This window comes from Alphaproteobacteria bacterium (assembly GCA_016699305.1).
Classification (GTDB): domain Bacteria; phylum Pseudomonadota; class Alphaproteobacteria.
Window position 1 is genome coordinate 517,478 of record CP064970.1, and the last position, 57,671, is coordinate 575,148.

The window sequence follows — 57,671 nt, forward strand, 5'->3', positions numbered from 1 at the left end:
CAGTTCGTACAGAGCCGATCTGGTCGTGCCAATCGGGTTCTGCGCCACCGTATGCATTAACGCTTTAAGTTTGGTTAATGCCACCTAACATCGGTCAAACCGTTTGCCAGAATTATTATTCCTTCTCTTCCAATATTCTCTCGAGCCAAGCGATATCATAATCGCCATTGATAAAGTCGCTGCGGCTGATGATCCTTTGGTGCAAGGGTAAGGTGGTCTCGATGCCGCCTATCACAAACTCTTCCAAGGTACGCCGCAAGCGCAGCAAACATTCATTGCGGTTGGTGCCGTGGACCACGAGCTTGGCGATCATGCTGTCATAATAAGATGGCACCTTGTACCCCGCATAGAGCGCGCTATCCACGCGCACACCCAGGCCGCCGGGGGCATGATAATCGGTGATACGCCCAGGGGATGGCATGAAGGTTTCCGGATGCTCGGCATTGATGCGGCATTCGATGGCGTGGCCGTTAAAGTGAATGTCTTTTTGCTCGTAGCCCAAGGGCACGCCGGTGGCGACGCGGATTTGTTCGCGCACCAGATCGACCCCGGTGATCATCTCGGTGATCGTATGTTCGATCTGTAGACGGGTGTTCATCTCGATAAAATAAAATCGATCATCGCAGAACAGGAATTCGATGGTGCCCAGGGATCGATAGCCCAGTTTACGCGCGGCATCAGCCGCCATCTCGCACACTTCGTTGCGTTGGCTGGCGTTCAGCGCAGGGGAAGGCGCTTCCTCGACCACCTTCTGATGCCGACGTTGCACCGAGCAGTCACGCTCGCCGAAATGCACCACATGCCCATGATGGTCGCCCAGAATCTGCACCTCGATATGGCGCGGACGGATCAGGAATTTTTCGATATAGACGGAATCGTCGCCAAAGGCCGCGCGGGCTTCGCCGCGCGCCAATTGGTAGGCTTCCGCCAATCCGGCAGCGTTGTGCACGATCTTCATGCCTTTACCGCCGCCGCCTGCCGCCGCCTTGATCAGCACGGGATAGCCGATTTCACCCGCGATGCGCTTTGCATCGTCCAGACTACCCACCGTTCCGTCCGAGCCGGGCACGGTGGGTAGGCCGATCTTCTTAACGGCATCCTTAGCGGCCACCTTGTCGCCCATGATGCGGATATGCTCGGCCGTAGGACCGATAAAGGCCAAGCCGTGATCTGTGACCATCTCGGCAAAACGCGCATTCTCTGAAAGAAAGCCAATTCCCGGATGAATGGCATCGGCCCCCGTCAGATTCGCCGCCGTCAGCAAGGCCGGAATGTTCAGATAGCTTTCACGCGACGAAGGCGGACCGATGCATACGCTTTCATCCGCCAAGCGCACATGCATGGCGTCGGCATCGGCGGTGGAATGCACGGCGACGGTTCGAATGCCCATTTCCCGGCATGCCCGGTGCAGGCGCAAGGCGATTTCGCCGCGATTCGCGATCAGGATTTTTTCGAACATATCGTTTCCCCGGTAAAAGGGTTGAAGAGAACGCCGGTCTGTCTCATGCGACCAGCCTAAGGCGTTCGCTATAACGTGTCGAAGATAGATGCCGAAACGGTCTTACGCAAGCTTCTGTGCCAATGGGGCCCACTTAGTGCGCCGACAGACCCCCGGCTAGGTATGCGGTATAGGCCGTAAAACAGGCGATCAAACCCGCCGCCTCGAAACGATTGATGCGGCCTTTACCGGGGCCGCGATAGCCATAGCCAAGCACGAAAAGGGATACGGTCAAGACGCCCATAACCAGCATGTCGCGGGTGAAAATTTCAGACGCGGCCTGAAGCGGACGGATGAGAGCGGCGATTCCCACCACGGCCAGGGTGTTGAACAGATTCGATCCCAAGATGTTGCCCAGCGCGATATCGTGCTCACCTTTGCGGGCGGCAATGACCGAAGACGCCAGTTCAGGCAAGGACGTGCCCACCGCTACGATGGTCAAGCCGATGATCAGGTCGCTGACACCAAGACCATGCGCGATTTCCACCGCTCCCCAAACCAACATGCGTGAGCTGAGGATCAACAACAACAAGCCCGCCAGCATCCAAAACACAGCACGCTTGATGGGCATGATATGTGTTTTCAGTTCCTGCTCCATCTGCTTCCCAAGCGAGTCAGGCTTTCTACGCATGCCCTGCCAGACGGTCCATGCCATCAGACCTGTGAACACGCCCAACAATATTAGTCCTTCCACGCGCGTGACCATGCCGTCATGCACCTGCCAAGCAGCCAGAAGCGTAACGGCGGTTAGAATAGGCAGTTCCTTGCGCAGAACTTGCGAATGCACGGCGATGGGTCGGATCAACCCGGCCAGTCCCAGAATCAGCGCGATGTTGGTGATGTTCGAACCATAGGCGTTGCCCAAGGCCAGGCCAGAATTGCCCTGCGATGCAGCAAGGGCCGAGACGATCATCTCGGGCATTGAGGTGCCAAACCCAACGATCACCATGCCGATCAGTAAGGGCGGCATGCCAAAATGCCGCGCGGTGGCTGACGAACCATCCACAAAACGATCCGCGCTCCACAGCAACAGCGCCAAACTGGCAATGACGGCAAGAACAGGCAATATCATAACTTCGAACACCTTAAAGATCGAGCAGGGAATGGTGGGCGATGAGAGGATCGAACTCCCGGCCTGCCCGGTGTAAACGGGATGCTCTACCGCTGAGCTAATCGCCCCTGTGACGGCGCAGCATAGCGACATTATCCGCCGGACGGAAGATGGAATGATGCATGCCAAGTCATTCATTTGGCTACCAATGGCAAAAGGGGTTAAACTGGCCTTATGGAAAGAAGCCCTTCCGGCCCGCGTGGCTATTTTGGCATTGGTGTGGAGCGTCTTGGTAAGCCTGGAAATCTGGGCGATCTGATGCGCACGGCGCATGCGTTTGGGGCCAGTTTCTTCTTTACGATCGATTCGGCTTTGGATGCGGCGGCTGTGCAGGCGGCGGATACGTCATTGGCTGGGCTGCACCTGCCGGTTTACGCCTATACCAAGGCCACGGAATTCTTTTTGCCCGAAAAATGCGTCTTGGTCGGGGTGGAGATAGCGGATCATGCGGTGGAGCTGCCCAGCTTCCGGCATCCGCCTTGCGCGGCCTATGTGCTGGGGCCAGAACACGGCAGCCTAAGCCCGGAACTGCTGGCCCGCTGCGACCATGTGGTGCGTATTCCTTCGCGTTTTTGCATCCATGTCGGTATGGCGGGGGCCTTGGTCATGTATGACCGCTTGCTCAGCACGGGGCATCATGCGCCGCGCCCCGAACATGCCGGCGGCCCCTTGCCGGAATCTCCACCCATGCCGCCTTTGGATGCTATGATCCGCAGTAACTTGCGCCGTGACGGCGAATCGCCTCACAGTGCCGACCCGACCAAGGGAGAACACCGATGAACATGCCTCCTTCTCTGACAACATTGCCCAATCTGATGACCATCGCGCGGATCGTGTTGATCCTGCCGGTTGTGGTACTGATGCTGATTCCTCAGGAATGGGCCGCATGGGCGGCGCTGGTTCTGTTCATCCTGGCCGCCATCACGGATTGGCTGGATGGCTATCTGGCAAGACGTTCAAAACAGATTTCCTTGTTCGGCGTCTGCTTTGATCCCATTGCCGACAAACTTCTGATTTCCGCCGTGCTGGTGGTGATGCTAAGCACGGATCGCCTGACGGCATGGGGATTTTTACCGGCTTTGCTGATCATGCTGCGCGAAGTGGCGGTGTCAGGGCTGCGGGAGTTCCTAGCCATGATGGGCAACACCATGCCCGTCATTCGTTTGGCCAAGTGGAAGACCGCCACGCAAATGGTGGCCTTGGCCTTGTTGATCCTGTCCGATCCCCGGGTGCCGAACGCTCCGCCTGCATGGCCGGGAGATATCGCCTTGTGGCTGGCGGCGGTGCTAAGCCTCGTCAGTGGCTGGGATTACCTGCGCGGAGCGATGCCGCATTTGACCTCGACATCAAACTCATCCACCTCGGTTCGCCGTTAGGTCGATCAAGGGAAGCAGACGGCGCAGTACCTCCATCACCTGGGTAATGGAGATGGCCTGTAGACCGCTTTCTTGTGTCGTGCTTGTCCCCAGTTCAGGCGAGATCACCAGTTGCAGCGGCGAGGGAGCCTGATACCCCGGGTTCTTTGCCAGAACGGCGCATTGCGTTCCCACGGCGCAGGCCAGGTCCGCCATGACGGAGTCGGCGTGGCCGAAGAAGAGCAGCGACGAATTGAACAGTGCCTTGATCTGTCCCGAGGAAAGACCGAACGCCATCTGTGGCTCGGCAATGCTGCAACTCTCCATGATCTGTTGGCCGATTTCCGAAGCCGGGAAGGATGATGTTAGAAACAGGCCGCGATAGCCACGTTCCCACAGCATATCCAAGATGTAGGCAAAACGGGTGGGAGGCCAAGGATCCTCGACGCCGGTGATGCCAAAAGATATCCACGGCTCACGAATATGACTGAAGCGTTCTTGCAAAATCTGCACGTCCTGTGACGGGACCTTTAAGTCAGGGTGCGGATTGTGGCAATTTATGTCCAGGGATTCCAGCAGCAACGCTGCCCGATTCATAGGACGCATAATGCGCGTGTCTTCGGCGAATTGCAGGGGGTTGTTCAAGAAGAATCCTGCCAGTCCGATCTTGCGACTGTACCCGTATATATGGACATTACCGCCACCGGCGAACCTTGTAGCCGCAGCAAAAATGGCTTGATCGCTGAAGATGAAGACCTTCTCAAAGCTCAGCTTGCGCATCATCGCAACCAACGTGAAGAACACCGATGGCAGCTTTTCAGGCGTTGTCAGATCCGCGCTAAGTATCTCAGCCGATAGCTCGACGAAACAATCCACCAGATCTTCCGGTTCAAGAATGCGGCGGGCGGCGGAAACATCACCTGTGAGCAGGGTAACCTTTCCGCTGGGATCTTCAGCGGCTAGACGCCGAATAACGGGTTCATGCCAAATGAAATCACGCAGCCCCGCTTCGGGCAGAAATACGCCGATCATAGATTCCGAGACTTCCCGGGATGTGCCGGTATTGAGCGGCGACTCTAAGTCGAGTTTGGCCGACTCTTGCGATTCATTCGACACTCTCGGTTCCCCTTCCGTGGCACAAGGACCTGATTAAGAGATGTTTTACGCCCTAAATCTTATCATGAAGTAAGCGGACGGAATATGTCCACGGCATTGTATTGTCCGCGAGGTGTCATACCTGATGGGTGTGGATCGAGACGGATGCCTCGCCATCGGTGCGTATCGTGATTCCTGCGCCTCGACAGAGGAAGGCCTTTGTCTCTGGCCACCGAAAGAAGGCCGAATCCCTTCGATCATTTCGTTTCACGGTTTAGTAACTGGTTGGTGATAGAAATGATCTTCAGTCGCGAGACTCGTCATTTCAAGGAGCTACAAGAGTGCATACCGCTATGGCCGCCGTGGCGGTTCATGAATCGGATTGGCGATCATTCTTGTGGCGAGCTTTCGTCAAGCCGTTTACATCGGGACGCTTGGGGTTGGTGTACGCCAGCGGGGTGCTGTCGCAACTTGGCTCGGTTTTGGCGAGCATTTTTATCGTTGTGGACATGGCACATGAAGGCCTATGGGCCATGGCAGCTTTTCTGTTCACGCGTTATTTAGTAACAGCCGTGGGCTTTTCCGGTCTGGCATGGGTGGCCCCCTATCTGTCCCGCGCCATTTTATGGATCATGGTTTTGACGACGTCCGTTTTGGCTGTCACGGCGGCCATGATATGGGCACATAGTCCCATTGTGATCGGAGTGGCCTTATCTGTGGCCATAGTTCCCTTCTGGTTCGCCTTTCACACCATCATGCTGGCATCGACGCATGATGAAGACCGTGGCGAAGAAGTTTCAATGGCTTGGGTCAGCAATGTGTTAGGGGGAATGTTCGGAGCCATATTGGCTGGCGTTTTCCTGGCCAGCGGCGTGGAGCGCAGCGATGCAGCAGGCTTGGGCTTTGCCTTCAATGGCTTGGGTGCTCTGTGTTTGCTACCCCTGTTGCCAAATTTGCATGTACTGCATCAGAAAACATCTGCCGCACTTCGGGAAGGTGAGCAAGACGTGCTGCATAACGAGAGTCTTTGGCGCGCTTTGCACCGTCCGCGCCGGTATGTGTTTTCAACCCTTGCAACCAGTATGTCCGAAGCCCTGACGGCCTTTCTGTTACCCGTGTGGCTGAAGATGGCGGGAGTCGCGGGTTTGGCTATCGGCTTGGCCTTTGCATTAAAGGCAAGCGTGCGCTTTGTGCTCTCGCCCCTGACGGGCATCCTGGTACGCCGGGCTAAGGGACAAGAATTGTCGCTCAGTGCTATATGTTCAGGGCTGGGTTGGTTGGGATGGCTGATCCTATCTCCATCGGCAGCTTTGCTCACAGGCACGACTTTGCTATGGACGGCGGGAGAGCATCTGTATGGTGTGGGCATGGATAGCCGGTGGTACGCTACCCGCTCCTATGCCTGCCTCGTTGTGCGCGAGATATATCTGACGGTGGGCCGCTGTTTGGTCACTTTAATCGCCTTGCCCATTATCTATGGAACGCCAGACCACTTCCCGCTGATCGGCATCGCGATCGCAAGCATTCTTTATGCGTGCAGTTTCGGATGGAATCCAAAACTGCATATGGCGAAGGAAAGTTCGCCGACAACGCTTGTTAAGGAAACCGCTCCCAAGTCATTACTTACGGGAAGTAGAGTCTGACCTTTTCCCCGTTTAGTGCCTCACAGCGAATAGACCTTCCGTATAAAGCACCGCCCGGCCCCAGAACTCGGGAACCGGGCGGGTCTGAGCCTGCCTGCCGCTTGGGATCAGGCGGCTTGCTTGCGCGGCGAAGCGATTTCCGCCCTCTTCTCAGGTCCTTTCATCTCTCCTGATTTGGCGGCGGCAATGGCGATCGTCCGCGGCTTCATGGCCTCGGGCACCTCCCGCACCAGGTCGATGTGAAGCATGCCGTTGACCAAGGACGCATCCGTCACGCGGATATGGTCGGCCAGTTGGAACCTTCTTTCAAAGGCCCGCGTGGCGATACCCCTGTGCAGGTACTGTTTTTCCTCTGCTTCTTCCGGTTCGCGCAGTTGCTGACGCCCCGAGACGACAAGGGCGTTTTCCTGGGTGGTGATGCCTAGGTCGCTCTCGGCAAACCCGGCCACCGCCATACTGATGCGGTAATTGTCCTCCCCCAATTTCTCGATATTGTAGGGGGGATAGGACAAGGCGGCATCGTCCATCCGCATGGCCGCATCCATCATACGGGCCACGCTGTCAAAACCAACCGTGGAACGGAACAGGGGTGTGAGATCGAAGGTGCGCATGGTCGTATCCTCCTTGTTTGAGCGATAACCCACAGACTCGCCCACCACGGGCCAAGCCTGCATCCAACGCCCGGAGGCCCAGAATTCACCCGTGAACCCTTTGTTGGCACCTCCCGGCATAACTGTATCTAGTGCGGGACAGGACGCCGTCAAGACCATCTATTATATTGATAATATTACCATTTTGGAGGAGATTCATACAGATCCGGCAGATCGTTCTCGTACAACACGACATCGTTATTTCGAAGATTGGAGTTTAGCCATGCCTTTGCCGCCGCAAAACCGGGAAAGGTTTCGATCTGCAGGTCCTGACGTTCTGATGCGCGAAGGCCTTGCATGAAGGTCGGAATCCGAATCGCCGCGATCACCAGCACGATATCGGCCCATTGCGCACTTTGTTCACCCAAAAAGCGGTGCTCCGGGTCGTGCCTGACACCCAGTTCGACAAGGCCTGGCGTGACCAAGATGCGCCGACCTTTCGACTCCTTGGCCAGCAGGTCCAACACTTCCAAGGCCACTTGGAAACCGCCGGGATTGGAATTATAGGCGTCGTCGATCACCGTCGGTGCGCCGGGTGTGCGACGCACTTCCAGCCGATGGCTGATTTGCGGCATATGGCTCAGGGCCGCCGCCGCCATAACCGGGGATACTCCGCAGCGCACGGCCAGGGCGAAAGCCACCGCCATATTGCCCACATGATGCACACCCCAAAGCGGGGCCTGAATGGCGTAATCTTGGCCTTGATGGCGCAGCGTGAACGACAACCCCGCCGTCGTCTGGCTGACATGAAGAATGCGTATGGTGGGCGCCTCGGGATGATCCTGCGCTGAAACCAGGCAGAAATGATCGGGCTCCACGCGGGACTGCCAGAACTCCTCGTCCATGGCATCGATGTTCAAAACCACGGTGCCGCCTTGCGCGGTCGCAGCGGTGGCGATCTCGAATTTAGCCTGAGCAACGGCGGATAACGTCTTGAAACGTTCATAATGCGCGGTGCCGATCGCGGTGATAGCGGCATGATTGGGCGGGAATAGGCGGCATAACCTGTCGATCGAACCCGGACCATAGGCCCCCATCTCCACCACGAAGAAGCGATGTTGATCGCTCAACTGCCCGCGCACCACGCCCGCCACGCCAAGGAGCGTATTGACGCTGCCAGGCGTCACCAGAGTGGGCGATTGGGCCGACAAGATATGTCCCAGGATATGCTTGCACGATGTTTTGCCAAACGAGCCGGTGATGCCAATAACGCAGGGTTTAAGACGTTCAAGCTTGGCCTTGGCCTCACGCAGATAGCGGCGGCGTCCCGCCTCCTCAAGCGGCCACAGCAGAATATTCGCCGCCACCAACAGCACGGGCAATAATTGGATCACCACCACCAGCGCCAAGGCTATGGGGTAACCGGGACCACGGGCGGCAAGGTCGATATCCATGAATGCCAGCAACGCCAGAATCAGCACCAGCGAGAACGCCACGATCAACAGGCGATAAGCGCGGGGCGTCATCGCCAAAGGTTTTTTCGATTGATCGGCACGGCGCGGATCCGTCTCGCGCAGGAAAGACATCATCAGAGTCGATGCGGCCAGAACCGAGAATAAGGGCGACACCATGATGCCCATGGTGCAGCCCAACAGAACCAACACCATGCTGACATAACGATCCAGCCCATGCCGCCATATCCAGGATAGGAAGCGGGCGTTGTCGTATTCTTCCTGCTGGAAATAGTGCAACAGGCGCATCAGTCGCTTGCTCGTGAAGGCCAGCGAGGCAAGGATCAGCAGGATCAAGATGATGTGGGACAACCACGATGTCGAAGCGGACATGATTTGACCTTGCTATAGTCTGTGCGTGAAATCCAGAATCAAAGGGCGGGTCTGGCTTAATCCCCGAGACAGGATCGTCAGATGATCCAGATGTGGCAAGATATGCAGCATCGCATGGGGCATCAATCGCGCGTAACGCTGGCCGAATTCGGGGGGCGTTTCGGTGTCATGTTCGCCATAGATCAGTAGGGCGGGACAGGCCACCTGCGGCGCGACGCTTGACAAATCCTCGCCCAAAATCCGCACGAGGATTGGCCGCATTTTCTCCGCCGCGCGATAATCGGAACTGCCCATATGCGCGGCCAAAAGCGGCTTAAACTGCGTCCCCAAACAACGATCCGCCGCCCGCGCCAAGCGCGCCAGCGTTTTCATTCCCAAAGCTCGCGCGCGCCAAATAACAGAACGAGGTTTCTTTAATCCTGCCGCCGCCAAGCCGACGACTCCCCTCACCTGCCCCTTGTGCCGAGCCGCCAGCTGAATGGCGATCCGCCCTCCCAAAGAATGACCGATCACAATAACCGGCCCCATTCCCTGCTTGGCCAAATGCCGCGCGAGAGAGTCGGCATAGTCGCCGCTGTCCCCTATCTGGGACGGCGGCGGGCTTTGCCCGAAACCTGGGATATCGAATGACATGACATATGCGCCAGACTCACAGGCCAATCGCTCGGCCAACGGGCGCATATCGGCGCGGCTGCGGCCCCAGCCGTGCAAGAGCACATAAATCGGGCCTTCCAGGGTGGAATTCCCCCAAGAATCATGGCTCCATTCCATCGGCCCGGATTCAGCATCAATCATTTATTAACCTTTGGAATGTCCTGATTCATCGGGTGAGGCGCGTGGTTCGGACGCTTATAGCGTGCTGGCCCGTCTTCTCCCATGCTTTGTTTAGATAACGATCCGATAATTGGCGGGCATAACGGATCGGGAGCGGAGGCCATGGCCGAAGATCAAGACGAATCTCAAAAAACCGAAGCCCCGACCAGCAAGCGTCTGAGCGAAGCGCGCGAACAGGGCAATATTCCTGTCAGCCGCGAAGTGGGCAGTTGGTTCTTGTTGCTTGGTGGTTTATCTATCACCGCCATGCTGGCCGCGCCCCTATCAAAGACATTCATTGATAACATGAAATCTCTGTTAGAACATGTTGATGATACAGAAGTTACGACATCGAATGTCGGCGGCATTATGCTGTCGGCACTGGCAGCCCCGGGCTGGCCGGCGGCCTTGGTTTTTCTGCTGCTGTTGGTCGTGGCCATTGCTGGAACCATGATTCAGACTGGCTTATTTTATTCAACGCAGCTTTTGGCTCCTCAATGGTCGCGCCTATCTCCATTGGAAGGAATGAAGCGCCTGGTGTCGATTCACAGCGTGGTCGAGATGATCAAGGGCATGTTGAAGCTGGCATTGGTCGGCACCGTAGCCTGGATGATCTTGTCTCCCGCACTGGAACACTCCGAAACCATGGTTGGCCTGGGGATGGTCGAAATTTCGCATCACCTTAAGAACAAAGTGGTGCATTTAGCTGGGTCGGTGCTATTGGCGGCCTCATTGGTGGCGATTGGAGATTTAATTTGGCAGCGAATGGAATATTATCGTCGTCTGCGCATGACCAAACAGGAGGTGAAAGACGAGTTTCGCCAGTCCGAAGGAGATCCGGTCGTCAAAAGTCGATTGCGCCAGATTCGCATGCGGCGTGCGCGGCAACGTATGATGGCCCAAATCCCCAAGGCCGATGTGGTCATCACGAACCCGACTCACGTCGCCGTGGCTTTGCGATACGCACCAAGCGAAATGCGCGCGCCGATGGTCCTGGCCAAGGGTGCCGACCTGATCGCCAAACGTATCCGCGATGTCGCCAAAGAACATGGCGTACCTCTGGTGGAAAATCCACCATTGGCCCGTACATTGTACGCCACAGTCGAGATTGACCAGGAAATCCCAACACAGCACTATCGCGCTGTGGCCGAGATCATCTCGTATGTATTCCGTCTCAAGAACCAGAAAATATGAAGGACCCCTCCGTTACCATGCAAGGAAAACCCCTGACCATTCGTTCCAACCGACCCGCCGGGACCGTCCTGGCGATGCTGCACGACATGCCCGAAGTCAAGGTCACGCTGGTTGGTATTGTGGTCCTGTTAGGCTTGGGATTGTTGGTACTTGTGCTGCCACTGATCGGCACACGGATGGACGAGCCGGTCCTGTTATCCGTACTGGCGGCCACAATGCTGCTGGCTGCCGGGGTGTTCTGGTACCATTTGCGTCGCGTGGCCTTGGGTCACGCCACCAGCGAGTCCCTCTTACGCGATGCCTTTCACGGCGGCGTGGTGCCCCGGTTGATTACAGACTTCGAAGGACAGTTGGTCCTGGCCAACCGCGCCTTCGCAGACTGGCTGCCGCCTTCCGGACGCGGCGATGTTGAGGAGAACCTTGCCGTCTTCTTCTCCACCACCTCTCCTGCCGTTCAATCGGAATTTCAACGCCTACGCCGCGCCGCTCATCAAGGACGTACGGCCAACGCCGACCTTCCGGTGCGCCGCACACCTTCTTCGGCGATAGAATGGCGGCAGGTGATCGCCCGTCCCTTGCCCGGCTGGGTAGGATATGTGCAATGGGATTTCGAGGACGTCAGCGAAAGACGTCGCGTCGAGCGCAGTGTGCGCGAAGAAAAAGCCAAGCTGGCCGACTTTATGGCGCATGCGCCGGTGGGCATCTATTCCGCCAATCAAGACGGCCAGATTCTCTATGCCAACCGCACTTTGGCCGATTGGTTAGGCCGCACTCCGGCTGAATTAACATCGGGCAAACTATGTCTTCACGACTTATTGGCCGCACCACCCACCGGCGCGCGCCCCTACGCCGTCGTCGCAGGATCCAATGGGCATTTAGGTGGCGAAGTCTCGTTGCGACACCGCGAAGGACAGATGATACCCGCCTTTATCACGCAAACCGTTGTCGCAAGTGGAGAGGATGAAAAACAACTACGCACACGTTCAGTCGTGCGTAACCTGACCACCGAGCGACAATGGCAGCAGGCATTGGACCAATCCGAGGCGCGGTTTCAGCACCTGTTCGCTGAGGCACCCATCGGCATCGTCCTGCTTAATCCCGAGATGGCGATTGTCGAGACCAATCGCGCCTTTTGCACCATGCTGGGTTTTCGTGATGAAGACATGTCAGGGCGCGAGTTCCAAAATCTGATCGGTACGGATCAACAAGAACAGATCATCCAGGCTTTGCACAACTCCATCAACGGCGCGCACTTTCCCCATGGGCTAGAGACCATCTTGATCGGACGGCGCATGGCCGCCGTGCATCTGTTCGCGACTCCACTTGAACCCGGGTCAAAGCCCGAAGGTATGCGCGCACGTCTGATGAACGGCGGCTTGGTTCTGCATTTTATCGACCGCACCGAACAAAAGCGCATGGAAACGCAATTCGTTCAGTCGCAAAAGATGCAGGCCATCGGCCAATTGGCCGGAGGCGTCGCGCACGACTTCAACAATCTGCTAACGGCCATGATGGGCTTTTGCGATTTGTTACTACAACGGCATAAGCCGGGCGACCAATCCTTCGCCGATATCATGCAAATCAAACATAACGCCAATCGCGCCGCCAATCTGGTGCGGCAATTGCTGGCCTTCTCGCGCCAGCAAACCTTGCAGCCCAAGGTGATCGATGTCACCGACGTTCTAGCCGAATTATCAAATCTGCTGCGTCGATTGATCGGCGCGACCGTCGAGATGCAGATGATCCATGGCCGCGATCTGGCTCCCGTACGCGTGGATCAAGGCCAGCTGGAACAGGTGATTATCAACTTGGTTGTCAATTCGCGCGACGCGATGCCAGATGGCGGCAAAGTGACTATTGTCACACGCAACCACCGCCAGGACAAAATCATCGTCCGTGGTCAGGATGAAATGGTACCAGGCAACTATGTGATGATTGAGGTCACCGATACGGGCACAGGCATCGCCAAAGAAAACCTGGAACGCATCTTCGAGCCGTTTTTCTCGACCAAGGAAGTCGGCTCTGGTACGGGCCTTGGCCTATCCATGGTCTATGGAATCATGCGACAGACAGGCGGATTTATCGATGTAGAAAGCGAGATGGGCCACGGCGCAAGATTTCGTATCTATATTCCTTGGTACGTCGATCCCGGCAAATCCGCGCCACCTCTGCAACTGACAGATGCATCGCGCGAATCGAGCAACGCTGATCTGACAGGCGCTGGCACAGTGCTGCTAGTCGAGGATGAGGACGCGGTACGCGTATTCAGCGCCCGCGCCTTACGTAACAAGGGGTATACCGTTCATGAGGCGCATAGCGGCGAAGAAGCTCTGTCGGTTCTAGAGCGATTGAAGGGCGATGTGCAGCTTCTCATTAGCGATGTGGTGATGCCGCAGATGGATGGTCCCACACTGATCCACAAAGTGCACGAGAAATGGCCGCATCTGAAAGTGATTTTCATTTCGGGATATACTGAAGACCGTTTCCGCGATCAGCTTAGGGAGGGCGAGATCGTCCACTTCCTCGGCAAGCCGTTCTCCCTGAAGCAATTGGCAGCCAAGGTCAAGGATGTTCTACAAAACGCCGAGGTTCACCCCGGCACCAACACCATCCACTGACCCTATCATGCGTTTCATTCTTGCAACAGTCACCAACGGCTCGCCTTTCTTGTGTTTGCGCATAAAGGGAGGGGTGTCTATCATTCTGGCGCGTTATGACTTTATCCGGCTTTAAATGATGAGCAGCTTGCGCCATACCTTGGTGGTGGCCGCCCTGGTGTCGGTCTGCATAAACTTGGCTCCTTCCGTGGCCGGGGCCAGAATCGTCCCTGTCTATCGCGAGGCCGAGAAACCGGCTGTTATCGAGAAGCCGCCAGGCATGCTGATCCTGGCCGACCGCATGAATTTTGAGGATGCCTATGGCATCGCCAGCGCATCCGGCAATGTGGAAATCAGCTATGGCGAGCGCGTTCTTCTGGCCGACCAAGTGATCTATGAGCGTGACAGTGGCATCGTCACGGCTATTGGCAATGTGCGCCTATTAGAGAGTACCGGAGAAGTTGTCTTTTCCGATTGGGCGCAGCTAACCGGCAATCTAGCCGAAGGCTATGCCGACCGAATTCGCATCCTGATGACCGATAATGGCCGATTAGCAGCCGAAGACGGTGAACGTTTTGGTGAACGCTGGATGCGGCTGCGACGAGCCGTTTATTCGCCTTGCGATCTGTGCAAGGACGATCCCGAAGCCCCGCCTTTGTGGCAGATCAAGGCCAAACGTGTCACCCATGATCACGAGGCCAAGGACGTGATTTACCGGGATGCGTTCCTGGAAATGGCCGGCATTCCGGTGTTGTATTCCCCTTATTTCTCGCACCCCGATCCCACAGTGGAACGGCGCAGCGGGTTCATCACTCCTACTTTCGGTTCACGTTCTTCGCTGGGCACCTATGGCGGTTTTTCCTATTACGGAATCGTGGATCGCGGCGCTGACATGACTATAACTCCGCTGATCAGCGCCAATGATGGCCTGCAGCTTTCGGGGCAATGGCGACAAAACTGGGACCGCACACAACTGGTAACTTCGGGCAGCATCGTCCACACGGACCGCCAAGAAACCAATGGCAGCATCAGTCGGGATCAACTGCGCGGCCACAATTTTGGCACGCTGCGCTATGAGCTGGGCCCCGATTGGCGGGGCGGGGCGGATTGGGCGGTGGCCACCGATTCCAGCTATCTATCGCGCTATGACATTTACGCGCCCGACATTTTAAACAACCGCCTCTATGCAGAAGGCTTTTATGGGCGCTCGTATGTGGTCGGCAATGTGTGGGCCTTCCAAGATACGCGCCCTGGATTCTCGACCGAGGCTGCGCCCGTCGTCCTGCCCGATATGTCCTTCCAGGCTCTGGGCGATCCCGGAAAGACCTTGGGCGGACGCTGGGAAGTGCAAGGCGGCGTGCTGGCCCTTAATCGCAACAAGAGTCTGGCGACCACGCGCCGCGCCGATCTAGAGGCCAGTTGGCAGCGGCGCGTTCTGCCTGGACTGGGCCTGGTGACGGTGGCCGATGTCAGCATGCGCCAAAACGCCTGGTGGTCCGAGAATATGCCCGATGCACGACGTCCCGATGGCATACGCGGCACCGATTTACGCACACGCTTCTTCCCTTCTGCGCATGTCACGACCAGCTACCCTCTTGTGAATCCGATTGATGATGGATGGCATTTATGGGTGGAGCCTCTTGTCTCTGTGACGGCGGCCACGGAAACTCATGAGAGCCTAACCGTCCCCAACGAAGACAGCCAAGACATCGAATTCGACGTTTTCACCCTGATGCGACGCAATCGTTTCAGCGGCATTGATCGCCAGGACGGCGGCGGACGCGCCACCTGGGGCGGACGCACGGCCATTCAAGGTCCCGACCACGCTTCGGCGGAAATATTCCTGGGACAAAGCTATCGCTTTTATGGCGACGGCATGTTGTTCCCCGAGAATTCCGGTCTGCGGCGCGAGGTGTCGGATCTTGTGGGCCTCGTCCGTTTACAACCCTCATCATGGCTGGACTTTGACTACACCTTCCGCTTGGACCAAAAGACATTGGACGCGCGGCGTCAAGACATCATGGCCAGCATGGGACCGGATTGGCTGAAGGCAAGCGCGGTCTATCTGTTCAGCGCACGCACGCCGAATCTGGCGGTGAACGACACGCGCGAGGAAATCGCCTATGGGATCAACGGCCGTTTTTGGAGCTATTGGACAATGGGTGGCGGGCAACGTTATGACCTGTCGCGCAGCAATGGCCTGCTAACCACCTCTCTGACCGGCGGTTATCAAGACGAGTGCCTAACCTTTTCCGTCACCGGCAGCCGCGACCACACGGCGCGCGCCGATGTTGAATCGGGTGACAGCATCATGTTCCGCATTCTCTTTAAGAACCTGGGCGGCGTGGAAACACAGCCTACCTCAGCCACCAGCTTGATGGGCGACCAACGCTCGGGATTATAAGCGTTACGTCAGACGTTTGCGCCAATGCTCTAAAATGGGGATGAATTTCTCAGGGTGGAAATCGGCAGCCACGAGATTCATATCCACCTCGTCATGCCCACGCACAGGGATTAGTCCTGCACGCACAAAGCCCAGCTTCTCGTTGATGGCGAGCATCTTGTGGTTTTCGGGGCGGCTCTGGGTCCTCATATTCTTCAGCCCAAGCTGCTCAAAAGCCAAGCGTATCAACAGAATTTCCGCTTCCAGCGCAAAGGGGCCCACGGCTGTCTCGTCCACGACCAGGCGGCCCTTCATGGCCGTCATCCCGGCAGATTCAATGTCATAAAGCGCCGTGCAACCTACGACCTGCCCTCGTAAATCCACGATGACAAACGTCATGTCGTTGTCGCGTTCCAAATACCCCTGCGTCCAGACAGTTTGCTCTTCAAGCGTATGGGGACTGGTGCGCGAGAGCATGGCCAAAGAGCGGGGGACGTTGCGCATCTCGATCACGCGCGCCCTATGCTCCATGCCATAGGGCACCAACCGCGTGGTAAGCCCCTCATGCGTTGCGCAGCGAGCGGCGGCGACCCGACTCCTTAACGGTTCTGCCAAGGGCACGTACTCATCCGTCATGTGATGCATCCATCGACACCGAGAACCTGACCGCTGATAAAAGCGGCGCGGGGACTGACCAAAAAGGCGATGGCATCGGCCACTTCTTCGGGCCGACCGATGCGCCCGAGCGCCGTGCGGTCGATCCAGCTTTGCAGGGTCGCGGCATCGGCGGTACGGGCCATCTCGGTGTCAATGAGGCCAGGAGCCACGACATTGACGCGGATTCCTTGCGGCCCCAATTCTTTGGCGGCTGACAGCGCCAGTCCGATCAATCCCGCTTTGGCCGCCGCATAGACCGACTGCCCCACATGGCCGCGTCGTCCGACGATCGAACTGACCAAGACGATTGCGCCACCCACCGCATCCGGCTTGGTACGCGGCATCAGCCGCGCCGCGCCTTGCAACAGATGCACCGCGCCCGCTGTGTTGGTTCTAAGAACCCTCTCAATGCTATCGGGCGCGATCATGCCCAAACGTCCTGCCTCTAATATCCCGGCATTGGCCACCAGGATATCCAAACGTCCCAACTCTTGAAGAATGCGGCGATACATATCTCCCACCGCCTTGGCATCGCCGATATCGGCGGAGATGGCCGTGGCCATCACGCCGAATTCGCGCGTCAGTTCCGCCGCGCGGGCAGCTAAGCCATCAGGATCGCTGTGACCGTTCACAACGACATGAGCGCCCAGGGCAGCTAAGGCGCGCGCGGTGGCCCAGCCGATGCCCCGGCTGGCCCCCGTGACCAAGGCCACTCGTCCCGCCAGTTCATCCCCCGCAGGCTTATCGGCATGTGCCGTCATGGCTGTAGATCCTTGACGAAGTAATCCTGAGCAAAGACAGTCGGACCTTGCAGCAATCGTGTGACGCGCGCAAGTTCCAGCAACTCGCCCACCGCATTAACAAAGGGACGCGCGGCGCGCATCCGCTCGCTCAGCGCCCAACCCACATCGCGCGCCTGATCGGGCTGGCTCAGCACATGATCCAGCACGTCTCCCAAACCCTGGCCGCCCTCGAGATCCACCAGATAGGGGGCAAGCTCGGGCCCCAGCGACTCCATATAGCGAATGCGGTTTGAAACCGGCAGCGCCCCGCAGCCAAAGGCCGACCATACACGGTCATGCGCCCCGTCTTGCGTATTGGGATTGACGGAAAAAATAACATCCGCTTGGTGATACAGATTGGTCAAATCCTTATATTCGATGGCTCCGCGAAAATCGGCGCGTGGTGAGCGCGGCAAAGACGCCTTCAACGAATCCAAATTGCTTCCGTAAATGATCACCGGAAAATCGGCCAATTGACGCAGTGCCTGGTCCATACTCTCACGGCGCGTGTAATCATCCACCTGGGCCGCCAGCAGCGCCAAAAGCGGTTTGTCGTATTCCAGCGCCAAACCCGATTCATGGGCGGCATGGACCACCGCGCCCGCTATGCCGTGTTCGGGCCAGAAAGCGGGGTTTGCCGCCTTTAAGATCGTTTGGCTGGCATTTTCCAATACCTGACGCATCAGGGTCGGCCATGCGACCCATGATTGGCGCACCACGGCGGGATCCCGATAAGATTTTGGGGCCAGGATCATCGGCTTGCCGCCCCGCGCGCGCGGCTGGGGGGGCTGGCCAAAACTCATCACGCCAAAATCCACCACGGCGTTGCGACCTGGTTCGCGCAGATAAGTTGTGTGGTAATCCAGAAAATCCGGGCAGGTATAAGCGCGAATAATCCAGGGGCTGGGATGGCGATGACGATGTTGGAAATAGGCCGGGGAATCTCCCAGCCAGCTTACAAAAGGAATGCCCAACCTGTGCCACATATTGCCTGTGGGCAGATCGTCGCCAATCTCTATGCCGATGCCATTGCATCCAATGCCGCACAGAATGGCAGATGGGCCGCGTTCTTTCAGAACTTTGGTCATGCGTTCGGCCCAAACGGGCTCGGATAAGGGCAAGAATAAAGGCTCACACCCCAGCTCAGGCAGAACTCGGGCAATTTCCGCATCCAAAGCGGTAAGACTGCCATAGGCGCTGGAGCCTTGCGCAATGGCTACAAGAGGTTTGGCATCGCTCATTTTGGCATATGAGAGTGATAATGGTTAACGTTAAGTATAGGACATATATAACGGAATCGGAACTTCCGCACCATATCTTGTTCGGATCATGATATTCACGGGGACATCCATGATACCGCCCATCCTCATATCCCCTTCATATCGACCAACATCGCTGGCCCCAACGATTTCCTAAAAAATTAGCCTGGTGGCCGTCTCTGACTGATGATGTCCACCACAAAAAAGGCCTGGCCGTCCAATGGATCAGCCAGGCCTAAGAAGGATCATGTAGCCGATCAGCTTAGCCGATCATGTCCGATCCACTGGAAGCGGAAGCATCGAGTTTCTCGTTCGAGACCGACACGGCAGCCAATGTCTTTTGACGCTGGGATTCTTCGATCAACTCACGATCGCGCAAGGCGGCCAAACGCTTGAAGTGACTGACGGTGCTGCCCGTGCCGGCCGGGATCAAGCGACCGACGATCACGTTTTCCTTCAGCCCTTGCAAGGTGTCCACCGCGCCATCGACCGCGGCTTCGGTCAGAACCCTTGTCGTCTCTTGGAACGATGCCGCCGAGATGAAGGAACGAGTCTGCAAGCTGGCCTTGGTGATGCCCTGCAGAACGCGCCGCGTATGAGCGGGACGCAGATTCTCGAGCGCCGCCTTGGCGTTCACCGCCTCCCATTCCATGCGATCCACCTGCTCACCCGTGACAAAAGTGGTATCGCCCGGATCGGTGATCTCAACCTTTTGCAGCATCTGACGCACGATGACTTCGATGTGCTTGTCGTTGATCTTCACGCCCTGCAGACGATAGACCTCTTGAATGCCGCGCACCATGTAGTCGGCCAAGGGGGCCACGCCCAGAACGGCCAGGATATCGTGCGGCACGGGCGCGCCATCCATGATGATGTCGCCCGGTTGCACCAGATCGCCCTCTTGCACCACGACGTGCTTGCCCTTGGGGATCAGGTATTCGCGCACTTCCTCGGTCGCCTCTTCGGAACGCAGGATCACGCGGCGCTTGGCCTTGTAGTCCTTGCCGAATTCGATGCGACCCGCGATTTCCGCGATCAAAGCGGCATCCTTCGGACGGCGCGCTTCAAACAACTCGGCCACGCGCGGCAGACCGCCGGTGATATCGCGAGTCTTCGTCGATTCGCGCGGCAGACGGGCCAACAGATCGCCCGGACGCACCAGATCGCCATTGTCCACCACCATCGTGGCATCCACCGGCAAGAAGTGACGCGCCTCAAGGCCGTTCTTCAGCTTGATAGGCTCGCCCGACTTGTCATGCAGCATCAGGCGCGGCTTCAGCGAGTCGCCCTTGGGCTGCTGACGCCAATCCATGATCTTCTTGGACGAGATACCCGTGGCCTCGTCCATCACTTCTTGCATCGACAGACCTTCGACCAAGTCCACGAAATGGACCAAGCCTTCGGCTTCGGCGATGATTGGCAAGGTATAGGGATCCCATTCGGCCAGCTTCTGGCCCTTGGTCACCATGCCACCGTCGCCCGCCAGCAAACGTGCGCCATAAGGTACACGGTGACGTGCGCGCTCGCGCCCATGGGCGTCCAGCAAAGCGACGTCGCATGTGCGGCTCATGACGATCAGTTTGCCTTCGCTGTTGGTGGCGACATTACGATCCTTGATCTGAATCTTCGAGTCGAAGCTGACCTCGATCGAGGATTGCTCGGTCCCGCGCTGAGCCGCGCCGCCGATATGGAAGGTACGCATCGTCAACTGCGTGCCAGGCTCGCCGATCGACTGGGCCGCGATAACGCCGATGGCCTCGCCGATATTGACGCGCGTTCCGCGCGCCAGATCGCGTCCATAGCACTGCGCGCACACGCCCTCGCGAGCCTCGCAGGTCAGCACCGAACGAACCCGCACGGTTTCGATACCCGCCTTTTCGATACGGGCGATATCCACCTCTTCCATCATATGGCCGGCTGGGGCCAAGACCGCGCCGCTTTGCGGATCGGTAATGTCCACCGCCACCACGCGGCCCAGGATACGGTCGCCCAGAGACTCGACGACATCGCCGCCGTCCATCGCCGCGCCCAACAGCAAGCCGTTTTGCGTGCCGCAATCCTCGATCGTGATAATGGCGTCTTGAGCCACATCGACCAGACGGCGCGTGAGGTAACCGGAATTGGCGGTCTTGAGCGCCGTATCGGCCAAACCCTTACGCGCACCATGCGTGGAGTTAAAGTATTCGAGAACGCTGAGGCCTTCCTTAAAGTTCGAAAGGATCGGGGTTTCGATGATCTCGCCCGACGGCTTGGCCATCAATCCGCGCATACCGGCCAACTGCTTGATCTGTGTCGCCGAACCGCGCGCGCCCGAATGAGCCATCATATAGACCGAGTTGATCGGCTTGCCCGGCTCTTGGCGGGAGATTTCCTTCATCATCTCCTCGGCCACGCGCTCGGTGCAGGCGGACCACACGTCCACGACCTTGTTGTATTTCTCGCCGTGGGTGATGAGGCCGTCCAGATATTGCTGTTCGTATTCCTTCACCTGCAGCTTGGCCTGTCCGACCAGCTTTTCCTTGGCAACCGGGATGACCAGGTCGTCCTTGCCAAAAGAAATACCCGCGCGGCAAGCTTGGGTAAAGCCCAAGGTCATCAAGCGATCGGCGAAAAGAACCGTCTCCTTCTGGCCGCAATGACGATAGACCGCGTCAATGATCTGCGAGATTTCCTTCTTGGTCAGCAGGCGATTGATCAGCGTGAAAGGCAGCTTGATGTTGCGCGGCAGAATCTCGGAAAGCAGCATGCGGCCAGGGGTGCTGTCCACCACCTGATAGACCGTGTTGCCATGCTCGTCGATGGTCTGGTACCGCGCCTTGATGCGCGCATGCAGCGACAAAACATTGGCAGCCAAGGCATGCTGAATTTCGCCGATATCGGCAAAAATCATGCCTTCGCCCTTTTCGCCTTCGCGTTCAAGGGTGATGGTGTAAAGGCCCAACACGATATCTTGCGTCGGCACGATGATCGGCTTGCCATTGGCGGGCGAAAGGATGTTGTTGGTGGACATCATCAACACGCGCGCTTCCAACTGGGCCTCCAGCGAGAGAGGCACATGCACGGCCATCTGATCGCCGTCGAAATCGGCGTTAAAGGCGCTACAAACCAGAGGATGCAGCTGGATGGCCTTACCCTCGATCAACACCGGCTCAAACGCCTGAATGCCCAAACGGTGCAAGGTGGGAGCGCGGTTCAGCAGCACCGGATGCTCGCGGATGACTTCCTCCAGGATGTCCCAGACCTCCGGACGTTCCTTTTCCACCATGCGCTTGGCGGCCTTGAGGGTCGATGCCATGCCGTATAATTCAAGCTTGGCGTAGATGAAGGGCTTGAACAGCTCCAACGCCATCTTCTTAGGCAAGCCGCACTGATGCAGCTTCAGTTCGGGACCCACGACGATCACCGAACGGCCCGAATAATCGACGCGCTTGCCCAGCAGGTTCTGACGGAAGCGACCTTGCTTGCCCTTGAGCATATCCGCCAGCGATTTCAGCGGACGTTTGTTCGCGCCGGTGATGACGCGACCACGACGACCGTTATCGAACAGAGCATCCACGGACTCTTGCAACATGCGCTTTTCATTGCGGATGATGATGTCCGGCGCGCGCAGTTCGATCAGGCGCTTCAGGCGGTTGTTACGGTTGATAACGCGGCGATACAGATCGTTCAGATCCGACGTGGCGAAACGCCCGCCATCGAGCGGCACCAAGGGGCGCAGATCCGGCGGAATGACCGGCACGACGTCCAAGATCATCCATTCGGGGCGCGATCCGCTCTCCAAGAAAGATTCGACGATCTTCAGGCGCTTGACCAGCTTCTTGCGACGCGCTTCGGACGCGGTGCTGCGCATATCCTCGCGCAACGACACGCGCAGTTCCGATAACTGCAGATCGCTCAGCATGCGCTTGACCGCTTCGGCACCGATCAGGGCGGTGAAATTGTCTTGGCCGTAGGTGTCCTGGGCTTCGAGATATTCGTCTTCGGTCAGCAATTGCTGAGTCTTCAGCGGGGTCAGGCCCGGCTCGATGACGATGTAGTTCTCGAAATACAGAACCTTTTCCAGATCGCGCAAGGTGACGTCCAACAACATGCCAATGCGCGACGGCAGCGATTTGAGGAACCAGATATGCGCGACCGGCGCGGCCAGCTCAACATGCCCCATGCGCTCGCGGCGCACCTTGCTTAGGGTCACTTCCACGCCGCATTTTTCGCAGATGATGCCGCGATATTTCATGCGCTTGTACTTGCCGCACAAGCATTCATAATCCTTGATCGGGCCAAAGATGCGCGCGCAGAACAAGCCGTCACGCTCGGGCTTGAAGGTACGGTAGTTGATGGTCTCCGGCTTTTTCACCTCGCCAAAAGACCACGAGCGAATGCGCTCGGGGCTGGCCAGCGAGATGCGGATCAGATCGAAATGCTGGTCCTGTTGTTGCTGGAAGGCGTTCATCAACTCATTCATCGCTTCGTTCCCCTAGCTTCTGCAAAACCGTCTTGCGGTATGCCTGTCCGTCTTGACTTCGCGATCCCGTCCCGCCTGGCAAACACCCATGGCGGGACGGTCATTCTCTATGCTGACCCCATACTGACCGGGCGGCGGTTACGCCGCGCCGGGCAGAGATTTGGGGGCCGTGCCGTCATTGTCTTCCTCGGGCAGATATTTCTTCTGCTCCAATTCGACATTAAGGCCCAGCGAACGCAGTTCCTTGACCAACACGTTGAAGGATTCGGGAATGCCCGCCTCGAAGGTGTCGTTGCCGCGCACAATGGCCGAATAGACCTGAGTACGACCCGACACGTCGTCCGATTTGACGGTCAACATTTCCTGCAACGTATAGGCCGAGCCATAGGCTTCAAGTGCCCAGACTTCCATTTCACCAAAACGCTGGCCGCCGAACTGCGCCTTGCCGCCCAAGGGCTGCTGAGTCACCAGACTGTAAGGTCCCGTCGAGCGGGCATGGATCTTGTCGTCAACCAGATGGTGCAGCTTGAGCATATAGATATAGCCCACCGTGACCTTGCGCGAGAACGCCTCGCCCGTGCGGCCATCGGTCAACGTCACCTGGCCCGACGTATCGAGACCCGCTTCGCTGAGCATACGGGTGATATCCGCCTCGCTCGCCCCGTCGAAGACGGGGGTGGCAAAGGGAATGCCGCCGCGCAGATTTGAGGCCACTTCCACCAGGTCGCTGTCGTTCAGCGGCGCGAAGTCACGCGCATAGTTATCGTCGCCATACAGGGTCTTCAAGCGCGCGCGCAGATCCGCCAGCTTCTCCTTGCGGTCGGTTGCGGCCTTGGCTACTGAATCTAGCAACGCGCCGACCTGACGCCCCAGATTGACCGAGGCCCAACCCAGATGGGTTTCTAGAATCTGCCCGACATTCATGCGGCTAGGCACGCCCAGCGGATTAAGCACGATATCGACCGGCGTACCGTCTTCCAGATAGGGCATATCCTCGACCGGCACGATGCGCGATACGACACCCTTGTTGCCATGACGTCCGGCCATCTTGTCGCCGGGCTGCAGCTTACGCTTGACCGCAACAAAGACCTTGACGATCTTCATGACGCCCGGAGGCATTTCATCGCCGCGCTGTTGTTTGGCAACCCGATCATCGAAACGCTGTTTAAGGGCATCAATGGACGCATCGAACACCTTCGAGGCATCCGATATCCGCTCCATCACCGCGTCGTCTTTGACGACGATCTGCCGCCATTGGCCGGGAGTGAATTTAGATAGCACATCCGCAGACAACGCCGTGCCCGCAACCATGTTCTTGGGACCTTTCACGGCCTTTTGATCCAAGAGCAGTTCGTGCAACCGGGCAAAGAAACTGCGTTCCAAAATGATCCGCTCGTCGTCGCGGTCCTTGGCGAAACGCTCGATCTCGGCGCGCTCGATAGCCATCGCGCGCTGATCCTTGTCGATGCCACGGCGCGAGAAGACCCGCACTTCGACCACGGTGCCGGTAACCCCTGGCGGCAAACGCATCGACGTGTCGCGCACATCGGCGGCCTTTTCACCAAAGATGGCGCGCAACAGACGCTCTTCCGGCGTGACCGGGGTCTCGCCCTTGGGGGTCACCTTACCCACCAGGATATCGCCTGCCTGGATCTCGGCACCGATATGCACAATGCCCGCCTCGTCCAGGTGGCGCAAAGCCTCCTCGCCGATATTGGGAATGTCGCGGGTCACCTCTTCCTGACCAAGCTTGGTGTCACGCGCCATGACTTCGAACTCCTCGATATGGATCGAGGTGAACACGTCATCGCGCACGATGCGCTCGGAAATCAGGATCGAGTCTTCAAAGTTATACCCGTTCCACGGCATGAAGGCGCACAGCACGTTGCGACCCAACGCCAATTCGCCCTGATCGGTCGAAGGACCATCGGCGATGATATCGCCCTTGACCACCACATCGCCCACCTTGACCAAGGGGTTTTGCGTGATGCAGGTGCTTTGGTTCGAACGCTGGAACTTAAGCAGGTTATAGATATCGACGGAAGGCGCCGCCGGATCGTCGCTTTCGCTGGCGCGAATGACGATACGGGTGGCGTCCACCTGATCCACGACGCCTGCGCGACGCGCGCCAATGGCCACGCCCGAGTCCACGGCCACGGCCGCTTCCATGCCGGTGCCCACAAGCGGCGCTTCGGCGCGCACCAGAGGCACGGCCTGACGCTGCATGTTCGAGCCCATCAAGGCGCGGTTGGCGTCGTCGTTCTCAAGGAACGGCACGAGAGCCGCAGCCACGGAGACGACCTGCTTGGGCGAGACATCCATGAATTCGATCGTCTCCGACCGCTCCATCAGATAATCACCGCCCTTGCGGCAGCTGACCAATTCGGTCACGAACTGCGCGTTCTTGTCCAATTCGGCATTGGCCTGCGCGATGGTGTAGCGGCCCTCTTCCATGGCCGACAGATACACCACCTCATCCGTCACCTTGCCCTTGGCGACGCGACGATAGGGGCTTTCGATGAAGCCATAAGGATTGATGCGCGCGAAGGTGGCCAACGAGTTGATCAGGCCGATATTCGGACCTTCGGGCGTTTCGATCGGGCAGATGCGTCCGTAATGGGTAGGATGCACGTCGCGCACTTCAAAGCCTGCGCGTTCGCGCGTCAGGCCGCCCGGCCCCAGGGCCGACAAGCGCCGCTTATGCGTGACTTCCGACAGAGGATTGGTCTGATCCATAAACTGCGACAACTGCGATGAGCCAAAGAACTCGCGCACCGCCACCGCCGCCGGCTTGGCGTTGATCAGGTCATGCGGCATCACCGTGTCCACATCGATCGAGCTCATGCGCTCGCGGATCGCCCGCTCCATGCGCAGCAAGCCGATGCGGTATTGGTTTTCCATCAGCTCGCCCACCGCGCGGACGCGGCGATTGCCCAGATGGTCGATATCGTCGATATCGCCCCGACCGTCCTTGATGTCGCACAACGTGCGCAGGATCGAGATGATGTCTTCCTTACGCAGGATGCGCATCTGGTCGCTGGTCTGGAATCCCAAACGGCCATTCATCTTCACGCGACCAACCGCAGACAGGTCATAGCGTTCGATGTTGAAGAACAGATTGCTGAACAAAATCTCGGCCGATTCCAAAGTCGGCGGTTCGCCCGGACGCATCACGCGGTAGATATCCAGCAACGCCTCCTCGCGCGCGGAATTGCGATCCGCCAGCAAGGTATTGCGGATATAGGCGCCGACATTGACATGATCCACCGCCAGCACCGTCAATTCCTTGACGCCGATCTCTTCGATCTGGGCCACCTGTTCGGCGGTCAGTTCATCACCGGCCTCGAACAGAACCTTGCCGGTCTTCTCGTCAATCATGTCGCAGGCCAGATATTGGCCCATCAACTCTTCACCCATCACGGCGATTTCCGCTAAGCCGTCTTCGTGCAGCTTGCGCGCGGCGCGCGGGGTCATCTTGGCGCCGGCCTCGGCCACCATCTTGCCCGTCTGGGCGTCGATAAGGTCATGGGTCAGCTTGACGCCGCGCCAGCGATCCGGCATGAACGCCGTGCGCCAGCGACCGTCCTTGGTGCGCTTAAAGCTAAGAGTATCGTAAAAAGCCGCCAGGATTTCTTCCTTGGACATGCCCTGGGCTTCGCCCACTTCCATGGCGCGACCGTCTTTGGTGCGCTTGGCACGCACGGCCTCGGTCTCGGCTCCGTCCAGAGCGTAGAGCAACGTCGTCACCGGCAATTTGCGGCGACGGTCGATGCGCACATACATCAGATCCTTGGCGTCGAACTCAAAATCCAACCAAGAACCGCGATAGGGAATGATGCGCGCGGCATACAAGAACTTACCCGAAGAATGTGTCTTGCCACGATCATGGTCAAAGAACACACCCGGAGAGCGATGCATCTGCGAGACGATAACCCGCTCGGTACCATTGATGATAAAAGTGCCATTGGCCGTCATCAAGGGCATGTCGCCCAGATAAACGTCCTGCTCTTTAATGTCGCGGATCGAGCGAATCTGGGTCGCTTCATCGATGTCATAGACCGACAAACGCAACGTGACGCGCAAGGGCGCGGCAAAGGTCAGGCTGCGGCTGAGGCATTCCTCAACATCGTATTTGGGCGTTTCCAGCTCGTACTGCACGAAGTCCAGAACGGCGCGTCCAGCAAAGTCCTTGATCGGAAACACCGACAGAAACACTTCTTGCAGCCCAGCGCGGTCGCGCTTTGCAGCCGGAATGCCCATCTGCAAGAATCGATCATAGGAGCTGCGCTGCACCTCGATCAGATTCGGCATGCGCGCGATTTCCAGCCGACCAAAACTGCGGCGAATGCGCCGCCGCTTGGTTAAAGTGCTGGATGAGGTGCGTGTGGTAGCAGCAGCGGGCATGATCCCTCCTGACCAAACATACCGCGTCCCTCAAGCCCGAGGCCGCGGCTTTGCGTGAACATCCCAACAACATGTGCAGCGGCACAGACCCGACCAAGAGAACGTTTGCATTGTTCTCTTTGACATACCTGCCCCACCGCATGCCCAAACCGCCCTTCTCACCCTATAATGCTAGGGAAAGACAAGCGCGCGCGGGCTGGAGTCACCGAAGACTCCGCCCGCGCTGAGCGCCATCAACATCGTGCGTAAGCGCCTTTTTATCGGTCCGCATCCACAAACGCAAGAAAAAATTAATTTCTTCGTAGCAGACGCGAGCAAAAAAGGATTCCTACGCCCTTTTAGATGACGCCTTTGAAACTACTTCAGCTCGACGGCAGCGCCGACGGCTTCGAGCTTCTTCTTGGCTTCTTCGGCGGACTTCTTGTCCATGCCGCTCTTCACTTCCTTGGGCGCGCCTTCGACCAAGTCCTTGGCCTCCTTGAGGCCCAGGCCGGTGATGGCACGGATTTCCTTGATCACTTCGATCTTCTTGTCGCCGGCCTTGGCCAGGATCAAGGTGAACTCGGTCTGCTCTTCAACAGCCGCCGCCGCTACGGACGCCACAGCCGCCACAGCGACCGGAGCCGCCGCCGAGACGCCCCATTTTTCTTCCAGCAACTTGGCCAGATCGGCCGCTTCCAGCACCGACAGACCCGACAGTTCTTCGACCAGCTTTTCCAACTTCGACATGACCCTTACTCCCTTGGTTGAGCGTTTGTTTGCGAGTGAAACCCATCCCGCGACACCCAAAACCTTGGGTAAGGCGGGAATTCCTGAGTGACTTTATTGACGACCGCGCGCGGCAAGAACGCGCGACACTTGACCGGCCGGAGCCTGCAACACGCCCACCATCTTCGAGGCGGGAGCCTGCAACAGGCCGATCAGCTTGCCGCGCAGAGTGTCCAGCGGCGGCAGACTGGCCAACGCGTTGATATCGCTGGGCGTCAGACGGCGTTCGTCCAAAGAGCCGCCGATCATGGTCAGCTTACCCTTGAAGTCCTTGTTGAATTCAACCAGAGCCTTGGCGGCAGCCAGCGGGTCTTGCGACCAGGCCAGGGCGCGTGGGCCCTTGAACAAATCGCTCAAGCCTTCATGCGGGGTGCCCTTGACCGACAAAGCCGCCAGTTTGTTCTTGATGATGCGCCAGTTCGCGCCGGCCTTGCGGCTGCGGCGACGCAATTCCGTCTGCTGAGAAGCCGACAGATTGCCCGGCTCCACCACCAGCACCAAACGGGCCGACGGCAAATCTCCGTGCAGAGATTCGACTTTGTGTTTTTTGGTCGCGCGATCCATCTGAGTACCCTTCAGTTGGCCATGAATTCCAATCGGCACACGAGAACGCATCACGCATTCCCATGCGGCTTTTCACCTCTAACCATGCAAGAAAGTCGGGCCGACGTCCGCAAAACACCTAGCCGCGCTATACAAAAGCCAGCGGGCCGAAAGTGAACGTCCTATCAAGCCCATCCTTCTGCGCCGGACATTAAGCCACCCCCAAGAGGCTGGCACCGGCGGTCTTCGGACGACGAGCGCCCCCGTTATAGCGCCCTCACTCGGACAATGCCAAGCTTTTTTTATATCGTGCTCAACCGAGCAAAATGAGACAGCGAGATGTCGCCAATGTTCGAGAAATGGTATAGGCCGCTTTGGTTCAAAAAAGCGCCTAGGCATGGTCTTTCTGAAGGTGGGCGTCAGTGGCGCAGCCACCACATCGCTCGCCAAGCCATAGGCGAAGCCTCTTCTCACAGGGTATGAATTCGAGTAAGTTCGGCGGAGTGGTGCCAGCCGCCCTGCTTAGAATCATGTCGATGACGACAGAGGTCAGATGTGTATGCTGAAACCGCCCCCCCCCCGCGCTGGGTATCGGTGTCTGAATTAGGCATTGTCATCGGGCCGATTCTGTGGGTGGTGGCGATTCTGGCTGTCCTGGCCGCAGCCATTGCAGCGGGGTCGGGCGCATTCAATGGCGATATTTCCGCAGTCAGCGCTAAAGCCCAAGCATCGGCTATTCTTGGATATACCCATGAAGTAAAACTCGCCGTGGATAGAGTGATTGCTAAGGGCTGCACCGATACGCAAGTCAGTTTTGAAAACCCTATCGTCAGCGGATACACAAACCCGAACGCGCCTTCGGATAAATCCTGCCATGTCTTTGATGTCAATGGCGGCGGTATTTCATATAAATATCCGCCACCACAAGTATTGGATGCAAGTCTTTCTGGATATACGGGGTATGGACAATACTTTTTCACGAGCACACTATCTGTTATAGGTATTGGGAATGGTCGAACAACAACATCATTAATTATGATGATGCCACATTTGAATAAAAAAATTGCAAATAAAATTAACGAAATAAACAATATAACTGGTAGCATTGGCGGGATTTCATTATGTAATTTTCATTACACTTCGGCTAACTACTTCATAGGAAATTACTATACTCCATGCGGCGGCTTTTTCGATGCAGATGGGAATGCTCGACAACAATACGGAACAGAAGCAACGGCTAATGTTGCGGGGCATACATCTGGTTGCGTTCTCAACAACCACGCCGGGTCGTTTGAAGCAAACTGTTTCAAAGTTCTTATTGCACGCTGATTCATTAATTATTGCTACGATCAACTTTTATCAATCTTGTTCGTCTCGTCTGCCAGCTTCCTCGTTCCCCTGCCGAACCATCTTTTGACTTTTCCGTTTTAATGGGGCGTGGGATGGCTGCCCTAGCTTTTTCCAGACCATTCTTGGCCACTCCTACGGGCCTCTACAGGCTGTAGGAGTGGCCAATGGCTCAAGCCTTCACTGTGCGAAGCAAGAAAATTTATAGTCTGGCTTCTGGAACAGCCGGTCTTTGCCTCATCACACCGGGATGCATGGAGGTGGGCTGATCCTGCGGATCATTCACCATCATGGTTTTAAACACCGCGAGAGAATCTTTGTCCTTGATCCGCGAAGCCAAGAGGTCTTGCCACGTCTGAGCCACCACGGGGCATGCCCTGACAGCGACGGGAAAAACACGAATAACCCCTTTTTCGATCTGGCTGAACGCCACGCGATGATCAGGCTGCGCGATCATGAACATCGCCGTTGACGCCTGCTTAAAATACTGCCCGACCAATCCATCTATCGTGGTGAATTTAGGTCTGCAACCCCTTCTAATAATAGCTTTCTTGACCGTTGCCGTTCTTAGCTTGCCACTATTGTCTGCGGCATCCTTCACCAAGTTCTCGATCTGCCGCAGGCCTAACATTTGCTGACGAACCACATCCGAATCGGAATACCCCAAATGGCCCGGACTGCCGGGGACCTCAGAACGCGATTCTCGCATTGCCGAGGCCAATACACCGCTTTGTTGGTCTTGATCAGTCATTGAACACCAGCTCAACATGGGGTTAACCCTTTCCATGAAGTGCGGCGCGTGGGGCGCGTCATAGGACGCGAGATCGACGTCGCGTGAGACATTGAACGCCACAACCTTGCCATCGTTCCGTTAACGGGGGCAGAAACTTCATTTTGAGATCGTTCCTTGCAGCGCTTCAGATAGGACAACTCCCGTTCCATATCTGATGGATACACTATTCCTTAGAGATCGATTCGTTCAAAGAAGATATAAAAACATGGATAGATTTCAGTGCCTGCCTTTAGCTTGCAACTATTCTTTACCAAGATCACGGCACTATTCCGCATATCATTGTATGTATATCATTTATTTATTTATAACCATGGGTTGTTAATATGTCTAACTGTTGGCCCCAGATAGAACCTGTCTAAGGAAATGAAGACATGATGATTTTACCCGCCATTGTGGACTTCGACACAGCAAACTCATTACGCATAAAGATTGATAAAATATCAACCCCTGACATGGCTTTCTGCTGTGACGGTCACAATGTTTTGAAGCTAACAACATGGGGACTTCAAGCTCTGCTGGCTGCCGACCGCGATCTGCAGGCGAATGGAAAGAAACTTGGCCTCACGCGCATCTCCCCCGAATTCAGCCAAGCCTTGGAAGATTTTGGGTGCAAGGAGCAGATGGAACGCTGGAGTCAGATATCGAACCTGGATGCCCCCTCAAGCAAAGGATCATCGGCATGAGCAAGAAAGTGCTGGCGGTTGACGACTCGCAGACCATGCGCGAGATGGTGGCCTTCGCGTTGCGGCAAGCAGGCTATGACGTGCTGTTGGCCGAGGACGGGCAAAAGGCGCTGGGCGTGCTGGGCAGCAGTCCCGTGGACTGCGTGATCACCGATCTAAACATGCCGCAGATGGACGGCATCGGCCTGATTCAAGCGTTACGAGCGCATCCCACGCATCGCGGCACCCCCATTCTGATGCTGACCACGGAAAGCGACGACCAGAAGAAACAAGCGGGTAAGGCCGCCGGAGCCACCGGCTGGCTGGTCAAGCCCTTCAATCCCGAGAAACTGCTGGATGTCGTGCGGCGGGTTTCGGGTTAAGAGCGCGTCATGACAGACACCCCCTTCGACCAATTCCGTCGGACTTTTTTCGAAGAATGCGCCGATCTTCTGACCATGGCCGAAGGCGAGCTGCGCGGGCTTGACCTGAACGCGCCCAATTCGGAAAGCTTACACGCCATTTTCCGCGCCGTGCATTCCATCAAGGGCGGTGCCGGGGCTTTCGGTTTTGATCGCCTGGTGGCTTTCGCGCATGGGTTCGAATCCACGTTGGACGCGCTACGCGATCATCGCTTACGCCTTGACCGCGACCACCACGATCTGATCATGCGGGCTTTCGATGTATTGGCCGATCTGGTGCAGGATGCGCACGGCGAATCCCCCATGCAAGGCGGCAGTGAGCAGGACATTGCCGATGCCCTGACCCGTTGGCGCGGCGACACCGCCTCCCCTGCCCCGCTCTCGGCCAGCCCTGCCGCGCATGAGAAAAATTCTGGCGGCGGTTGCTATCTCATCCGCTTTACGCCCAACACCCAAATGCTGGCCAAGGCCAATGAACCCTTACTGATTCTGCGGGAATTAAAACGTCTGGGACAGGCCACCATCACCGTTGATCTATCGCGCCTGCCGGGCCTATGCGAAATGTCGTCACAAGAAAGCTATTTATCTTGGACCATCGAGTTACACACCGCGCATGATCTGGATCGCGTGCGCGAGACCTTTGAGTTTGTCCTGGACGACTGCGAGCTTTCCATCACCGAGCACGACACGCGCAAAACGGAGGCACCCGCCGCCGAAGGGACAGAAGCGCCGCGCGGCCAGACCAGCGCCGCATCGCCCACATCCATGCGGGTGGATATCGACAAGGTCGATCGCCTGGTCAATATGGTGGGCGAGATCGTCATCACCCAAGCCATGTTGTCGCAGCAGATCGCGCATATGCAAATCGACAAACACCAGGAGCTGATGACCGGCATCGAGCAAATGGCCTGGCATACCCGCGAATTGCAAGAAAGCGTGATGGCCATTCGCGCGCAACCGGTGCGCTCGGTGTTTCAGCGTATGCCGCGCCTGGTGCGCGAGCTGTCCTTCGCCCTGGGCAAAGAGGTGCGCCTGGTGACCGAGGGGGAAAACACCGAAGTGGACAAGACGGTGATCGAACAGCTATCCGATCCCTTGACTCACCTGATCCGCAACAGCGTGGACCATGGCATCGAAACGCCCGACCAACGCGAAGTGGCCGAGAAACCGCGCATAGGCACCATCACGCTGTCGGCGGCGCATCGGCACGGACGGATCGTGATTGCCGTCGATGATGACGGCGCTGGCTTGAATCTGGAACGCATCCGCGCACGCGCGATCGAGCGCGGCCTGATCGACGCGCAAGCCGATCTGGATCAAGAGGCCATCTTAAACCTCATCTTCCTACCCGGTTTCTCCACCGCCGCCGCCGTCACGAACATCTCCGGTCGCGGCGTGGGCATGGACGTGGTCAAGCGCAATGTGCAGGCCATGGGTGGGCGCGTGACGGTGGAGTCGCGCCCAGGCCAGGGCGCGCGTTTTACCTTATCCCTGCCCCTGACACTGGCCGTTCTGGACGGCATGTTGGTGCGGGCGGGCGGCGAGCGTTATGTCATTCCCTTGGCTGGCATCATCGAAAGCATCTGTCCCGCGCCGGGCATGGTGGCCAAGCTTGTCGGATGTGGAGACGTGCTGCATATCCGGGGTGAATATGTGCGCCTTATTCCCCTACATACCGCCTTTAATCTGCATGACGACGCTCAGACCAACGGACTGGTCGTGCTGGTCGAGGCCGAAGGCGGACGCCGCGCCGGATTTATCGTTGACGAGATCATAGGACAACAGCAGGTTGTGATTAAAAGCATGGAGACAAACTATACACACATCCCGGGAATATCTGCCGCCACCATCTTGGGCGACGGGCGCGTGGCTCTTATCCTTGATATTTCCGGCTTGATGGATATGAGGATGATGAATCCGTCCTCTTCATTCGCGCCCGATACGACCGCCTATCCCCTGTCATCCGATTGCCTACCATCGTAGGCTTGCCCTTTAAGTTTTTTCAATTCTTTGTTGTCATCTTTTGTAATCAAAAGTTGAGTTACATCTCTTGATGAAAGGGGTTACGGAAATGGCTTTGGAAGCAAATCCCCCACATTCCGAAGATGGCGCGAGCCGACAGGAGCAAGGGTCCACCCAGGCTCGGCAATATGTCACCTTCACGATCAACAGCGAGGAATACGGCGTCGATATCATGGACGTGCGCGAGATCAAAGGCTGGACGCATGCCACGCGCCTGCCGAACGCGCCTTCCTATGTGCGCGGCGTCATCAATCTGCGCGGACTGATGCTGCCGATTTTCGATCTGCGTTCGCGCTTTGGCCAAGGCGAGACGGACGCCAGCAAGACCCATGTGATTGTGATCGTCGCCGTCGGCAGCCGCACCATCGGCATTCTGGTGGACGCCGTGTCGGATATCCTTTCGATCACCCAAGACCAAATCCGCCCCGCGCCGGAATTCGAGCAAGGCCATGAAGCCGCGTATCTGCACGGATTGGTCAGCGTCAGCGAACGCATGGTGGCTCTGCTGGCCTTGGACCGACTCTTCGACCTGGCCGGCGTGCGCGAAGGAATATTGGACGCAGCCGTTGCCGAAGCCGTCCCGCAGGCCGCCGCCCAGCAAGCCATCGCCTAACCATCCTTACTCATCATCCTTTCCAGGAGAACAGACATGTCATCACTTCACGCCTCGGCCACGCCCGCCCGCGCCGGACTTCTAAACCGCCTGCGCATCAGCCATCGCCTAACCTTGGGCTTCTTATTGGTCTTGGCGATCATGGCCGTCAGCAGCGGCATTACCGCCTATTCCGCCGTCCAGTCGTCGAAGATATCGTCGTCCTTAAAGGAAACCCGCATCCCCAGCGCCCTATTGCTAACCGACATAGAAACCATGGTCAGCGTGGCGGAATTCAAAATGTCCGACTACATCGCCGACAAGGGCGTAGCTTACAAAGAGGATTTCAAATCCTATATCGAAAAAGTCCACGCCGATGTCGAAAAAATGGATGAACAAGTTAAATCCTGGACTTTCCCCGAGCAAATCGAAAACTGGCAGGACATCAAAAAACGCATGGAAGTCGTTTATCGCTCATTCGACGACACGCTTAAACTCTACGATTCGGGCGACAAGGCCAAAGCCAGCGAGACGTTTTACAAGGAAGTCCGCCAGTCCGTCAGCCAGATGAAAGACGTTTTATCCGGCAAGAAAGGCAAATCGGGCTTTCGTGAAGGGGGCCTGACCGATGATCGGGTCGAGGTCCTGAACACCGCAGGCGTCGAATTGGTCGATAGCATGCAGACCATGATCCGCCTGACATTGCTATTGCTGGCCATTGGGATCACGACGGGACTGACCGTTGCCTTCTTCACCGCCCGCGCCCTCACCCGCCCGATCAACAGCATGAAGGACGCCATGGCGCGGATCGCCGCCAGCGACGTCGAGGTTCAGATCCAAGGCATGAATCGCGGCGATGAAATCGGTGACATGGCCCGCGCCCTGGCCGCCATCCGCGAGATCGGCATCAACGCCGCCAAGGCCAAGAGCGCCCTGGATAATGTCGGTGCCAATGTGATGATGACCGAAAACGACGGCAAAGTGGCCTATGCCAACCGCTCGCTGGGCGACATGTTCCGTCACGGCGAGTCCGATATCCGCAAGGAGATCAGCGGCTTCGACACGTCGCGCCTGTCCGGCATGTCGATCGAGGAGTTCCAGCGTTTCTGCGCCAATCCGCATGAATCCCTGGCACGGGTCAATGCGCGTTCCCAAAACCGTGTCGTGGTGGGTGGACGCACCTATGACCTGACCGCGAACCCCGTCACCAACGACAAGGGCGAACGGCTGGGCACGGTGATCGAATGGGTGGACATGACTCAGCAGCTCAGCGTGGAGAACGAGATCGCCGAACTGGTGGATAGCGCCGTCAAGGGCGACCTAAGCCGGCGCATGGATCTGGCCGGCAAGGACGGGTTCATGCGTAAGCTGGGCGAGGGAATGAACAATCTCACCCGCACCACCAACGACGCTTTGGAAGATATCGCCAGCTTCTTGGACGCTCTCTCGCGCGGCGACCTCACACGCCGCATGGAACGCGCCTATCAAGGCATGTTCGAGCGCATCAAGAACGACGCCAACGGCTCGGCGCAGCGCTTGGCCGAGATCGTGGGACGGATCATCGAGGCTTCCACCACCATCTCCACCGCGGCGGGCGAGATCGCATCGGGCAGCAGCGACCTTTCGGCCCGAACCGAGCAACAAGCGTCCAATCTTGAAGAAACCGCAGCGTCCATGGAGCAGCTGGCCGCCACCGTGCGCCAGAACTCCGAAAACGCCCAACAGGCCAATAAGCTTGCTTCCGGCGCGCGCGGCTCGGCCGAGAACGGAGGCAAGGTGGCGCAAGACGCCATCGCCGCCATGGGACGCATCGAGACCTCCTCGCGCAAGATATCGGACATCATCGGCGTGATCGACGAAATCGCCTTCCAGACCAACTTGCTGGCCTTGAACGCCGCCGTCGAGGCCGCAAGGGCGGGCGACGCGGGCAAGGGCTTTGCCGTGGTCGCCACCGAAGTCCGCGCCCTGGCCCAGCGTTCGGCTCAGGCCTCGCGCGAGATCAAAGCGCTGATCGTGGATAGCGGCAATCAGGTCAAGGACGGCGTGTCCCTGGTCCGCAATGCGGGCGATGCGCTGAACGAGATCGTCGACTCCATCAAGCGCGTGGCCGATATCGTGGCGGAGATCGCGGCGGCCAGCAGCGAACAGGCATCGGGCCTAGAGCAGGTGAACAACGCCGTCTCACAAATGGACGAGATGACGCAAAAGAACGCCGCCCTGGTCGAAGAAAGCGCAGCAGCCGCAGGTTCCTTGAACGAGCAATCCGCCAACTTGACCGAGATCATGGGCTTCTTCCAAACCGAACAAGGCCGCGTCAAAGCCACGGCACCCAAGCCCATCACCGCAGCCGCGCCCGAACCACGCGCCAGGACACAAACAATGGCCGCTGCCAGAACCGGCACACGTTCATCCGCGCGCAATGCCCCGGCCAGCGCAAACGGCAAAACCCCGCCCAAAAGCCTAGCCGCCGCCTCAGGCGAAGGCGAATGGAAGGAGTTTTAAGCAGAGCAAGAGGGGACGCGCGTCGCCATGCTGATGAACCTGCCCGATGGAATCGATTCTGTCCCCATGGCAGAGCATGCGACCCGTCCCCGTGAATTCGCCTTCACTCCTCATGACTTCACTTATCTGGCCGAGTTGGTCACGCAGCACACCGGCATCCGTCTGCCGCCCGAAAAGAAAGAAATGCTGTATGGCCGCTTGTCGCGCCGATTGCGCCATCTGGGGCTTGGAAGTTTTGGCGACTATCGCGCCTTACTGGAAGGCCCCGATGGCGAGCAGGAAATCACGCACACCATCAACGCCCTGACCACCAACCTGACCGGGTTCTTTCGTGAAGCGCATCACTTCGACCATCTGGCCAAAGTGGCGTTGCCACAGATTTTAGAAGCTCAAAGCCAAAGCGGCACGCGCCGCCTGCGCCTATGGTCGGCGGGTTGCTCGACAGGCCAGGAACCCTATTCCATCGCCATGACCTTGCTGGCGAGCATGCCACAGCGCAATCAGTGGGACGTGCGGATCCTGGCGACAGATCTGGACAGCCAGGTTCTGCAGCATGCGCGCGCGGGTTGCTATGATCGTGGATTGGCTGAAAAAATTCCCGCGAATTGGCGATCCGCCTATGCCGAAAGCCATCCAAACGGCCAGATGCGCATGGCCAGGTCCTTGCGAGAGATCATCACCTTCAATCACCTAAACCTGATGCATCCTTGGCCGATGCGCGGACCTTTCAGCGTCATTTTTTGCCGCAACGTGGTGATCTATTTCGACAAGCCAACCCAAAGAATATTATTCGACCGCATGGCCGACCTGCTGACCCCGCGCGGCTATTTGTATATCGGCCATTCCGAAACCTTGTTCAACGTCTGCGACCGCTTTGAGGCATGCGGAAAAACCATATATCGCAAAAAGGAAGACGCATGAGCTTGGTCACGACCATCGAACGCCGCGCACCGCGCGATAAGCAACCTATTTTCGTATCGCGTTACTTCGACTCTCAAATCGACGGCATGGCCGTGACGGTCCTTCCCGCACAACATGCCATCAGCGCCAGTCCAGATGAGGTCCTTGTGACTGTGCTGGGAAGCTGCGTGGCCGCCTGCATCCACGACCCAGTGATGAATCTGGGCGGGATGAACCATTTCATGCTGCCGGGCGAGGCCATGAGCAATTGGAGCGACGCGAACCGCGAGATGCGCTACGGCCACACGGCCATGGAAAAGCTGATCAACGACCTGCTCTCGCGCGGGTGCCGCAAAGAACGCTTTGCCATCAAGCTGTTCGGCGGTGCCAGCGTCATTCAATCGCCGATCCCCGTGGGCGAACAGAACATTATCTTCGTGCGGCGCTATCTGCGCGACGAAGGGCTTAGCATCATGGCCGAAGACCTGGGCGGATTTCATGCGCGGCGCATCTATTTTCGCGCCAGCGCGGGCAAGGTGGACCGCCTACTTCTGAAGCGCCAGGAAGACGAGACGATCTTCACCAACGAACTGTCCTTGCGCCAGACTCTGCGTCAAGCCGACATGTCTGGCAGCGTGGAGTTGTTCTGATGGCCGTGCGCGTGCTGATTGTGGACGACTCCGCCCTGATGCGCCAAATGCTGACCAGCCTGTTGCATGGCGACGATCTGCATGTGGTGGGCGCGGCCGAGAACCCCTTGGTGGCACGAGAGATGATCAAGGCCCTAAACCCCGACGTGTTGACCCTGGACGTGGAAATGCCGCGCATGGACGGGTTGGATTTCTTGTCGCGGCTGATGTCCTTGCGACCCATGCCGGTTGTGATGATCTCGTCCTTGACCCAGGAACACGCCGAAGCCGCCTTACGCGCCCTAGAACTAGGGGCGGTGGATTGCATCGCCAAACCACAAACGGATCTGGCCAAGGGAATGGAGGCCATGCGCGAGGATATGCGTAGCCGAATCCTGGCCGCCGCCAAAGCGCGTGTTCGACCTTTGACCTCGCGCACGCCCAAGACCAAACCAGCGCATGGCGCGGTGCCGTTTACCTCCAGCGAGAAGATCGTGGTGATAGGCGCATCCACCGGCGGGGTGGAGGCCCTGACCGAAGTGCTCTGCGCCCTGCCCGCCGCAAGTCCGGGCATTTTGGTGGTTCAGCATATGCCGCCTTTGTTCACGGCCTCATTCGCCAAACGCCTGGACGGACTGGCCGCGCTAAGCGTTGTCGAAGCGCGCGACGGCACACGCATCATGCCCGGACATGTGCATATCGCGCCGGGCAGCATGCATCTGGAACTTGCGCGTAGCGGCGCGGATTATATGTGCCGCGTTCATGACGGGCCCTTGGTGTCGGGGCATCGGCCTTCGGTGGATGTCTTATTTCATTCCGCCGCGCGTTGTGCCGGAGCCAACGCGCTGGGCGTCATCCTAACCGGCATGGGCCGCGACGGCGCGGAAGGTCTGTTAAAAATGCGCCAAACCGGCAGCGCGACGGTGGGCCAAGACGAATCCAGCTGCGTCGTCTATGGCATGCCCAAAGCCGCCTATGACCTGGGCGGCGTGGCCCAACAACTGCCCCTTGATCGCATCGCCGAATCCATCCTGTCATATTCCCACGAAGCACGTCAGGCCTTGCGCGTTTAATAGGGCTTTATTATTTATCGCCCTTTGCCTTTTGCCATGCTCGTACCATATTGATACACAAGATTTGGCATGACGGCGGAAAGGAACGCGGCTTTGAGCGATAACGGCAACATGCCCATTTGGCACGGCACGACCATCTTATGCGTGCGCAAGGGCGATAGCGTGGTGATGGCGGGGGACGGTCAGGTCTCGTTCGGCAACACCGTGATGAAGGGCAATGCGCGCAAAGTGCGCCGTCTGGGAACCGGCGGGGATATCCTGGCCGGATTTGCGGGAGCGACCGCCGATGCCATGGCGTTGTTCGAACGGCTCGAAGCCCAGCTCGAAAAGCACCCCGGCCAACTGGCGCGTGCTTGCGTGGAAATGGCCAAGGATTGGCGCACCGACCGCTATCTGCGCCGGTTAGAGGCCATGCTGGCCGTAGCGGATAGAGGTGTCAGCCTGGTGCTGACGGGCGTGGGCGATGTGTTGGAGCCAGAAGACGGCCTGATCGGCATCGGCTCGGGCGGGTCCTATGCCCTGGCCGCCGCACGCGCCCTGATGGACACCGACCAAGACGCCGAGGCTATCGCACGCAAGTCCTTGGACGTCGCCGCCAGCATTTGCATCTATACCAACCGCAACGTCACTTTGGAGAAATTGGCCGCATGAGCGCGTTAACACCCCGTCAAATCGTCGCCGAATTGGACCGCTACATTGTCGGCCAGCATGAAGCCAAACGCGCGGTGGCTATTGCTCTGCGCAATCGCTGGCGTCGTCAGCAATTGCCCGATGCGCTGCGGGAAGAGGTCTTACCCAAAAACATTTTGATGATCGGTCCCACAGGCGTGGGCAAGACGGAGATCGCCCGTCGCCTGGCGCGGCTGGCCGATGCGCCTTTCTTGAAGGTCGAGGCCACGAAGTTCACCGAGATCGGCTATGTTGGCCGCGATGTCGAACAGATCGTGCGCGACCTGCTGGACGTAGCGATCAAAATGGCGCGCGCCAAGCATCGGCGCGAGGTGGAATCCCGCGCGGCGGAATTGACCGAGGAACGTCTGCTGGCCGCGTTGGTGGGCGACAGCGCGACACCTGAGACGCGCCAAAAATTCCGCCAAATGCTGCATGAAGGCAGTCTTGATGATAAGGAAATCGAGATTGCGATGAATGATAACAGCGCCGAGAACATGCCCATGTTCGAGATTCCCGGCATGCCCGGCGCGCAAATGGGCATGATGAATATCGGCGATATGATCGGCAAAGCCTTTGGCCAACGCACCAAGACCAAGCGCCTTACCGTCGCCGCCGCCCGCAAGGCGGTGGAGGAAGAGGAATCCGACAAATTGTTGGATAACGACAAAGTAGTCGGCGAAGCCATCGAGATGGTCGAGCAAAACGGCATCGTCTTTCTGGACGAGATTGATAAGATCGCCGCACGCAGTGACTTGCGCGGCGGCGATGTCAGCCGCGAGGGCGTGCAGCGCGACTTGCTCCCCTTGATCGAAGGAACGTCCGTTTCCACCCGCCACGGCACAGTACGCACCGACCATGTTCTTTTCATCGCCTCGGGCGCATTCCACTTGGCCAAGCCTTCGGATCTGTTGCCCGAGCTGCAAGGTCGTCTGCCCATTCGCGTGGAACTAAAAGCCCTGACGCGCCAGGACTTTCGCCGCATCCTGACCGAGCCTGAAGCCAGCCTAATCCGGCAATACAAGGCCCTGATGGCCACGGAGCAACTGGACCTTGAATTCTCCGACGATGCCATCGACGCCCTGGCGGACCTGACCACCACCATCAACGAGCAGATCGAAAATATCGGCGCGCGGCGTTTGCACACCGTCCTTGAAAGACTGCTGGAAGAGATCAGCTTCGAGTCGGATGGAGAAAAAGGCGCACGCAGCCTTCGCATCGACGCGGAATATGTCCGCACCCATGTGGGTGAATTGGCGCGCGACAACGACTTATCGAAGTTCATTTTATAAAAGAACTTCAATGAGCTAAATGCCATTTACACAATCTTAAGCCCCCAGACGGCACGCTAGGTGTCAAGCGGGAGAATGTGTCATGGCTATTGCCCTGCAAAATCTTTTGTCCAAGCGCATGTCTTACCTGATGCAGCGTCAGGACGTGATCGCGCGCAATGTCGGGAATGCCGACACCGCAGGATACCGCGCGCAAGACTTGACGCCGTTTCAGCAAATCATGTCGGCAAGCGGCGGCGGGTCGCCCACCGGATTGCGAGTCACCAATGCGCGCCATATCACGGCGGCTGGCGGTTTGGCGGGCGCGGGGGCCACGGCGGTGAACGAGCGTAAGCCCTATGAGGTTCTACCCTCGGGCAATTCCGTGTCCTTGGAACATGAAATGTTGAAGCTGGCCGAGACCACACAAGACTACAGCGTGACGACGTCGATTTATCGCAAGCTGCATGGCTTGTTCCGCACCGCGCTAGGTAAGGGCGCATAACGAAAACAGCCAGGGGAGAAGGTCGAAAAATGGCAAATCGCGACTCCACCACCGGCGATGTAATGGCTCCCATGCGCCAGGCGGCCTATGGCCTGAAGGCGCAAGGACAAAGACTGCGCGTGATCGCGGAAAACATGGCCAATGCCGACACCACCGCCGACACGCCCGGCGGCACGCCCTATCAGCGTCAGATCAGCACCTTTCGCAATGTCCTGGATCGCGTTTCGGGCATGCGCCATGTGGAATTTGGCGGCGTGCGCACGGATACCACCGATTTTCAGAAACGCTATCAGCCCGGACACCCGGCGGCGGACAAGGACGGCTATGTGCTGATGCCCAATGTCCAGCCGCTGGTGGAGATGATGGATATGCGCGAAGCCCAGCGCAGTTATGAAGCCAATCTCAACATCGTCGATGCCGTCAAGCAGGTCGTCCGCCAGACATTGGACGTGCTGCGTGGCTAACCGCTAGGTCGAAGAAGGGAGAGCATCCGCCATGATCGCGAATATCAATTCCGCCTTATCCGCCTATCGGAATACCATCACCGGAGGCGAAGGATCGTCAAAGAACTTGGCCAGTGCCGCCACCGAAGCCGGCGACTCCTTCGGCGGAGTCCTGGCCGGCATGGGAAGCCCGCTGATCGGCGCGCTCAAGAACGGCGAAAAAGCCATGATGGATACCGCCTCGGGCAAAGGGAACCTTGCCGCCTTGGTCAGCTCGCTCAGCGAAGCCGACATCATGCTGCAAACCGTCTCAACCGTCCGCGACAAAGCCATCCAGGCCTATCAAGACATCATGCATACGGCAATTTGATGGAATAAGGGGCTTGGCCACTACCTAATGCGAAACCTGTTGCGCAGGGCCAAAAATAATAAGAACCACAAGCCGATGCTAAATAGTTTTTGAAGAAGCTGAAGGACGTTCCACCAAAACTCGCTCCACGGGCCGCATGTCGCCTTGATTTCTGCCCGATTGGAATCACAAGAAGCGTTGAATGCTTGTGGAAATCCCGTTCTTTCCCTTGTCACGAGAGTCACCCTCGCGCATGCGGGGGTCCATCTCCTATCCCTGCCGATGGAACTTATGGTGCAGACATATCGCTTCCATACAGGCCGATATGGACATGAGTCGAATTGAGTATGCTCATCGCCTTTGCCGAAAAAACTCTTTCAGCAATTCGCCGCATTCCGTTTCCTGGATGCCGCTATACACTTCGGGCCGGTGGTGGCAGGTGGGTTGCGAGAACCAAACGGGGCCGTGCTCGATCGCTCCGCCTTTGGGGTCGGGGGCGCCGTAATAGAGGCGGCGAATGCGGGTATGGCTGATGGCCGCCGCGCACATGGCGCAAGGCTCTAAGGTCACATACAGGTCGCATTCGGGCAGGCGCGGCGCGCCTAAAATCCTTGCGCCTTCGCGCAACACCAGGATTTCGGCATGCGCGGTGGGATCGGCCAGGGATTCGACGGCATTGCCCGTTGCGGCCACGACCTTGCCCGTGCGCCCGTCAACAAGGACGGCACCCACGGGGACCTCTTGGTCAAGGGCCGCTTTACGAGCCTGTTCAAGGGCTTGGGACATATATGAAGGGGGAGGCGTGAAGATCACGGGAATGCCTTGTCTTTGCCGCTTTGCTGACACGATCGCGAGGCATAGAATGCACGATATCTTGGTTTAAAACATCAAAGGATGGAAGCCGAACGATGCGCCCTTGCATTGCCCTGGTGGATGACGACCGCAATATCCTGACTTCCGTGCGTATGGCTTTGGAATCGGAAGGTTTCGACGTGCGCACTTACAGCGACGGCGACGAGGCACTTAAGGGCCTGACCGCCCAACCGCCCAATCTGGCCGTGCTGGATATCAAGATGCCGCGCATGGACGGCTTGGAGCTTTTGGCGCGTTTGCGCCAAACCAGCCGCATGCCGGTGATCTTCCTGACATCGAAGGACGATGAGGAGGACGAGTTGGAAGGTCTGCGCGTGGGCGCGGACGACTATATCAAAAAGCCTTTCTCGCAACGCCTGTTGATCGAGCGTATCCGCGCCCTCTTGCGGCGCGAGCAATTGGCCAATGAGCAAAAATCCGATCCCAACACCGTCTTGGTGCGGGGGGAATTGGTCATGGACAGCGCCCGCCATTCCTGCACCTGGAAGGGCAAACCCGTGGATCTGACTGTCACGGAATTCCTGCTGGTCCGCGCCTTGGCGCAACGGCCTGGCCATGTCAAAAACAGAGATCAATTAATGGATGCCGCCTATGGCGAGTCCATCTATGTTGACGATAGAACAATTGATAGCCATATCAAGAGGTTGCGTAAGAAATTTAAATCTGTGGATGATGATTTCTCGCAGATCGAGACTCTGTACGGCGTGGGGTATCGTTATAAGGAGGATTAGATCGGATCCTTCCATGGAGGGCTGATATTATCGCTCGGCCAAAGATCATCTTCCATCGCATTGAAGAATTGAAGAGGAGAAATCCATGTTTTTCGCCAGTGACACGACGGCTCCGGTGTGTAGCGAAATTCTAGATGCTATTCGCGATTCTTCGGATGGTTTTGAACACAGTTATGGAGCGGACAGTCACACGCAGCGCCTCAATGAGCGTGTATCGGAGCTATTCGAAACATCTTGCGTGGTTTATCCCGTGATTACAGGTACAGCCTCTAACGCCTTGGCCTTAAGCGTTCTAAGTCCGCCTTATGGGGTCGTTCTGTGTCACCGCACGGCACATATCCAAGAAGACGAATGCGCTGCACCGGAGTTTTTCTCAGGTGGGGCCAGATTGGGTTTATTGGAAGGTGAAAATGGACGCATGACAGTCACATCACTGACGGAGGCGCTGTCTGCAATGAGCCATGGCGTTCACAGTGCGCCGATGTCGGCTTTGTCGTTGAGTCAGGCGACTGAATGGGGAACCGTTTATCGTCCCGAACATGTGTCTGAGCTAGCAGGAATAGCCAAACGTCATGATTTATCTGTGCATATGGACGGAGCCAGATTTGCCAATGCTTTGGTTTCTTCGGGCGCGACTCCCGCGCAGATGACTTGGAAGGCGGGAGTGGATGTTTTGTCTTTGGGGGCGACCAAATGCGGCGCTCTGGGAGCGGAGGCTGTGATCTTCTTCCATCCCGAACGTGCCGCCGACTTTGAGCGCCGTCGGAAGCGGGCGGGACACCTGATCTCAAAAATGCGTTTTGTGTCGGCGCAATTGAACGCATGGTTCGAAAATGATCTGTGGCTACGACTGGCAGGTCATGCCAATCAAATGGCGCAGATTTTGGCACATTCGCTGCAGGAGTTGCCGGGCGTGTCTATCGTGGTTCCTGTTGAAGCCAATGAGATTTTTGTGCAAATGCCCGCCTTAGCCGTAAGCGCGCTTGAAAAGGCAGGTGCGGATTTCTATACCTGGACTGGTGGTACGTCACAATTCCCCATGATTCGCCTGGTTACACATTTTGCGACAACGGAACAGCATGTGCGTGACTTTGTAGGCTGTGTGGAAAAAGCGCTAGAAGAACAAGCGGCTTAGTTCGTTTGGCGCGACTATCAAAATGCATGAAATGATTGAAATGATCCGTTGTTTTCCCTAGAGTTTTACAAGATAGTAGATGGTCGTCCGGGGACGAGGGAGATGAGGTAAGGTCAATGGCAAAGAGTACACTCCTCGCTCAAACGGCGTTTGCGCCGCAGGCTTGGCCCGATGAAGACGCCGGCCTTGACGAGTCGATCTCATTTGCGCGGGATGCCTTGTTGCGTCGGCAGAATCCCGATGGACATTGGGTGTTCGAGCTGGAGGCGGATGCCACCATCCCATCGGAATACATTCTTCTGCTGCATTATCTGGACCGTCGCAATTCCGAGCTTGAGCGGCGTTTGGCCGTTTATCTGCGGCGGCGACAAAGCGCGCAGCATGGCGGTTGGCCTTTGTTCCATGAAGGGGCTTTTGACATCAGCGCCAGCGTGAAGGCCTATTTCGCCTTAAAGGCGGTGGGCGACGATCCGCAGGCGCCTCATATGCGCCGCGCGCGCGAGGCGATCTTGGCCCATGGCGGGGCCGAGAAAACCAATGTTTTTACACGGTTTCAAATGGCGTTATACGGGGCGGTGCCTTGGCGCGCCGTGCCGGTGATGCCCGTTGAGATCATGGCTCTGCCGCGCTGGTTCCCGTTTCACCTGGACAAGGTGTCCTATTGGTCGCGCACGGTGATCGTGCCCATGTTGGCGCTGATGGCCCTAAAGCCCCGCGCGCGCAATCCGCTGGGCATATCGGTGGATGAGCTGTTCCACACGCCGCCGCACAAAGTGCGCAATTGGCACAGCAATCGCGCTAAAAGCTTTTGGGTGCATGTCTTTAGGGGCATCGACGCCGTTTTGCGTGCGACCGAGCCTATGTTTCCCAAAGCTTTGCGTCAGCACAGCTTGGATAAGGCCGTTTCCTTCGTGCGCGAACGCTTGAATGGCGAAGACGGTCTGGGCGCGATTTATCCGGCCATGGCCAATAGCGTGATGATGTTCGATGCGCTGGGCTACAGTCCCGACCATCCCGATTTTGATATCGCTTGGCGTTCGGTGAACAAGTTGATCGTCGAAGGCCGTGACGAGGCCTATGTCCAGCCTTGCGTCTCGCCGATTTGGGATACGTCGCTGACCGCGCATGCGATGTTGGAATCGGGTGAAGAGGGTATCTTGGCGGCGCGGCGCGCGGCGCGTTGGCTGGCGGCCAGGCAGATCACCGATGTCGTGGGCGACTGGGCCAGCCGTCGGCCCGATACGCCGCCGGGCGGCTGGGCGTTTCAATACGCCAATCCCCATTATCCGGATACGGACGACACCGCCGTGGTGGCGATGGCGTTGCATCGGACCGATGCGATTTCTTACAAATCGCATATCGACCGCGCGGCCCAGTGGATTCTGGGCATGCAATGCCGGGATGGCGGCTGGGGCGCTTTCGACGCCGATAACACGCATTCGTATTTGAATGCCATCCCCTTTGCCGATCATGGAGCCTTGCTGGACCCTTCGACGGCGGATGTCACGGCCCGGTGTTTGGGGATGCTGGCTCAGTTGGATTATCCCACGGACCATCCCGCGATTCAGGCGGCGGTGGCCTATTTGCGGCGCGAGCAGGAACCCGATGGTTGTTGGTTTGGCCGCTGGGGCACCAATTATATCTATGGCACATGGTCGGTGCTGAACGCTTTGAACGCCGTGGGCGTGCCAGGGGATGATCCATCCATGCGCCGCGCGGTGGATTGGCTGTTGGCGCGACAACGCGCCGATGGCGGCTGGGGCGAAGACGGCGCCAGTTACGAGCCAGGCAAACCCAAGGGCGAAGGGCCGATCAGCACTCCCGCGCAAACCGCTTGGGCGGTGCTGGGGTTGATGGCGGCGGGAGAGGTAAGCCACCCTAGCGTGGCGCGCGGGATCGCCTGGCTGATGGACAACCAGACCGAAGACGGCCTATGGCAAGAAGATCATTATACGGCGGTGGGTTTCCCGCGCGTGTTCTATTTACGCTATCACGGCTACCGCGCTTTCTTTCCGCTATTCGCCTTGTCGCGCTATCGCAACCTGACCCAAGGGCGCGCCAACCGCGTGGCATTCGGGTTTTAGCCTATAGCGCATAGGAAAGCGGTGCAGGCGGTTTGGTTAGTAAATGACGGGATTCCAGCATCTGCCCCGGCCGATGGTGCTGAGGATTTGAAAGAGTCTGCCTTAGCAAGCATCAAAACCAACCCTCGTGATCCCTTCCTACAGCATCTGACTCAATCCCGTTTGCACCACGGTCCATTCCTGTTCGATGGCTTGGAGATAGGCGCGCTTCTCAGATGCGGAGGCTTCATGGGCGTGTTGGGCTTTTTGGCACAGCTCGGATAATCGGGCCGCGCCCAGATTGGCCATCTCGCCCTTGATGGCATGGGCCGTCTTACGCCATGTTTCGTTCGCGCCATCGGTGCATTCGGCGGTCAGTGTGGTCAGGGACTCTTGGGTGCTGGTGATCAGCGTATCCACCAGAAGACGCGCGCCCTCTCTATCTTCGCCGAACACATCGCTCAGATTGGTTAAATCCAAGGACTCGAGCGGGACGATCGGTTCAGGAATGTCCATGCTTCCTCCCTCTATTGAGCCAGATGAGCCAAGGGAACAAATGAGCCGTCTTTTTGTAAACGGGTGAAATACACCGCATCCGAGCCTTGGGTTCGTCCCGCGCCAAAGGTCAGTTTAAATCCGTCCAGATCGTAACTGCCTTGCGACAGCTGTTCCAAAAGGGCCACGCGTGTCGGGCGGCCTTCGATTCTCCTAAGGGCCTCTATGACCAGACGGCCCAGAACATAGCCTTCCATCGAGACATAGCCGGGGGACTCGTCGGGTAGGGCGGCTTTCAAGGCCGCTCGGTATCTGATGGCCAGGGGCAATTGCGCGTCGGAAAAAGGCGGCAGAATTTGGGTCATCACAACGCCATCTCCCTCTTCGCCCAGTTCCTGGGCCAGCGTGTTGGCCCCGACGATGGACAGGTTAAAGAACAAAGGACGCATTCCCTGCTTCCGCGCCTGTTTGATGAATTCCGCGCAAGGTTCATAAACGCAGATCATGGCCACGGCTTGGGGGGCGGAAGCTTGTATGTTGGCCACGGCGGCTTTGACGACGGCGGTGTTGCGTTCATAACTGGATTCGGCTGAAGGGGTCAGTCCGTGCCGTCGCAAGGCGGCGCGTATGCCGTCGCGCCCAGCCTCGCCGAACCCGTCGGATTGATAGAAGATGGCGATTTGGTTGATCTTTAGGTCCCTTATGAGATGTTCAACCCATGTCGAGGTTTCCTGGTCATAGGACGGACGCAAATTCACCACATGTTTCAGGTCGTGACGGCGCAGAAGGCTCGCCCCTGTGAATGCGCCGATATAGGGAACGCCTTCGCGTCCCAGCATAGGGATAAGAATGCTGGATGTCTGGGTGCCCACGGCCCCGATGATGGCGAAGACGCGGTCTTCTTCGATCAATTGCCGCGTGATGGCGATGCTTTTCTCGGGCGTGTAGTCGTCATTGCGCGAGATCAAATCAATCTGACGGCCATGGACTCCGCCTGCGGCATTCGTCTCGGCAAAGGCGGCCAATAACCCAGCGCGCATGCCGCGTCCCAGTGCCGAGACTGAACCGCGCAAAGGCGTCGGCTGACCGAATGTGATGGTCGTATCCGTAACGCCGTCGCTGGCCGCATCGCTTGCCGCCCGGGCGTCGCCGCCGGACAGCCCCAGGATCATCAGCACCAAACCAAGGCCAACAGAGAGTCTCATATGATGGTCCTGGAAAGAAGAGGTCCGCCCTGCGTCTTGTATTATGCCAGCAGGAAGTTAACTGATCGTTCAGGAAAAACGTCTCTTGGAATCAAGGGCTAGGCCGGTGGCAACGCTGGCGAAGGCGTCAGTTTCCTGGACGCGCGCGGTGGGTACGGCCAAGGCGATGGCTTGATGCACGGCCGGAATGCGCGAAGCTCCGCCGGTGCAAACCACGCTGCCGATCCGCTGCGCCGGAACGCCCGAGTCTTGAATGGTCCGCGCGAGGGCCTGGCTCATGCGTTCGATATGAGACTGGTTTTCCTGTTCAAACACCGCGCGGCTGGCGGGGATGCACAGGTCTTTTTGGCAAAAACCGAGATCCAGCGACGTCATATCGGCACTCGATAGACGTATCTTAGCGGATTCGACCTCAAAGGATAGGCGGTGCCCAAAACGGTTTTCGATCACATGGATCAATCTATCGATCAGTTCCGGATGCTCGGCCTCGCGCCGGATATGTCGCAGCTCGGCCACCGTGCGGTGGGTATAGAGCAAATGGATGCGGTGCCAACTGGACAAATCGAAATAGCATCGGGCGGGAATGGGCAGATGTTTATGATGCGTGAAGCTGCCATAGCCAAGGGCGGGCATGGCACAGGCCATGCTGAGGCAACGGTCAAAGTCGTTGCCGCCGATATGCACGCCGCCATTGGCCAGGATGTCTTGATGTCTTTCGATTTGTGCGCGGCGATCCGGCCCCACGCGCACCACGGAAAAATCCGATGTGCCGCCGCCGATATCAGCGATTAAGACAAGCTCTTCTCCGGTGACGCGCTGCTCGTAATCGAAGGCTGCGGCAATGGGCTCGAATTGAAAGGCGATATGCCTAAACCCCGCCAGACGCGCGGCGTGTTCCAATTGCTCTTGCGCCAGGGCATCGGCTTTTTTGTCATAATCGACGAAAAAGACCGGACGGCCCAGCACCACATTCTCAGCCAGATCGCCGGTTTCGGCCTTGGCCTTTTTGCGCAGATGGTCAAGGAAAGTGGCCACGATCTCGACAAAAGTCGTGGATCGCTTGTTGATCATGGTGCGGTCTTCGGCCAGGGCGGTGCCCAGAATGCTTTTGATGGAGCGCATGAACCGCCCAGGCAGAGCATCGGCATAAGCCGTCATGGCCGCGCGACCAAAAGCCACGCCGCCGGCCGTGTCAAAGAACAAGACGGTGGGAAGGGTGGGCTGGTCGTTTTCTAAATCAATCAGACCGACGCCTTCAGGGCGCACCACGCCTATGGCGGAGTTCGATGTTCCAAAATCGATACCGATGAACATAGGCTTTATCCCTAAAGGGGAGGGTCATGTATCATGCATTTTCCGAGTGCGTCAAGAAATAGGCGCGCGTTACTTCGTCACGCAATCCGTGCGTGGACCGTGAGTGTGGCAGCGCGTGCGCTGGGGGCGGTTCATGGCGCGGATCATTTCCTGCTGCATATACCATTGCATCATGGCGTCGGATTCGGCCTGACGCTGGGCCAGTTCGGTTTGATGCGCGTTGTCCAGATCGCGCTTGATTTGCACAGAGGCGGCGGCGAATTGAGGCATCATCTCGGCCACAATCCGTTGATCCTCTTGCGCGGCCTGACCCCATGTGAGCTGGCGTTTGACAAGGCGCAGCATCACCTCGTCCCGACGTGTCATCAGGTTATTCATGATCGGCACAAGGCTTGGGGTCACGGACCACATCTCGTCCATGGCCACCTTTTTACAAGGAATCTTGTCATCATGCAGGGCCATCAGAAGCTTGGCTTCGGCCTTGGTGGGCTTGGTGTCGTCCGTTAGCTCCGCCATTCTATAATCGGGATTGTCGGGTGTGGTGATGTGACGAATGATGGGCAGATATTGCGGCTTGCTGTTCGCCGCTTGGATACAAGCCTTCAGGTTGTTCATCGAAACCTGGCTAACTTGCGCGATTTTTTGGGATTCTTGTTGAGCCGCTGTGGCCGTACAGGCGGCCAAGGACACAGCGACAAGACATAGCATCAGCATCCGCATGGCCCGCTCCCTTAAGATGGGTTCAAGCGGGGATGGTGCCAGAGCTTTTCGTCATTCTTGTGACAAGAAACCGTTTCTTACACGTTGAACTTAAAGTGCATGATGTCGCCGTCCACGACCAGATATTCTTTGCCTTCCTGGCGTACCTTGCCGGCTTCGCGGCAAGCCGACTCGCCGCCCAGGCGGACGTAATCGTCATAAGCGATGGTCTCGGCGCGGATAAAGCCGCGTTCGAAATCGGTGTGGATGGCCCCAGCGGCTTGCGGAGCCTTAGCCCCGTGAGGGATGGTCCATGCGCGGGTTTCTTTGGGACCTACGGTAAAGAAGGTGATCAGGTCAAGCAGGGTATATCCCGCGCGGATCACTCGGTTCAGGCCGGGTTCGTCCAGGCTTAGCGTGTCGAGAAAGTCTTTCTGCTCTTCCGGCGCAAGCTGGGCGATTTCCGACTCGATGGCGGCACTGATAATCACCGCCGCGCCGCCCTCGCTTTTTGCCATGGCAGCGACCTTGGCCGCCAGCGCGTTGCCGGTGGCCGCCTCGCTTTCACCGACATTGCACGCATACAAGACCGGCTTGGCCGTCAATAATTGCAGAGTTTGCAAACGCGCCGCGTCTTCATGGGATAGTTCCGTGCGCAAACGGCGCACGGGTTTGCCCTCGCGCAGCAGGGCCAGGGCTTGTTCCATCACGGGGGCGATAGCCTTTGACTCCATGTCACCGGCGCGAGCCTTCTTGACGGTCGCATCGGTGCGACGCTCTAAGGAATCGAGATCGGCCAGCATCAACTCGGTCTCAACCGTGGCGGCATCGCGCAACGGATCCACCGAGCCTTCCACATGAGTCACCTCGCCCTCGAAGCAGCGCAGCACATGCACCAGGGCATCGACTTGGCGGATATGCCCCAAAAATTGGTTGCCCAATCCTTCGCCCTTGCTGGCCCCGCGCACCAGTCCGGCGATATCCACAAATTCCAGCTGAGTGGGCACTGTTTTGACGGAGTTGGCCAATATCGCCAATCGGTCGATCCGTTCATCCGGCACCGCCACGCGGCCCACATTCGGCTCGATGGTGCAAAAAGGATAATTCGCAGCCTGCGCCGACATGGTGCGCGTGAGGGCGTTGAACAAGGTGGATTTGCCGACATTGGGCAAACCGATGATGCCGCAGTTAAAGCCCATGGGAAGAAGCCTTTTCAGTGTTTTTGGGAGCCGCCTTGTCTTGCATGGCAATAGCCACGCGACTGGCGAAGGTGTCGTTCTGGCCTGTCAGCATCAAGGGCAATTCTCGCGCCACGACAGACAGCCACAGGCTAAGGGGGGCTTGCTCGTCATCGCCAAAGCGGCTGAGAACATGGCCGGTCACGTCTTCGCGCTCGCCCGGATGGCCTATCCCCATGCGTATGCGCCAATAATCCGTGCCGATTTGCTGGTCGATGGAGCGTAGGCCGTTGTGTCCGCCCGCGCCGCCGCCGCGTTTCACGCGAAGTTTGCCAAAGGCCAAGTCCAGATCGTCGTGGAACACGATCAATTGGCCGGGCTTGGCCCGGCAGGCTTGCAGCATCGGGCCGACGGATTGGCCGGAAAGATTCATGAATGTTTGCGGCTTAAGCAGAACAAGGCGGTGTTCCCCAATGCTTCCTTCGGCTATCAGAGCGTCCCGACTCTTTTTCCAAGCGGGGAAGCCATAAGCTTGCGCCACCGCATCCAAGGCCAGAAAGCCGATATTGTGGCGTGTGCCGGAATAGGCAGGGCCGGGATTCCCCAGCCCTGCCAATATCCAGTGAGTGCCTTGCAAAGACAAGACGGAACCAGACGTGAAGGCGTGTTAGGCCTTCTTGCCTTTGTCGCCACCGCCCGCAGGGGCCTTGCCCTTGTCGCCGCTGGCAGGCGTTTTGCCGCCAGCTGCAGGGGTGCCTTCGGCTTTCTTCTCGCCTTCGGCAGCGCCTTCGCCTTCGCCCGATTCGGACTTCTCTTCCGAACGTTGGGCAGATGGCGCGGCGATGGTGGCGATGGTGGTATCCATCTCAATCATCGGCGTGACATCTTTGGGCATGCTGACATTGGACAAATGAATCGTATCGCCAATGTCCAAGCTGCCAATATCCGCCACCAATTTTTCGGGGATGTTCTCGGCCGAGCACATCACGTCGATTTCATGCAGAACGATGTTCAGCATGCCGCCGCGCTTGATGCCTGGCGAGGTCTCGATGTTCAGGAATTCCATGGGCACATGGGTGTGCACGCGCGTGTTCTTGCCCACGCGCAGGAAATCCATATGGATCGGCTGATCCGTGACCGGATCGCGCTGAATGTCGCGCGGCAATACGCGATGCTTCGTGCCATCCACGTCCAGCTCAATGATATGGCTGAAGAAGCCGGCACGACGGATGGTCTTGACGACTTCAAAGCCGTCCAGGGAAAGCATCACCGGCGTTTCACCGCCGCCATAAATGACCGCCGGCACACGATTGGCGCGACGTGTCGTACGAGCGGCCCCCTTGCCGGCTCGGTCCCGCCGCTGCGCGGCGAGAGCAACTGTTGTCTGGCTCATTGGCCCATACTCCTTGATTAAGACACAACAACCCCCTGGCCTCCAAGGGTGCCTCGGTGGGTGCGCTTTGATAGCAGGTTTTTTGTGGGAATGGAAAGAGTTGCATGCCGTTTCATACAAAGAAACGGCATGGCTGCATGGATTTACGGGAAAAGGCTTAACAAACGCTGATAGAAGGTCTGATCAATCTTCGTGCCCAGACCGCTTAGCGCGCCAAGAATGGCGATCGAAACCATGCCCGCGACCAAGGCGTATTCGATGGATGTCGCGGCGGCTTCATCTTTGAATAATGCTTTAAAGTCTAGGAGTTCGTACATGCATGCCCCCCGCCTGCATCACGATGCGTTTGTCCCTATACGGATCAGGACACAAAAAAACTCCCGCCGACGGGGGGGCATAGAGGGGCCCCCCCGCGGCTGGAGCCAAGCCAAGTTCGACTTGGCGGACGTCCGGCCTTATGGAAGCGCGGCGTCGACCTTGCTAAAGGTGTTCGACAGTTTCGGACCAAGGGCTGTCAACACACCGACGATCGCAACGGCAATCAGGGCAGCGATCAAGCCATATTCAATGGCGGTGGCGCCCGATTCATCTCTTAGCATCTTCATCATGGGACATTCCTCCGTTCCCTAGTTGACCGACGGTACCGTACTGATTTATTCGATGGGTCTTTCAAACCCACGATGTCATCATAGCGTTACAGTACTTAAATAATCGTAAAAAAACCGAACAATCATCATTAATATGCAGTAAATTCTTAGATAAAATTCTATTTCAATTTTATTTAAAGTCAGTTAATTATAGTATTACTTGATATAAGCAATATTTTTAATTAGAATATTTTTATCATTGTACTAATATTATCATATAAAGACAGGATATGTCATAGATAATGTTACATTAAATTTGATTTATTCCAATCGATCCATACCTTAAATATATTTCATATTTTTTTATAACTGGAGTGACATTTCCATTCATTATGGAAAAGCGGGAACTTCTTTTTAGAGATTCCATTGAAGCAACGCATGTGTTGCTTGGCTTGATTCTAGAAAACGGCCTTCTTTGAGGGCAACTAATCCAGGCCGGGTCCGAACCGATTTGGGGCCGGCCTACCCCCATGCTAGACACAATAAAACCGTTACTCCCCACGATGTTAGTCAGCATGAAGAGCTTGCACAACGATAGGCGGGCGTAGCGTAAACCCGCTACGACCACACCACAAACAGATGGTAGGGACTGGGCAGGTGCTACGCTCTTCCTACCCAGCCTCATAGCTCAGCACTTGTCCGCGCGGCGTGGTGATAGACAGTTTCCGCCCATGTCTATTTGGCAAAGATTCGACTCGGCCCAGAGTGTGCGTCTTGATACCGACAGCATGGGCCAGGCTAGTGATCGTGGCAACGGCCTTGGGATCGCAGACGATCTCCATGCCCCAGCCCATATTGAAGGAGGGATACATATCCTCATCCGGCAACTGGGTCTCACGCTGGACGAACTGGGAGAAGGGCGAGACAGGCACATCGTCTTTGACATAATGCACGCCCTTGCCAAATCCCAGGCCTTTGGTTTGACCGCCGCCTGTGTTGTGGATCACGGCGGATAGCTGCGAGCGGCACTCGCGGAATATCAGCGCCATCAATGGCAGATAGGTGCGCGTGGGGGAAAGCAATGCATCTTGAACCGTCATGCCATTCAGTTCAGGAATTCCATCGGCCAGGTGGCACGGGCCGGCATAGGCTTTTTCGCCCAAACGCGCCTCGAATGTGTCGGGATAAGCGCGATAATCGGAGTGCAGCAGGCGATGGCGCAGCAAGGTCAGCCCGTTGGCGCGGACGCCTGAATTGGGACGATCTTCCCAAACCGCCTGACCGTCCGAAGCCAATCCCACAATGACATGGCCGGGTTTGACTTTGCTGGCATTGATGAAATCACGGCGATCCATCTCGGTGACCATGGCCACATTTAGCAATAGGCTGGGCGTTAGGTCGCTGACATCGGCGGTCTCGCCAGATCCGATGCGAAGATGAATAGCGTCTTGGTACCCACAGATTTCTTTCGTCACGTTATGGATATGCGCGGCGAAATCATGATAACCGCCGATGATGGCCGCCAGAATAGGATCGGCATCGGCGCGCGAAATTCGATTGCGATCCACCACATTCATCACATGAAACGGGCCGAGCGCTCCGACGCAAAGCAAGTCATCCGTATTCATCACCAGGGCATCTTGCGCCAGGCCAGCAAAAATGCTTTTGGCCAATTCGGTGCGCACCTGGGCAGATGTGTGAGGTTGAATCTGTGTCAGATAGACCAGCCACGCCAATGCGGCCTTGGTCCCTGCCCCGTCCACGTGATCGAGCATGCATGTGCCTAGATTGCCGCTGAGGCTGGGCCAAGCCTTACAAAAAGCCCCCGGGAAAATGCTCTGATCGTTTTGATCAACCACGTCATGCACGGCTTCTTTGCTTGTGGACACACCAAGTTTTGCGTAAGCGGCGGACTCGACGGCCATGGATGTATTCTCCTAGAATTAGAACGGATGCCCAGCCGTTATAATTTTCTTTCCGTCTAATGACAATGGATATTGTCCACATTTCTTACCGAAGGGGCTTCTACATCGAGGCGTTGAGGAAAGCGATGGCCAAACACGGCAAACTGGAAATCTTCAACACGGATATCCTATGATTCTATAGCCGAGATGTTTTGTATGCGTGCCAAATATTTCGGCTTACACCCTAATTCTCGACATAAATAGGACCATTGCATTCCCATCTGCACTCTATGATCATGAATGATGTTAGCGTTCGAATCATCGATGATTCTGTGAGAAGAGGTGAAGCATGTATCAACGCACCACGCGCAGTATCAGCGTCAGCGTCCAGCCGATTTTCTTGGAGGACGAGTCGGAGCCCGACAGCAATCGCTATGTCTGGGCTTACCATATCCGGATCGAGAATAAAGGCCGCGAGACGGTCCAGCTGCGCCAACGCTATTGGAAGATCACCGACGCGCATGGCCATACCGCCGAACTGCGCGGCGCGGGGGTCGTGGGTGAGCAACCCGTTTTGAACCCAGGCGAAAGCTTTGAATACACCAGCGGAACCCCATTGACGACGCCCACCGGAATCATGCTGGGCAGCTATGAGATGTCAACCCAGCAAGGGGAGACCTTCGAAGTCCCAATCCCGCCCTTTTCATTGGACAGTCCGCATCATCCGATGGTCAGGCATTAGAACGGCATGATGACGTCCAAGACCTGCTGACCGTAACGCGGTTGTTGCACGTCGATGATCTGGCCACGCCCACCATACGAGACTCGGGCTTCGGCGATCTGGTCGTAATTCACCGAATTGGCCGAGCTGATATCCTCGGGCCGCACAACGCCGGCCACGGTCAATTCACGCATTT

The 57,671-nt window shown here is 57.4% G+C and carries 50 protein-coding genes and 1 tRNA gene (1 of these 51 cut by a window edge); 24 read left to right on the forward strand and 27 right to left on the reverse strand.

Annotated elements, in window-relative coordinates; all coding sequences use genetic code 11:
• Positions 1 to 115: 115 nt before the first annotated feature.
• The 3 genes from accC to IPI58_02395 form a co-directional block, all read right to left on the reverse strand.
• The gene (gene accC / locus IPI58_02385) at positions 116 to 1,459 is read right to left on the reverse strand and encodes an acetyl-CoA carboxylase biotin carboxylase subunit (protein ID QQR69535.1); all 1,344 of its coding nucleotides are present in this window, start codon (positions 1,457 to 1,459) and stop codon (positions 116 to 118) included.
• A 133-nt stretch (positions 1,460 to 1,592) separates the two neighbouring features.
• Positions 1,593 to 2,570, reverse strand: coding sequence for a calcium/sodium antiporter (locus tag IPI58_02390; GenBank protein ID QQR69536.1), 978 nt, complete (start codon positions 2,568 to 2,570; stop codon positions 1,593 to 1,595).
• 32 nt (positions 2,571 to 2,602) lie between these two features.
• Positions 2,603 to 2,677: transfer RNA gene (locus IPI58_02395), tRNA-Val, on the reverse strand.
• A gap of 106 nt (positions 2,678 to 2,783) precedes the next feature.
• Here IPI58_02395 and IPI58_02400 point away from each other — a divergent pair.
• Both IPI58_02400 and pgsA read left to right on the forward strand, forming a co-directional pair.
• Complete coding sequence (locus tag IPI58_02400; GenBank protein ID QQR69537.1) at positions 2,784 to 3,389, forward strand: TrmH family RNA methyltransferase; 606 nt, start codon at positions 2,784 to 2,786, stop codon at positions 3,387 to 3,389.
• A gap of 2 nt (positions 3,390 to 3,391) precedes the next feature.
• Positions 3,392 to 3,985, forward strand: a complete 594-nt coding sequence (gene pgsA / locus IPI58_02405) for a CDP-diacylglycerol--glycerol-3-phosphate 3-phosphatidyltransferase (GenBank protein QQR70011.1) — start codon at positions 3,392 to 3,394, stop codon at positions 3,983 to 3,985.
• On the opposite strand, the gene IPI58_02410 is transcribed toward pgsA, so the two are convergent.
• Positions 3,962 to 5,080, reverse strand: coding sequence for a hypothetical protein (locus IPI58_02410; protein QQR69538.1), 1,119 nt, complete (start codon positions 5,078 to 5,080; stop codon positions 3,962 to 3,964). The genes pgsA and IPI58_02410 overlap by 24 nt on opposite strands.
• A gap of 320 nt (positions 5,081 to 5,400) precedes the next feature.
• On the opposite strand from IPI58_02410, the gene IPI58_02415 reads away from it, so the two are divergent.
• Complete coding sequence (locus tag IPI58_02415; GenBank protein QQR69539.1) at positions 5,401 to 6,702, forward strand: hypothetical protein; 1,302 nt, start codon at positions 5,401 to 5,403, stop codon at positions 6,700 to 6,702.
• A 107-nt stretch (positions 6,703 to 6,809) separates the two neighbouring features.
• On the opposite strand, the gene IPI58_02420 is transcribed toward IPI58_02415, so the two are convergent.
• From IPI58_02420 to IPI58_02430, 3 genes are all read right to left on the reverse strand, one after another.
• Positions 6,810 to 7,313, reverse strand: coding sequence for an Hsp20 family protein (locus tag IPI58_02420; GenBank protein QQR70012.1), 504 nt, complete (start codon positions 7,311 to 7,313; stop codon positions 6,810 to 6,812).
• A 176-nt stretch (positions 7,314 to 7,489) separates the two neighbouring features.
• The gene (locus IPI58_02425) at positions 7,490 to 9,136 is read right to left on the reverse strand and encodes a UDP-N-acetylmuramoyl-tripeptide--D-alanyl-D-alanine ligase (protein ID QQR69540.1); all 1,647 of its coding nucleotides are present in this window, start codon (positions 9,134 to 9,136) and stop codon (positions 7,490 to 7,492) included.
• 12 nt (positions 9,137 to 9,148) lie between these two features.
• The gene (locus tag IPI58_02430; GenBank protein QQR69541.1) at positions 9,149 to 9,931 is read right to left on the reverse strand and encodes an alpha/beta hydrolase; all 783 of its coding nucleotides are present in this window, start codon (positions 9,929 to 9,931) and stop codon (positions 9,149 to 9,151) included.
• A gap of 141 nt (positions 9,932 to 10,072) precedes the next feature.
• Here IPI58_02430 and flhB point away from each other — a divergent pair, with 141 nt between their 5' ends.
• The 3 genes from flhB to IPI58_02445 all read left to right on the forward strand — a co-directional run bounded on the left by flhB (position 10,073) and on the right by IPI58_02445 (position 16,144).
• Complete coding sequence (flhB, locus tag IPI58_02435) at positions 10,073 to 11,143, forward strand: flagellar biosynthesis protein FlhB (protein QQR69542.1); 1,071 nt, start codon at positions 10,073 to 10,075, stop codon at positions 11,141 to 11,143.
• A gap of 17 nt (positions 11,144 to 11,160) precedes the next feature.
• Positions 11,161 to 13,761 carry a response regulator gene (locus tag IPI58_02440; GenBank protein QQR69543.1) on the forward strand — a complete coding sequence of 867 codons (2,601 nt, stop codon included), beginning with the start codon at positions 11,161 to 11,163 and terminating at the stop codon, positions 13,759 to 13,761.
• Positions 13,762 to 13,876: 115 nt separating this feature from the next.
• Positions 13,877 to 16,144, forward strand: a complete 2,268-nt coding sequence (locus IPI58_02445; GenBank protein QQR69544.1) for an LPS-assembly protein LptD — start codon at positions 13,877 to 13,879, stop codon at positions 16,142 to 16,144.
• Positions 16,145 to 16,147: 3 nt separating this feature from the next.
• Here the strand turns inward: IPI58_02445 and IPI58_02450 are convergent, their stop codons facing one another.
• From IPI58_02450 to IPI58_02480, 7 genes are all read right to left on the reverse strand, one after another.
• Entirely contained in the window at positions 16,148 to 16,759 is a 612-nt protein-coding gene (locus IPI58_02450) for a GNAT family N-acetyltransferase (protein ID QQR69545.1), read from the reverse strand.
• On the reverse strand, positions 16,756 to 17,541 hold the full coding sequence (locus tag IPI58_02455) for an SDR family oxidoreductase (protein QQR69546.1): 786 nt from the start codon (positions 17,539 to 17,541) through the stop codon (positions 16,756 to 16,758). The genes IPI58_02450 and IPI58_02455 overlap by 4 nt, the downstream gene beginning before the upstream one ends.
• Complete coding sequence (locus IPI58_02460) at positions 17,538 to 18,803, reverse strand: glycosyltransferase family 1 protein (protein ID QQR69547.1); 1,266 nt, start codon at positions 18,801 to 18,803, stop codon at positions 17,538 to 17,540. The genes IPI58_02455 and IPI58_02460 overlap by 4 nt, the downstream gene beginning before the upstream one ends.
• Positions 18,804 to 19,083: 280 nt before the next feature.
• Entirely contained in the window at positions 19,084 to 23,283 is a 4,200-nt protein-coding gene (rpoC, locus tag IPI58_02465) for a DNA-directed RNA polymerase subunit beta' (protein ID QQR69548.1), read from the reverse strand.
• Positions 23,284 to 23,421: 138 nt separating this feature from the next.
• Entirely contained in the window at positions 23,422 to 27,687 is a 4,266-nt protein-coding gene (gene rpoB / locus IPI58_02470) for a DNA-directed RNA polymerase subunit beta (GenBank protein ID QQR69549.1), read from the reverse strand.
• A 357-nt stretch (positions 27,688 to 28,044) separates the two neighbouring features.
• On the reverse strand, positions 28,045 to 28,416 hold the full coding sequence (gene rplL, locus IPI58_02475; GenBank protein ID QQR69550.1) for a 50S ribosomal protein L7/L12: 372 nt from the start codon (positions 28,414 to 28,416) through the stop codon (positions 28,045 to 28,047).
• Between the two features lie 93 nt (positions 28,417 to 28,509).
• Positions 28,510 to 29,019, reverse strand: coding sequence for a 50S ribosomal protein L10 (locus IPI58_02480; GenBank protein ID QQR69551.1), 510 nt, complete (start codon positions 29,017 to 29,019; stop codon positions 28,510 to 28,512).
• A gap of 534 nt (positions 29,020 to 29,553) precedes the next feature.
• Here IPI58_02480 and IPI58_02485 point away from each other — a divergent pair.
• Positions 29,554 to 30,327 (forward strand): hypothetical protein, encoded by a 774-nt coding sequence (locus IPI58_02485; protein QQR69552.1) that lies wholly within the window; start codon positions 29,554 to 29,556, stop codon positions 30,325 to 30,327.
• 220 nt (positions 30,328 to 30,547) lie between these two features.
• Here IPI58_02485 and IPI58_02490 read toward each other — a convergent pair whose 3' ends face one another.
• Positions 30,548 to 31,198: a hypothetical protein gene (locus IPI58_02490; GenBank protein QQR69553.1), complete on the reverse strand. Its 651-nt coding sequence runs from the start codon at positions 31,196 to 31,198 to the stop codon at positions 30,548 to 30,550.
• Between the two features lie 311 nt (positions 31,199 to 31,509).
• On the opposite strand from IPI58_02490, the gene IPI58_02495 reads away from it, so the two are divergent.
• The 13 genes from IPI58_02495 to IPI58_02555 all read left to right on the forward strand — a co-directional run bounded on the left by IPI58_02495 (position 31,510) and on the right by IPI58_02555 (position 43,198).
• Positions 31,510 to 31,821, forward strand: coding sequence for an STAS domain-containing protein (locus tag IPI58_02495; protein ID QQR69554.1), 312 nt, complete (start codon positions 31,510 to 31,512; stop codon positions 31,819 to 31,821).
• Positions 31,818 to 32,183, forward strand: a complete 366-nt coding sequence (locus tag IPI58_02500) for a response regulator (GenBank protein QQR69555.1) — start codon at positions 31,818 to 31,820, stop codon at positions 32,181 to 32,183. Before IPI58_02495 ends, IPI58_02500 begins: the two co-directional genes overlap by 4 nt.
• Positions 32,184 to 32,192: 9 nt before the next feature.
• Positions 32,193 to 34,205: a chemotaxis protein CheA gene (locus IPI58_02505; GenBank protein ID QQR69556.1), complete on the forward strand. Its 2,013-nt coding sequence runs from the start codon at positions 32,193 to 32,195 to the stop codon at positions 34,203 to 34,205.
• An 88-nt stretch (positions 34,206 to 34,293) separates the two neighbouring features.
• On the forward strand, positions 34,294 to 34,857 hold the full coding sequence (locus IPI58_02510; GenBank protein QQR69557.1) for a purine-binding chemotaxis protein CheW: 564 nt from the start codon (positions 34,294 to 34,296) through the stop codon (positions 34,855 to 34,857).
• A 36-nt stretch (positions 34,858 to 34,893) separates the two neighbouring features.
• A complete protein-coding gene (locus tag IPI58_02515; GenBank protein QQR69558.1) occupies positions 34,894 to 37,338 on the forward strand; it encodes an MCP four helix bundle domain-containing protein in 2,445 nt (814 codons plus the stop codon).
• Between the two features lie 66 nt (positions 37,339 to 37,404).
• On the forward strand, positions 37,405 to 38,259 hold the full coding sequence (locus IPI58_02520) for a protein-glutamate O-methyltransferase CheR (GenBank protein ID QQR70013.1): 855 nt from the start codon (positions 37,405 to 37,407) through the stop codon (positions 38,257 to 38,259).
• Positions 38,256 to 38,888 (forward strand): chemoreceptor glutamine deamidase CheD, encoded by a 633-nt coding sequence (locus tag IPI58_02525; GenBank protein ID QQR69559.1) that lies wholly within the window; start codon positions 38,256 to 38,258, stop codon positions 38,886 to 38,888. Before IPI58_02520 ends, IPI58_02525 begins: the two co-directional genes overlap by 4 nt.
• Positions 38,888 to 39,940, forward strand: a complete 1,053-nt coding sequence (locus IPI58_02530; GenBank protein QQR69560.1) for a chemotaxis response regulator protein-glutamate methylesterase — start codon at positions 38,888 to 38,890, stop codon at positions 39,938 to 39,940. The genes IPI58_02525 and IPI58_02530 overlap by 1 nt, the downstream gene beginning before the upstream one ends.
• Positions 39,941 to 40,051: 111 nt before the next feature.
• A complete protein-coding gene (hslV, locus tag IPI58_02535; protein QQR70014.1) occupies positions 40,052 to 40,591 on the forward strand; it encodes an ATP-dependent protease subunit HslV in 540 nt (179 codons plus the stop codon).
• The gene (gene hslU / locus IPI58_02540) at positions 40,588 to 41,901 is read left to right on the forward strand and encodes an ATP-dependent protease ATPase subunit HslU (GenBank protein QQR69561.1); all 1,314 of its coding nucleotides are present in this window, start codon (positions 40,588 to 40,590) and stop codon (positions 41,899 to 41,901) included. Before hslV ends, hslU begins: the two co-directional genes overlap by 4 nt.
• 82 nt (positions 41,902 to 41,983) lie before the next feature.
• A complete protein-coding gene (locus IPI58_02545) occupies positions 41,984 to 42,385 on the forward strand; it encodes a hypothetical protein (GenBank protein ID QQR69562.1) in 402 nt (133 codons plus the stop codon).
• A gap of 62 nt (positions 42,386 to 42,447) precedes the next feature.
• Positions 42,448 to 42,849: a flagellar basal body rod protein FlgC gene (gene flgC, locus IPI58_02550; protein QQR70015.1), complete on the forward strand. Its 402-nt coding sequence runs from the start codon at positions 42,448 to 42,450 to the stop codon at positions 42,847 to 42,849.
• A gap of 31 nt (positions 42,850 to 42,880) precedes the next feature.
• The gene (locus IPI58_02555) at positions 42,881 to 43,198 is read left to right on the forward strand and encodes a flagellar hook-basal body complex protein FliE (GenBank protein ID QQR69563.1); all 318 of its coding nucleotides are present in this window, start codon (positions 42,881 to 42,883) and stop codon (positions 43,196 to 43,198) included.
• A 330-nt stretch (positions 43,199 to 43,528) separates the two neighbouring features.
• On the opposite strand, the gene IPI58_02560 is transcribed toward IPI58_02555, so the two are convergent.
• The gene (locus tag IPI58_02560; protein ID QQR70016.1) at positions 43,529 to 43,963 is read right to left on the reverse strand and encodes a nucleoside deaminase; all 435 of its coding nucleotides are present in this window, start codon (positions 43,961 to 43,963) and stop codon (positions 43,529 to 43,531) included.
• Positions 43,964 to 44,085: 122 nt separating this feature from the next.
• On the opposite strand from IPI58_02560, the gene IPI58_02565 reads away from it, so the two are divergent.
• The 3 genes from IPI58_02565 (at position 44,086) to shc (ending at position 48,000) form a co-directional block, all read left to right on the forward strand.
• Positions 44,086 to 44,781, forward strand: a complete 696-nt coding sequence (locus tag IPI58_02565) for a response regulator transcription factor (protein ID QQR69564.1) — start codon at positions 44,086 to 44,088, stop codon at positions 44,779 to 44,781.
• 85 nt (positions 44,782 to 44,866) lie between these two features.
• Positions 44,867 to 45,916 carry a low specificity L-threonine aldolase gene (locus tag IPI58_02570; protein QQR69565.1) on the forward strand — a complete coding sequence of 350 codons (1,050 nt, stop codon included), beginning with the start codon at positions 44,867 to 44,869 and terminating at the stop codon, positions 45,914 to 45,916.
• 116 nt (positions 45,917 to 46,032) lie between these two features.
• Positions 46,033 to 48,000, forward strand: coding sequence for a squalene--hopene cyclase (gene shc, locus IPI58_02575; protein QQR69566.1), 1,968 nt, complete (start codon positions 46,033 to 46,035; stop codon positions 47,998 to 48,000).
• A gap of 138 nt (positions 48,001 to 48,138) precedes the next feature.
• Here shc and IPI58_02580 read toward each other — a convergent pair whose 3' ends face one another.
• The 10 genes from IPI58_02580 to IPI58_02625 all read right to left on the reverse strand — a co-directional run bounded on the left by IPI58_02580 (position 48,139) and on the right by IPI58_02625 (position 56,775).
• Positions 48,139 to 48,495 carry an Hpt domain-containing protein gene (locus tag IPI58_02580; protein ID QQR69567.1) on the reverse strand — a complete coding sequence of 119 codons (357 nt, stop codon included), beginning with the start codon at positions 48,493 to 48,495 and terminating at the stop codon, positions 48,139 to 48,141.
• An 11-nt stretch (positions 48,496 to 48,506) separates the two neighbouring features.
• Positions 48,507 to 49,679, reverse strand: a complete 1,173-nt coding sequence (locus IPI58_02585; GenBank protein QQR69568.1) for an ABC transporter substrate-binding protein — start codon at positions 49,677 to 49,679, stop codon at positions 48,507 to 48,509.
• A 69-nt stretch (positions 49,680 to 49,748) separates the two neighbouring features.
• Positions 49,749 to 50,993 (reverse strand): Hsp70 family protein, encoded by a 1,245-nt coding sequence (locus IPI58_02590; GenBank protein QQR69569.1) that lies wholly within the window; start codon positions 50,991 to 50,993, stop codon positions 49,749 to 49,751.
• Between the two features lie 69 nt (positions 50,994 to 51,062).
• Positions 51,063 to 51,713, reverse strand: coding sequence for a hypothetical protein (locus tag IPI58_02595; protein QQR69570.1), 651 nt, complete (start codon positions 51,711 to 51,713; stop codon positions 51,063 to 51,065).
• A 77-nt stretch (positions 51,714 to 51,790) separates the two neighbouring features.
• On the reverse strand, positions 51,791 to 52,891 hold the full coding sequence (ychF, locus tag IPI58_02600) for a redox-regulated ATPase YchF (GenBank protein QQR69571.1): 1,101 nt from the start codon (positions 52,889 to 52,891) through the stop codon (positions 51,791 to 51,793).
• The gene (locus IPI58_02605; GenBank protein ID QQR70017.1) at positions 52,881 to 53,507 is read right to left on the reverse strand and encodes an aminoacyl-tRNA hydrolase; all 627 of its coding nucleotides are present in this window, start codon (positions 53,505 to 53,507) and stop codon (positions 52,881 to 52,883) included. The genes ychF and IPI58_02605 overlap by 11 nt, the downstream gene beginning before the upstream one ends.
• 30 nt (positions 53,508 to 53,537) lie before the next feature.
• Positions 53,538 to 54,263 carry a 50S ribosomal protein L25/general stress protein Ctc gene (locus IPI58_02610; protein ID QQR69572.1) on the reverse strand — a complete coding sequence of 242 codons (726 nt, stop codon included), beginning with the start codon at positions 54,261 to 54,263 and terminating at the stop codon, positions 53,538 to 53,540.
• Positions 54,264 to 54,406: 143 nt separating this feature from the next.
• Positions 54,407 to 54,580: a Flp family type IVb pilin gene (locus tag IPI58_02615; protein QQR69573.1), complete on the reverse strand. Its 174-nt coding sequence runs from the start codon at positions 54,578 to 54,580 to the stop codon at positions 54,407 to 54,409.
• A gap of 138 nt (positions 54,581 to 54,718) precedes the next feature.
• On the reverse strand, positions 54,719 to 54,871 hold the full coding sequence (locus tag IPI58_02620; protein QQR69574.1) for a Flp family type IVb pilin: 153 nt from the start codon (positions 54,869 to 54,871) through the stop codon (positions 54,719 to 54,721).
• Between the two features lie 650 nt (positions 54,872 to 55,521).
• Entirely contained in the window at positions 55,522 to 56,775 is a 1,254-nt protein-coding gene (locus IPI58_02625) for a phosphoribosylformylglycinamidine cyclo-ligase (protein QQR69575.1), read from the reverse strand.
• Between the two features lie 328 nt (positions 56,776 to 57,103).
• Between IPI58_02625 and apaG the strand changes: the two genes are divergently transcribed.
• On the forward strand, positions 57,104 to 57,496 hold the full coding sequence (gene apaG / locus IPI58_02630; GenBank protein QQR69576.1) for a Co2+/Mg2+ efflux protein ApaG: 393 nt from the start codon (positions 57,104 to 57,106) through the stop codon (positions 57,494 to 57,496).
• Here apaG and IPI58_02635 read toward each other — a convergent pair.
• Positions 57,493 to 57,671 carry the 3' end of a flagellar basal body L-ring protein FlgH gene (locus IPI58_02635; GenBank protein QQR69577.1) on the reverse strand. 571 nt of this gene lie beyond the right edge of the window, so only the last 179 of its 750 coding nucleotides appear in the window; its start codon lies off the right edge, out of view; it ends in the stop codon at positions 57,493 to 57,495. The two genes, apaG and IPI58_02635, sit on opposite strands and share 4 nt — an antisense overlap.

Bases quoted from the DNA above. Each gene is read 5' to 3' on its own strand.
- pgsA (QQR70011.1), top strand. From the start codon at position 3,392: ATGCCTCCTTCTCTGACAACATTGCCCAATCTGATGACCATCGCGCGG.
- IPI58_02580 (QQR69567.1), bottom strand. From the start codon at position 48,495: ATGGACATTCCTGAACCGATCGTCCCGCTCGAGTCCTTGGATTTAACC.
- IPI58_02595 (QQR69570.1), bottom strand. From the start codon at position 51,713: ATGCGGATGCTGATGCTATGTCTTGTCGCTGTGTCCTTGGCCGCCTGT.
- IPI58_02400 (QQR69537.1), top strand. From the start codon at position 2,784: ATGGAAAGAAGCCCTTCCGGCCCGCGTGGCTATTTTGGCATTGGTGTG.
- rplL (QQR69550.1), bottom strand. From the start codon at position 28,416: ATGTCGAAGTTGGAAAAGCTGGTCGAAGAACTGTCGGGTCTGTCGGTG.
- IPI58_02560 (QQR70016.1), bottom strand. From the start codon at position 43,963: ATGTCCCAAGCCCTTGAACAGGCTCGTAAAGCGGCCCTTGACCAAGAG.
- IPI58_02615 (QQR69573.1), bottom strand. From the start codon at position 54,580: ATGTACGAACTCCTAGACTTTAAAGCATTATTCAAAGATGAAGCCGCC.
- IPI58_02390 (QQR69536.1), bottom strand. From the start codon at position 2,570: ATGATATTGCCTGTTCTTGCCGTCATTGCCAGTTTGGCGCTGTTGCTG.
- IPI58_02570 (QQR69565.1), top strand. From the start codon at position 44,867: ATGTTTTTCGCCAGTGACACGACGGCTCCGGTGTGTAGCGAAATTCTA.
- IPI58_02625 (QQR69575.1), bottom strand. From the start codon at position 56,775: ATGGCCGTCGAGTCCGCCGCTTACGCAAAACTTGGTGTGTCCACAAGC.
- IPI58_02590 (QQR69569.1), bottom strand. From the start codon at position 50,993: ATGTTCATCGGTATCGATTTTGGAACATCGAACTCCGCCATAGGCGTG.
- IPI58_02525 (QQR69559.1), top strand. From the start codon at position 38,256: ATGAGCTTGGTCACGACCATCGAACGCCGCGCACCGCGCGATAAGCAA.
- rpoC (QQR69548.1), bottom strand. From the start codon at position 23,283: ATGAATGAGTTGATGAACGCCTTCCAGCAACAACAGGACCAGCATTTC.
- hslV (QQR70014.1), top strand. From the start codon at position 40,052: ATGCCCATTTGGCACGGCACGACCATCTTATGCGTGCGCAAGGGCGAT.
- IPI58_02610 (QQR69572.1), bottom strand. From the start codon at position 54,263: ATGAGCCAGACAACAGTTGCTCTCGCCGCGCAGCGGCGGGACCGAGCC.
- IPI58_02480 (QQR69551.1), bottom strand. From the start codon at position 29,019: ATGGATCGCGCGACCAAAAAACACAAAGTCGAATCTCTGCACGGAGAT.
- IPI58_02445 (QQR69544.1), top strand. From the start codon at position 13,877: ATGATGAGCAGCTTGCGCCATACCTTGGTGGTGGCCGCCCTGGTGTCG.
- IPI58_02515 (QQR69558.1), top strand. From the start codon at position 34,894: ATGTCATCACTTCACGCCTCGGCCACGCCCGCCCGCGCCGGACTTCTA.
- IPI58_02425 (QQR69540.1), bottom strand. From the start codon at position 9,136: ATGTCCGCTTCGACATCGTGGTTGTCCCACATCATCTTGATCCTGCTG.
- IPI58_02420 (QQR70012.1), bottom strand. From the start codon at position 7,313: ATGCGCACCTTCGATCTCACACCCCTGTTCCGTTCCACGGTTGGTTTT.
- IPI58_02565 (QQR69564.1), top strand. From the start codon at position 44,086: ATGCGCCCTTGCATTGCCCTGGTGGATGACGACCGCAATATCCTGACT.
- IPI58_02460 (QQR69547.1), bottom strand. From the start codon at position 18,803: ATGAGCGATGCCAAACCTCTTGTAGCCATTGCGCAAGGCTCCAGCGCC.
- accC (QQR69535.1), bottom strand. From the start codon at position 1,459: ATGTTCGAAAAAATCCTGATCGCGAATCGCGGCGAAATCGCCTTGCGC.
- flhB (QQR69542.1), top strand. From the start codon at position 10,073: ATGGCCGAAGATCAAGACGAATCTCAAAAAACCGAAGCCCCGACCAGC.
- IPI58_02585 (QQR69568.1), bottom strand. From the start codon at position 49,679: ATGAGACTCTCTGTTGGCCTTGGTTTGGTGCTGATGATCCTGGGGCTG.
- IPI58_02455 (QQR69546.1), bottom strand. From the start codon at position 17,541: ATGACGGCACATGCCGATAAGCCTGCGGGGGATGAACTGGCGGGACGA.
- IPI58_02500 (QQR69555.1), top strand. From the start codon at position 31,818: ATGAGCAAGAAAGTGCTGGCGGTTGACGACTCGCAGACCATGCGCGAG.
- shc (QQR69566.1), top strand. From the start codon at position 46,033: ATGGCAAAGAGTACACTCCTCGCTCAAACGGCGTTTGCGCCGCAGGCT.
- rpoB (QQR69549.1), bottom strand. From the start codon at position 27,687: ATGCCCGCTGCTGCTACCACACGCACCTCATCCAGCACTTTAACCAAG.
- IPI58_02505 (QQR69556.1), top strand. From the start codon at position 32,193: ATGACAGACACCCCCTTCGACCAATTCCGTCGGACTTTTTTCGAAGAA.
- IPI58_02430 (QQR69541.1), bottom strand. From the start codon at position 9,931: ATGATTGATGCTGAATCCGGGCCGATGGAATGGAGCCATGATTCTTGG.
- IPI58_02555 (QQR69563.1), top strand. From the start codon at position 42,881: ATGATCGCGAATATCAATTCCGCCTTATCCGCCTATCGGAATACCATC.
- IPI58_02450 (QQR69545.1), bottom strand. From the start codon at position 16,759: ATGACGGATGAGTACGTGCCCTTGGCAGAACCGTTAAGGAGTCGGGTC.
- flgC (QQR70015.1), top strand. From the start codon at position 42,448: ATGGCTCCCATGCGCCAGGCGGCCTATGGCCTGAAGGCGCAAGGACAA.
- ychF (QQR69571.1), bottom strand. From the start codon at position 52,891: ATGGGCTTTAACTGCGGCATCATCGGTTTGCCCAATGTCGGCAAATCC.
- IPI58_02495 (QQR69554.1), top strand. From the start codon at position 31,510: ATGATGATTTTACCCGCCATTGTGGACTTCGACACAGCAAACTCATTA.
- IPI58_02620 (QQR69574.1), bottom strand. From the start codon at position 54,871: ATGATGAAGATGCTAAGAGATGAATCGGGCGCCACCGCCATTGAATAT.
- hslU (QQR69561.1), top strand. From the start codon at position 40,588: ATGAGCGCGTTAACACCCCGTCAAATCGTCGCCGAATTGGACCGCTAC.
- IPI58_02510 (QQR69557.1), top strand. From the start codon at position 34,294: ATGGCTTTGGAAGCAAATCCCCCACATTCCGAAGATGGCGCGAGCCGA.
- IPI58_02530 (QQR69560.1), top strand. From the start codon at position 38,888: ATGGCCGTGCGCGTGCTGATTGTGGACGACTCCGCCCTGATGCGCCAA.
- IPI58_02520 (QQR70013.1), top strand. From the start codon at position 37,405: ATGGCAGAGCATGCGACCCGTCCCCGTGAATTCGCCTTCACTCCTCAT.
- IPI58_02440 (QQR69543.1), top strand. From the start codon at position 11,161: ATGCAAGGAAAACCCCTGACCATTCGTTCCAACCGACCCGCCGGGACC.
- IPI58_02545 (QQR69562.1), top strand. From the start codon at position 41,984: ATGGCTATTGCCCTGCAAAATCTTTTGTCCAAGCGCATGTCTTACCTG.
- apaG (QQR69576.1), top strand. From the start codon at position 57,104: ATGTATCAACGCACCACGCGCAGTATCAGCGTCAGCGTCCAGCCGATT.